Below are 55,624 nucleotides of genomic sequence, written 5' to 3'. Positions count from 1 at the left end.
GGGGTACGGCTTGTTGCGGCAAAGTGACGCAGACCACGATTCCGTACAGCCGCGCCGGGTTTGCCTAGAGCGTGAGCAGCATCGCGACCATGCCGATCCCCATCGACAGCCGGCACGCCCGCGCCAACTCCGGCCGGTCGCCCCAACCGACGCTCCCGCCGCCGACCGCCGCGCCGGTGACGGGCACCAGCCGTATGCCCGACAGCAGCACGTAGCCCACGAAGTAGAGGAGCAACACGCCTGTTATGAGCGGGACTCCGGAGTCGCCGTGCTCGTGGTGGTGGGCGGGCGAGGCGGCCATCGCGAGCGCCATGTAGACCATGGCCGCGGTGCCCAGGAGGTGATGCAGGTGATGCGGGCTTCTGCGCGCGCCCCACAGGGCGCGCAGCGCCGCCGCGCCGAACACCCCCGCGTAGACGGGCCACGTCCACGACGGCGGGGTGAACACCGCGGCCGGTACGGCCATCGCGGCCATGCCGAAGCCCATCAGTGCCTCGCCGCCCGCGGCCCGGCGCTGTTCCTCGACGGGGCTGCGCATCCGCAGCAGGCAGTAGGCGCCGGTCGCGGCGCACAGCGCGACCAGCAGCCAGCCCGGCGAAACCGCTCCACCGTGCACGCGCATCCCCCGTTCCGCCCCGGACATCGCTCCCCGTCGACGTTCGGTCACAGGATGCCCGTGCCGCACGGGGCGCAACCAAGCGCAACGGAGTGCACGGGGAGCACGGGACGGAGCGCGCAGGTCAGGGACGCGCCGGGGCGGACCGGGGGAAAATGTTTCACGAGTAAAACACCTGCTAAACTTGTTTCCCATGAGCAGTGCGACCCCAGCCCCCACCCCGCGCGTCCGACGTCTCCCGCTCACCGGCGTGCTGCGCCTGGGCCGGCCCTCCGACATCTGGTTCAAGCCCGCGCTCAGCTCGGTCGTCTCGGTCGCCCCGCCCAACCTGACCCTGCTGGCCCTCGGCCGCCTCGACCTCGCGATGTACACGATGGCGGGCTCCTTGTGCGCGCTCTACGCCCACAACAAGCCCTACGCCGCCCGGGCCCGCGCCCTGGTCTGGGTGGTGCTCGGGATGATCGCCGGACTCGCCGTCGCGCTGGTCACGGCCTCCCTCACCACCAACGCCGTGGTGCTGGTCACGGTCGGCGCCGCCCTGGCCGCCGTACAGAAGGGACTGTGCGACGCGACCCGGATCGGTCCGCCCGGCAACGTGGTCCTCGCCTTCATCAGCTCCGCCTCGCTCTTCGCGCCGCAGACACTCGGCCAGGTCCCCGGTCACCTCGCGCTGGCCGCCGCCGCGGGCGCTTGGGCCTGGCTCGTCGGCATGGCCCCCGCACTCGTCCGCCCCTACGGCCCCGAGCGCCGCGCCACCGCGCAGGCCCTCAACGCCACCGCCGCGTACGCCGTCGGGCACGGCAGCGGAGATGCCGGAGACGGTGACGCACGCGCGCGTGCCGCCGCGGCAGCCGCCGTCCACGCGGCCTGGCAGGCCCTCCTCGCCACCGGCGCCCGCACCGCGCCCCGCCGCGCTCTCGAACACCTCGTCGTCCGTGCCGAGGTCGCGCTCGCCGCGCCCGCCGACGCCGACCCGGAACTGCTCCGCACCTGGGCCCGCGAACTGCGCGGCAGGGGACCGGTCCCGCAGACCGACGCCCCGGCCGGCGCCGTAGCCGAACTCCTCGGTGTGGACGCCGAACTCGCCGCCCCCGCACGGCCGTTGTGGACCAGGCTCGGTCCGCTGACCCCGCTCATGCTGCGCACGGCGCTCGGCTGTGCGCTGGCCGGATACGCCTCCCTCGCGCTCGGTGTCGGCCGCCCCTACTGGGCGTTGGTCACCGCCGCGTCCCTCTACCAGGCCAACATCACCCTCACCTGGGGCCGGGGTGTGCAACGGGTCGTCGGCAATCTCGCGGGCGTGCTCGTGTTCGCCGCGGTCGTGCCGCTCGCGCATGCCCACCCGGCCGCCCTCGTACTGTGCTGCCTCGCCTTCAACTTCGGTGCCGAGGCGCTGATCGGCCGCAACTACTGGCTCGGCAGCGTCTGTGTGACCCCGATGGCGCTGCTCATCACGGAGTTCACCCGGACGCAGCGGCCCGGTGAGCTGATCACCGAGCGGGTCGTCGACACGCTCGTCGGTGCCCTGGTCGGCCTCGTCGCCGCGGCCGTCGTCACCAACCGGCGCGCGACCGACCGCATCGAGGAGGCGCTGGCCGCCGTGGAACGGGCCCGTGAGCGGGCCGCGCGCCTCCTGGCGGAACCGGCTCCCGCTCCCGGAGCCCTGCGTTCCGCGCACCGCGCGCTCGCCGCCGCGCTGGTCGACCTGCGCGCCACCGTCGACGCGGCCTCCGGCGAGTGGTGGCAGCGCGCCCTGCCGCAGGAGCGGGTCGTGCTCGCCGAGCGGTCCGGACACCGTACGCTCGCCGCGACGGTACGACGCCGGGAGTCGCACTCCCGGCCGACCGAGGTTCGGCGTACGGGCGGAAAGACGGAGGGTGTACGGGGATGACGGCGATGAACGGACGGCCGGTCGACGGGGACGGCGCGGCCCGCCCGACCCCTCCGAGCGCGACCCGGAGCGACACCGTCGCCGCCGTCGTCGGGCAGTGGCAGGCCGTGCATCCCGACCTCGACACCGGCCCGATGGAGATCATCGGCCGCATCAACCGGTGCGCCGCCCTCCTCCAGCAGGCCGAGGACGCGCCACTGCGCCGGGCCGGGCTCAGCCGCCCCGAGTTCGACCTGCTCGGCGCGCTCCGCCGCACCGGGCACGAACTGACGCCGAGCGAGCTGACCCGCGAGACCTTCTCCTCGGGCGCCGCCGTCACCAAACGCCTCAAGCTGCTGACCGAACGCGGGCTGGTGGAGCGGCGCGGCGACACCCGGGACCGGCGCGTCGCCCATGTCCGCCTCACGGACACCGGCCGCGACCTCGTCGACGCGATCCTGCCCGAGCAGCTCGCCTACGAGACCACCGTGCTCTCCGGCCTGGACACCCCGGGACAGGGCGAACTCGCCTCCCTGCTCGGAGAGTTGCTGGTCCAGCTGGAAGGACGGCTGGGCGCGCTGCGCGTCTGAGCGGCCGGTGCGGGCGTCGGCGGACCATTGACGCGAACCGGGTGATCTCTCTACGTTCGACCAGGTCGGTTCGGGAAGCCGACTGACGTACGAGATATCGAACAAGGGATGGATGTCGTGGCAGCCGAAGCCTCCACCGCTCCTGCTTCAGGGAAGCTCACCATCGACCTCGGCACCGACACGGGCCCCTTCCACGGAGGCGCGAGCGGCACGCTCTACGGCGTGTACGGCGACGGCGTCCCCAGCCGCAACGCCGTCGAGGGCATGTACGTCCGCACGGTCTCCACCAAGGCCCAGGACGGCATCCAGCACCCGGGCGCCGACGCCCTGGAGATCCTGCGCCCCTTCGTCGAGGCCGGCGGCCAGGACGTCTACGTCTACATGAGCGACATCTACCGCGGCTTCCCCTACGAATGGCCCGGCGACACCGGCGCCGAACGCCTCGCCGACTTCACCGCCCGCATCCGCCGGCAGGCGGAGCAGGTGCTGACGCTCGGCGCGTACAAGTCCCATGTCGTGTACGTCCCGTTCAACGAGCCCGAGGGCAACATGTTCGGCGACGAGGAGTGGAGCTACGACGGCACCTCCTGGCGCACCGCCCCGGACCGCTACTTCACCGCCTGGCGCGACATCTACCGCCTGATCAAGGAACTCGACCCGGGCGCCCGCATCGCCGGCCCGAACACCTGCCTCCTGTACGACGAGGTCCGGGGCTTCCTGGAGTTCGCCAAGGCCGAGGACGTCCTGCCCGACGTCATCACCTGGCACGAGCTGACCTCGCCGGACGAGATCCGTACGAACGTCGCCAAGTACCGTGCGCTGGAAGGGGAGTTGGGCATCGGCCCGCTGCCCGTCAACATCAACGAGTACGCCCACAACTACCACTTGTCCGTCCCGGGCCAGATGATCCAGTGGATCGCCGCGATCGAGGAGTCCAAGGTCGACGCCGACATGGCGTACTGGAACATCGACGGCAACCTCAACGACTCGGTGGTGGAGGCCAACAAGGGCAACGGCCAGTGGTGGCTCTTCAACGCCTACGGGCAGTTCACGGGCAACACCGTCCAGGTCACCGCGCCCCACCCCAACGTCCAGTACACACTCCAGGGGGTCGCCGCCCTCGACCGCGCGAAGCGCCAAGCACGGGTCCTGCTCGGCGGCGCGGGCGGATCGGCGGACGTCGTCTTCGAACACGTCGACCCCGAAGTCTTCGGTACGACCGTCCACGCGCGGCTCCTGGAGATCCCCTGGACGGGCCAAGTCGGCGCCTCCGCCCAGCCGTTGAGGCTCGCCGATCACGAACTCCCCGTCGTGGACGGCAAAGTGACGCTCCGTCTGACGGACCTGGACGAGATGTCGGCGTACCAGGTGATCCTGTCCCCGGGCGGCACCGGGGCCGTAGCGCTACCGCCCTCGGTCGGCTGGCGGCGCTCGTACCAGGCGGAGGACGCGGCCTACATCGGTGACGGTCACTCCCTGAACGGGCCCGAGGGATCCCCGTCCGACGTCGACAAGTTCGCGGGCTCGACCGGCTACCACGTGGGCGGACTCCGCACCGGTTCCGACGGCGTGCTCGTCTTCTCCGTCGAGGTCCCGGAGGACGGCACGTACGACCTGCGCGTCTTCGCCAACTCCTACAACCTGGCCGACGCGGTGCGCGAACAGGGCCCCACCAACGTCTTCCTCCGCGTCGACGGCGACCAGCCGCGGGAGCTCCGGCTGCCGCTCGGCTACAAGTGGGCGGTGTGGGGCCACACCGACACCCAGGTCCAGCTGACCGCCGGCGCGCACACGATCACCCTCGCCGCCGAAGACCCCGACCTCGGTGTCACACGCGGCGACGCGGTCGTCGACCGGCTCGACCTCGCCCTGCGCGACGACCACGTGACCGCGCCCGCGCTGTACGACGCGGAGTTCGCGGTGCTGGGCGGTGGTGCGGGTGTCGACTACGGGCGAGCCGGAGCTCCGGGTCCCGGTGTCGCCGTACTGCCTCGCGGCGGGACCGCCACCTTCTGGGTGCACGCGGCGGACGACGGGGAGGCGACCGTGAGCGTCGATCGAATCGGGCCCGGGGAGGGCGAGTTGACGATCAACGGCGAGAACGTGGGGACGGTGGGCGGAGAGGGCGTGGGGATTGTTGAACGATCCGGCGTTCCTCTGTTCCTCGCGGCGGGCATCAACAAGGTCACCGTCACAGCCACCTCGGACCATCTGGTCCTGGACCGCCTCCAGGTAGGCCCTTCCCGTAGCCTGCTCCCCACCTCGACGCACCCGGCCGAGGACGGCACGACGACGGGCAGTGCCCGCGTCACCGGCGCCCACACCTTCGCCACGGGCGGCAAGGCGGTCGACGACATCGGCGGCGGCCCCGCGAACGCGCTCACGCTCACCGTGACGGCGGAGCGGGCCGGCCGGCACGCGCTCACGATCCGCTACTCCAACGGCGAGCAGGCACCCGCCACCCACTACAACCCGGACCCGGTCTGCCGCCACGCCGACATCTCGATCAACGGGTCGGTCCCGCAGCGCGTGTTGTTCCCCACCACCTTCCACTTCAACAACTTCCACGACCTCTCCGTCCCCGTGACTCTCGACGAGGGCACCAACACCCTCACCTTCACGGCGGACGAACTCCCGGACCACGACGGCCAGTCCAGGAACCAGTACGGCCAACGCTCCGCGTACGCACCGGTGATCGACCAGGTGACGGTGACCGCGCTGGCGTGAGACGGAGGGTGGGGCGGGGGCGGGGGTGCTGGAGGACGTCGGTCGTCGCAGGACGCCCGCTCAGCTCTCCTCGCTCTCCGCGTACACCCCGAACATCGCCCCCTGCGGATCCCGCAGCACCGCGATCCGCCGCACGTCGCCGATGGACGTGGGCTGCATGAGGACGGTGCCGCCCGCCTCCGTCGCCACGGCGGCAGCGGCCTCGACGTCCGACACCGCGAAGTACGGGAGCCAGTGCGGCGGTACCTCCGGTGGGAACTTCGCGTCCATCGTCATCATGCCGCCGAAGTCGGCGCCGTCGATGCCGAATTGGGGGTAGTGCTCGGAGGGGCGGACGGTCCAGCCGAACACCGTCGTGTAGAAGCTCTCGGCCCGCTCGGGCGCCCGCGTCAGCAACTCCACCCAGCCCAGCGAGCCGGGCGCGTTGAACAACCCGGCGCCCCGGAAGCTCCGCGCCTGCCACATCTGGAACGCCGCGCCACCCGGGTCGAGGGCGACCGCGAAGCGCCCGATGTCGAACACGTCGATCGGTTCCATGATCAGCGTTCCGCCCGCCGCCCGCACCGTCTCCGCCGTCGCGTCGGAGTCCGCGACCGCGAACGACACGTTCCACGCCACCGGCTGCGACTCCTGGAACAGCGGGGTCAGCGCGGCGACCGCGGCGTCCCCGATGTGCGCGACCGTGTAACCGCCTGCCTCGGGCCGGGGATCGGTCTCCGGGCGCCAGCCGAACACGGCCGAGTAGAACTCCTTGGCCGCCTCCAGATCGCTGGTCCCGAGTTCGGTCCAGCAGGGCCCGCCGGTCACCGGCCTGTCGAGCTTCATGGCGTTCCTTCCGCAGAAAGCTCCCCTCCCAGCACGCTAAGCCCGCGCCACGACCCCGGCCATCCGGCAGGGGAGGGGCGCCCTGACCGCCGTAGGCCTACATCCCCGGCCGGTATCTCAGCGGATGATCCGCCGGGACCTCCACCAGGACGATCCGTGTCCCGTCCGGGTCCGCGATCCACATCTCGACCAGGCCCCAAGGCTCCTTCACCGGTGGCCGGACGATTTCGACCCCCTTCGCCCGCAGTTCCTCGTGCGCGGCGCCCGCGTCCTCGACCTGGAGCCACAGCTGTACGGCGGGGGAGGGCGGGGTGTCGGAGCGGCCGGAAACCTCCAGGAAGCCGCCGCCCAGGAAATAGACGGTTCCGCGTTCGACGCCCGTGCCGAACTCGCGATAGACGGGCAGGGCGAGTCGGTCGCCGTAGAAGGCTCGGGAGCGTTCGGGGTCGGTGGGGCGTAGGAGGATACGGCTGCTCAGTACGTGCACCATGCGGTCGGAGCCTAGTCTTCGGGGCCGCGTTACCCTCGTCTCTGCCCTGAGCCGCGCCCTGATCGGAGTTGTGCACCCATGGACACCGCCGCCACCGGACTGACCTTCCGCGACGCCACCGACGCCGATGCGGACGCCTTGGTCGTGTTGATCGAGTCGGCCTACCGGGGGGACGACAGCCGGGCCGGCTGGACCACCGAGGCGGACATCCTCGAAGGGCAGCGGACCGATCCTGAGGGCGTGCTGGCGGTCATCAAGTCGCCCGACAGCCGACTGCTCGTCGTCGAGCGTGATGGGCAGATCGTCGCCTGTTGTCAGCTCGAACACCGGGGTGACTACGCCTACTTCGGGATGTTCGCCGTCAGCCCGCAGCTCCAGGGCGGTGGCCTCGGCAAGGTCATCATCGCGGAGGCGGAGCGCACGGTCCGGGAGACCTGGGGTGTGCGGGAGATGCACATGACCGTGATCTCCGTACGGAACGACCTCATCGCCTGGTACGAGCGCCGCGGCTATCGCCGTACGGGCCGGATGACTCCGTTCCCGTACGGCGACGAGCGGTTCGGCATTCCGCAGCGCGACGACCTGCAGTTCGAGCTGCTGGTCAAGGAACTCGCTTGATTCCTACGGCCGTTCGGTCCGCTACGCCGTGAAGCGGCCCGTGCGTTTGATCTCCGGGTAGTCGGTGGTCGCGCCGTCCAGGCCCAGGGCGCGGACGAGTCGCAGCTGGTCCTGTGTGTTCACCACCCAGCCGATGATCCTCAAGTCCGCCTTGCGGGCCGCCTCGACGACCTCCAGGGTCAGCCTGCGGATGTTGAGGCAGACCGTTTCGGCGCCGGCCTCGGTGGCGCGCTCCACCACGTCGGGGCCGAAGCGGCTGGCGATCAGCGCGGTCCGTACGCCGGGCACCAGGCGGGCGATCTCGGCGATCGCCTCGTCGTGGAACGAGGACACCTCCACCCGCTCGACGAGGTTCCGCCGGTGCATGACCTCGGCCAGCGCCCGTGCCGCCGCCAGGTCCTTGATCTCGGCCTGGACCGGCGACCTGACCGCGTCCAGGACCTCGTCGAAGGTCGGCACGCGCTCGCCGCGGCCCGCGTCCAGGGTGCGCAGCTCGCCGAGGGTCCGCTCGGCGATCGGACCGGTCCCGTCGGTCGTACGGTCCACGTCGGCGTCGTGCATGACGACGAGCGCGCCGTCCTTGCTCAGATGCAGATCGAGTTCGATGACATCGAGGCCGGCCTGCTCGGCGGCGACGAAGGAACGGAGAGTGTTCTCGGGTTCGAGACCCATGACTCCGCGGTGACCGATGGTAAGGAAGTTCAAGGTTCAACTCGCTTCCGTCGACGGCGGCTCGGCACGCGCGCGTGAGCGCGGCCGGACACCGGCGTCCACGCGGCAGAGCCGCAGCCTAACGGCCGGGCCCGGCGTTGTACCCGTGCGTACACGGGGGATTGGGGGCGACGACCGGGGTGTATCCGGAGCGTACTGCGTGCCGCCGTCACTCTGCCGTGGGCGAGTCCGACGGGCGTTGACCGAAACCGGCCCTCGGTGTTCCTCGATGGGCCTTGATCGCAGGCGCCGAACCGCCTACCCCGCCACAGCGGAAGTAATCGCCTTCTCTGTGTCCGGCAGGAAAAAGAGCGGTGACGAACGGGGGGTGCAGGATAATTTGCGGAGCCTTGCCTTGCTAGAGGAAACCGCGAACGCATACGGTGTCCATACGCGAGGTTCTCCCGTGGAGGATGGGACATGACGGAAATTCTTGTGCAGGTGGGTTTTGACGAGCGGGTTCGTCCCGCGGCCAGGGTGGTGGAGCATCCGGCGTGGCCCGTGCTCAAGGATGCCGTGGAGCGGATCCGGCCATGGCAGTCGAAGGACGGCTCGATCGACTTCGCGGCCGAGGCTGCCCCGGACCGCGCGGAGGCCGAGTCCGCCGTGCGCCGGGTGATCGGCGCCGTCGAGGAGCTCTCCCCGCTGCTCCCGCACGATGCCGCCTACCACGCGGCCCTCGTCCGGGATCTGGGGCAGTGGGCCGCCGACGGCTTCCAGGTGCCCGACTTCCTCGACTCGCTGCTGGCCTTCCAGCCCGCCGCGAACCGCCGGGACGGACTCCAGCACCTGGTCGTCTTCCCGATGTACACGCAGAACGGCAACCCGGACCGCAACCTCGAAGCGGTCGTCCTGCGCATGGTCTGGCCCGACTGGCTGGCCGAGCTGGAGGCGACCCGCTACGACAACCCGCTGTTCTGCGGCATCACCTTCGAGGACTTCACCTCCGGCTACGACACCAACTCGGCCGTGCTCTTCCCGGAGACCATCGCCGTACGGCAGGCGCCGGAACGATTCTCCTGGGGTGGCATCTTCTGCGACCGCGAGGCCGCCCGCTTCCGCCGGGTCACCGAGGCCGCCGTCGACATCCTGGGCATGCGACTGCCCGAGGACATCGCCACGATGGTCGACGACCAGAAGCGCTGCGAGGAGGCCTTCGTCCTGTGGGACATGGTCCACGACCGCACCCACAGCCACGGCGACCTCCCCTTCGACCCGTTCATGATCAAGCAGCGCCAGCCGTTCTGGATGTACGGCCTCGAAGAGCTGCGCTGCGACCTCACCGCCTTCAAGGAGGCCGTGAAGCTGGAGGCCGACGGCGTCCCGCAGGCCCGTGACGTGCAGTACGCGGTCCTGTGCGACCGCATGTTCCGCTTCCCGGTCACCGGCGAGCGCGTCCGCAACTACGACGGACTCGGCGGCCAGCTCCTCTTCGCCTACCTGCACAAGCACGACGTCGTCCGCTGGACCGACAACAAGCTGCACATCGACTGGCAGCGCGCCCCCGAGGTCACCAACCAGCTCTGCGCCGAGATCGAGGACCTCTACCGCGCGGGCATCGACCGCCCCAAGCTCGTCCACTGGTTCAAGGCCTACGACCTGGTCGCGACCTACCTCGCCCCGCACCCGGGCTCCCGCTGGGCCAAGGGCCCCGACGCCCTGGACCTGAGCCTGCCGCCGCGGAAACTCGTGGATGACGTGCTTCCGGACGAGTTTCCGCTGAGCATGTTCTATGAGGCACTCTCCAAGAAGCTCAAGAACGTGATCGCCTCGACCAAGGGCATCACCGCGGAGAACGCCGAGCGGATCGCCGCGTGAGCGACCGCAGCACCGAAGTGGCTCAGGAGGCGAGGACCATGGGGAACGGGGCGCTCAACGGCGCGGTGATCGCGGTGGCGGGAGCGGGCGGGCCCGCGGGCCGTGCCGTGCTGCTGCGGCTGGCCGAGGCCGGCGCGACCGTCGTCGGCGCGGACGCGCATCCCGAACGCCTGGCGGAGGCCGTGGACGCGGCCCGCTACGCGCACGGCGGCGCGACCGTCGTGGGGGACACCGTCGACCTGCTCGACCCGCAGGCGACCCGCGACTGGGCCGAGCACATCGAGAAGGACTTCGGCCGCGTCGACGGCCTGGTCCACCTCGTCGGCGGCTGGCGCGGCAGCGCGTCCTTCACCGACACCGACCTCGCCGACTGGGACCTGCTGGAGAAACTCCTCATCCGCACCGTCCAGCACACCTCCCTGGCCTTCTACGACGGCCTGGAGCGCAGCGACCGCGGGCGCTATCTGCTGATCAGCGCGGCGGGCGCGAGCAAGCCCACCGCCGGCAACGCGGCGTACTCCGCCTCCAAGGCCGCCGCCGAGGCCTGGACCCTCGCCATGGCCGACGGCTACCGCAAGGCCGGCGGCGAGGACGGGCCCAGCTCCGCGGCCGCCGTCATGGTGGTCAAGGCGCTGGTGCACGACGCGATGCGCGCCGAGCGACCCAACGCGAAGTTCGCGGGCTTCACCGACGTCAAGGACCTCGCCGAGGCCATCGCCGGCGTCTGGGACAAGCCCGCCACCGAAGTGAACGGAAACCGTCTGTGGCTGACCGAGAAGCCGTGAACCCTCCGAAGACCGACGCCCGTCGCCACCACGACCCGGAGATCCGCGGCTTCGCCAGCGACAACTACGCCGGCGCCCACCCCGAGGTCCTCGCCGCCCTCGCCCTCGCCAACGGCGGCCACCAGGTCGCGTACGGCGAGGACGACTACACCGAGAACCTCCAGGGCATCATCCGCAGCCACTTCGGCGCCACGGCCGAGGCCTTCCCGGTCTTCAACGGCACCGGCGCGAACGTCGTCGCCCTCCAGGCGGTCACCGACCGCTGGGGCGCGGTGATCTGCGCCGAGAGCGCGCACATCAACGTCGACGAGGGCGGCGCCCCCGAACGCATGGGCGGCCTCAAGCTCCTCACGGTCCCCACGCCCGACGGCAAGCTCACGCCCGAACTGATCGACAGGCAGGCCTACGGCTGGGACGACGAGCACCGCGCGATGCCGCAGGTCGTCTCGATCACCCAGAGCACCGAACTCGGCACCCTCTACACACCGGACGAGATCCGCGCGATCTGCGACCACGCCCACGCGCACGGCATGAAGGTCCACCTCGACGGCTCCCGGATAGCCAACGCGGCGGCCTCACTCGACGTCCCGATGCGGACGTTCACCAACGCGGTCGGCGTCGACCTCCTCTCCCTGGGCGGGACGAAGAACGGCGCGATCTTCGGCGAGGCGGTCGTCGTCATCAACCAGGACGCCGTCAGCCACATGAAGCACCTGCGCAAGCTGTCCATGCAGCTCGCCTCCAAGATGCGCTTCGTTTCAGTGCAGTTGGAGGCCCTGTTCGCCAAGGACCTGTGGCTGCGCAACGCCCGCCACGCCAACGAGATGGCCCAGCGCCTCGCCGAGGGCGTCCGCGCGGTGCACGGCGTAGAGATCCTCTACCCGGTGCAGGCCAACGGCGTCTTCGCCCGCCTCCCGCACGACGTGAGCGAACGCCTGCAGAAGCGCTTCCGCTTCTACTTCTGGGACGAGGCCGCCGGCGACGTCCGCTGGATGTGCGGCTTCGACACGACCGAGGACGACGTGGACGCGTTCGTGGCGGCGCTCAAGGAGGAGATGGCCCGCTAGGTCCGACGGCTCGGAGCCGGATTGTACTGTGCATAGGTATGCGGTCGCCTGAAAAGTCATTGACTCTCGGGTGATCGCTTTCCTATGCTCTGCCATCATGGAGCTGATCCAGAACACCCCCGACCTGTCCGCGTACTTGGCTGCTGATGAGTCCATTGACCATGAGCATCCCCTCGTACGGGAGACGGCCGCGCGTCTCGCCAAAAGCGCCGCCGACTCGTATGGCTATGCACGCCTCGCCTTCGAGTTCGTGCGCGACGAGATCCCCCACTCGCAGGACTCCGGCGATCCGCATGTCACCTGGCGGGCCTCCGACGTCCTGGAGCAGGGCACCGGTATCTGCTACGCCAAGGCGCACGCGCTGGCCGCGCTGCTGCGGGCCGAGGACATTCCTACGGCGCTCTGCTACCAGAAGTTCGACGTGGTGCACGGGCTGGTCGCCGTGCGCTTCAACGGGGCCTGGCATCGGCAGGACCCGCGCGGCAACAAGCCGGGCGTGGACGCGCAGTTCTCGCTCGACGGGGAGCGGCTGGCCTTCGTGCCCGATCCAGAGTTCAATGAGCTGGACTATCCAGTCCTGTACGCTGAACCACACCCGGTTGTACTGAGCGCCCTCAAGGCCGCCCCCGACCGGGCGCACCTGTGGCAGACGCTCCCGACCGCACTCTGAGGCAAGTCATGACGCTCACGCTCACCGTGTCCGACGAAGTCCGCGCTCTCGCGCCCGGGTTCACCCATGTCGCGATCGAGGCCGACGGACTCGTCAACGGGCCGAGTACCGAAGCGAGTTCGGCGCTCCTCGACGACGCGGCCCGCCGTCTCGCCGTACGGCTGGACGGGCGCGCTCCGCACGAGGACCCGCACATGGTGGCCTGGCGCGAGGTGTACACGGCGTTCGGGTCGAAGCCGTCGCGGACCCGCAACTCGGCGGAGGCGCTGGCCAAGAGGGCGCTTTCCGACGGGGGGTTGCCCCGGATCAATGTGCTGGTCGACCTCTACAACGCCATCAGCGTCGCCCACTTGATCCCCGTGGGCGGGGAGGACACCGACCGTATTCAGGGTGCGATGACCCTTCAACGGGCCGCCGGGGACGAGGAGTTCGTGACCGTCGCGGGTGGCGAGGAGGTCGTCGAGCATCCCGACGCGGGCGAGGTGGTCTGGACCGACGCGGTTGGCGTCACGTGTCGTCGCTGGAACTGGCGGCAGGGGCCGCGCACCAGGCTCACGGAGCAAACGACCGCCGCCGTCTTCCTGTTGGAGAGTCTGGCGCCGATGCCGGTCGCCGAGGTCGAGCGCGCGGGTGCCGAACTGGCCGAACTGCTGGAGAAGTTCAGCCCCGGGGCGCGGATCACCGTCCACGCCCCGGTGTGACGATTCAGCGAGCCTCGGCCGCCTTGACCTCTTCGGGAGTGGGTGCCGTACCGCCGAGATGGGCCGGCATCCACCAGGTGTCGTCCGGGCCGTTCGGCCTTACCGGATAAGCGCGTTGGGCGGCTTCGAGCAGTTCCTGGATGCGCTCGCGCAGGCGGCGGGTGATCGCGCCCGCGTACTGGTCCTGCGGGGCCTCCACCGGCTCGCCGACCCGGATGGTGATCGGGGTGTGGCTGCGCTTGAAGTTCTTCGGGTGACCCTTGGTCCACAGGCGCTGGGTGCCCCACAGTGCCATCGGGATCAGCGGGACGCCGGCCTCCTGGGCCATGCGCGCGGCACCCGACTTGAAGCTCTTCAGGGTGAAGGACTGGGAGATCGTCGCCTCGGGGAAGACGCCGACGATCTCACCGGACCGCAGCGACTCCAGTGCGTGCTGGTAGGCCGTCTCGCCCTGCTTGCGGTCCACCGGGATGTGCTTCATGCCGCGCATGAGCGGGCCCGAGATCTTGTGCCGGAACACCGACTCCTTCGCCATGAAGCGCACGAGGCGCTTCTGCGGCAGGGCGGCGAGGCCGTCGAAGATGAAGTCCAGGTAGCTGATGTGGTTGCTGACCAGCACAGCGCCGCCCGAGCGCGGAATGTTCTCCGACCCCTTGCAGTCGATCTTGAGGTCCCAGGCCTTGAACAGCGTTTGGGCGAGACCGATGACGGGGCGGTAGACAAGCTCAGCCATGGACGGGGTGGACCCTTCTCTCTGCCTGGAAGGGGTTCTCCGGGCGGGAAAGTTACGCAGCCGTAGGTTTACGGCATTGCGCAGATCGTGCCCCAAGAACGGACGAGTGGCCAGTCCTCGTGCCGCAGAACGGCGAGATCCTCGTCACGTCCATCGCTTGATCCACCTCGGCCTTTTAAGTTTCCTTTACTGTGCGCGAACTGTCACTCGACGCACGAGCAGGTACATCTCGCACCCCAGGCAGTACCCGAAGGCGGCATTGAGGAACGCGGCCGCCAGCGCGGCCCCGGTCGCAGCGAGTCCCAGCCAGTCGGGACCCAGGCCGAAACCGGCCAGTCCCACCCCGGCGAAGACCAGTCCGACCGCCTGTGCGAACCGCGGCGGCTCCGGCGACTCGAACTCGGTCGGCGGCCCGATCCGCGGCCGTACGGCCTTCCGGAACAGCCAGCCGTACGGCGAACGGCCCACGCCGCCCGCCGCGCCCAGCGCGAACGCCAGGGTCTGCCAGGCCAGCAGCCAGGAGCTGCCGGTGATCAGCACGACCGCCAGCACCACGGTCGTCAGGGCCGCCCCGAAGCGCGGTCCTCTTACGTCGATGTCCATGAATCAAGGATTCCGCAAGGGAAAGGATTCGTGGTGCCGGGAATCTTTGCAGTCTCGTGAACGCTGGAAGGCTCGATGACCGGACTTGTGGTGTGCGTGGTGGTGCTCGCAGCGGCGAGCGCCTACGGAGTGCTGCATCGGCGGCGGAGCGGGAGAGTACGCGTGCGTGGGCGCGACGGCGGAAAACGGCTCGGCGTCGCCGAGTTGGGCGGCGACCTCGGCGAGAAGGCCACCCTGGTGCAGTTCTCCAGCGCCTTCTGCGCACCTTGCCGGGCCACGCGCCGGGTGCTGGGCGAGGTGGCCGGCATGGTCCCCGGTGTGAGCCACATCGAGATCGACGCGGAGGACCATCTGGACCTCGTGCGCGAACTCGACATCCTGAAGACCCCTACCGTGCTGGTTCTCGACGCCGACGGGCGGGTCGTTCGGCGGGCCACCGGCCTCCCCCGCAAGGCGGATGTCATCGCGGCTCTGGGGGAGGCGGTCTGACGGTCGTGAGGACGACGGTGAGTCATCTCCCATATGCCGGAACGTACTTGACTGCGCGTGCCACCTATCGTCAGCCTGACCGTATGCCTTCGGAACTCCTTCTCTACGGGCGGGTGCACGTCGACCTGGCCCGCACCGCGAGCGCGCGCTGTCCGGGCTGTTGAGCAGCCACGGACCCCGCTCGTCCCCCCGGCAGAAGGACAGTCCCATGACGGCCACGCCCGACCTCGGCACCCGTACCCCTCAGCACGCCTCTCCCGACCTGCTGCGTTCCGTCTTCCGGCAGCACGCGGCCGGCGTGGCGGTGATCACCGCGCGCGGTGAGAACGGCCCGGTCGGCTTCACCGCCACCTCGCTCAGCTCCGTCTCCGCGCAGCCCCCGATGCTGTCCTTCGGGATCAGCACCGGCGCCTCCAGCTGGCCCGCGATATCGGAGGCCGGCCATGTCGGCGTCCACGTCCTGGGCGAGCACCAGGAGGACTTGGCGGCCACCTTCGCGCGCAGCGGCGCCGACCGGTTCGGGGCGCCCACCGTCTGGCACGAGGGGCCCGAGGGTGTCCCGGTCCTCGACGGCGTGCTCGCCTGGCTGGTGTGCCGCGTCGCCGCGCGCGTGCCCGCTGGGGACCACCGCATAGTCCTGGCCGAGGTCGTCCTCGGCGACCACGCGGGCACCGGCCGCCCGCTCCTCTACCACCAGGGGCGCTTCAACGGGCTGCGTGACTGAGGCCACTCCGGGTGGGTGACGGGCCACCCTGCGGAAGCGTCGAGTTCCGATTACGCTGCGTTGCACAGGTCACAGTTCAAAGCGCTTGCTTAGCGGGCACCCCTTGGGGGAGCGTAGGAGTGCGTACTGGCGAGTAATATTTCGCTCGGAGCACCGGTCGCCCCCACCGGGAACGGCCGTTCAGGGCGCCTATGCTGCCTGGAAGTAGGCAGCCGAAAATGACGATGCAGTAGGAGAGCCGGCGTGAGCTTGAGGATCGTTGTCACTGTGAAGTACGTGCCCGACGCCACTGGCGACCGGCACTTCGCCGATGACCTGACCGTCGACCGGGACGACGTGGACGGTCTGCTCTCCGAGCTCGACGAGTACGCGGTCGAGCAGGCGCTGCAGATCTCCGAGAACTCGGACGACGATGTGGAGATCACCGTCCTGACCGTGGGCCCGGAGGACGCCAAGGACGCCCTGCGCAAGGCGCTCTCCATGGGCGCCGACAAGGCGATCCACGTCGAGGACGACGACCTGCACGGCACCGACGCCATCGGCACCTCCCTGGTGCTCGCCAAGGCGATCGAGAAGGCCGGCTTCGACCTGGTCGTCTCCGGCATGGCCTCCACCGACGGCACCGCCGGTGTGATCCCCGCCCTGCTGGCCGAGCGCCTGGGCGTCCCGCAGGTCACCCTGCTCTCCGAGGTCTCCGTGGCGGACGGCGTCGTCAAGGGCCGCCGTGACGGCGACACCGCCAGCGAGCAGCTGGAGGCCTCCCTGCCGGCCGTCGTGTCGGTCACCGACCAGTCGGGCGAGGCGCGTTACCCGTCCTTCAAGGGCATCATGGCCGCCAAGAAGAAGCCGGTTCAGGCCTGGGACCTCTCCGACCTGGAGATCGACGCGGACGAGGTCGGCCTCGAAGGCGCCTGGACCGCCGTCGACTCCGCGGCCCAGCGCCCCGCGCGCACCGCCGGCACGATCGTCAAGGACGAGGGCGAGGGCGGCAAGCAGCTCGCCGAGTTCCTCGCGGGCCAGAAGTTCATCTGAGGGGAATGGCGGCGCGGGCCGGTTGCAACACGACCCGCGCCTCTCGGAGTGGTTCTGCCTTCGCAGGAGACCATTCCCGTGACTCCTCCCCCGAAGGGGCTTCTCAATCGCCTGTCGAGACGGCCTCATGACGGACAAGCCCTGCCCGGTGCCCCAAGGCACGGGCGCGAGCGTAGCAGTCAACAAGTCTTCCCCCGGACGAAGTTCGGGATTCCCGCGCAGGAGTAGCAATGGCTGAAGTTCTCGTCTACGTCGACCACGTGGACGGCGCCGTCCGCAAGCCCACCCTGGAGCTGCTGACCCTGGCCCGCCGTATCGGCGAGCCCGTCGCGATCGCCCTCGGCGCCGGTGCGGAGAACACCGCCGCCGCGCTCGCCGAGCACGGCGCGGTGAAGGTGCTCACGCACGACGCCGCCGAGTACGCCGACTACCTCGTCGTACCGAAGGTGGACGCCCTCCAGGCCGCCTACGACGCCGTCTCCCCGGCCGCCGTCCTGGTGCCGTCCTCCGCCGAGGGCAAGGAGATCGCCGCCCGTCTGGCCGTGCGCATCGGCTCCGGCATCATCACCGACGCCACCGACCTGGAGGCCGGTGACGAGGGCCCGGTCGCCACGCAGTCGGTGTTCGCCGCCTCCTTCACCACCAAGACCCGTGTCTCCAAGGGCACCCCGGTCATCACCGTGAAGCCCAACTCGGCCGCCGTGGAGGCCGCCCCGGCCGCCGGCACCGTCGAGGCCCTCGCGGTCACCTTCTCGGACAAGGCCACCGGCACCAAGGTCACCGCGCGCACCCCGCGCGAGTCGACCGGCCGCCCGGAGCTGACCGAGGCCGCGATCGTCGTCTCCGGCGGCCGCGGTGTGAACGGCGCGGACAACTTCGCGATCATCGAGGCCCTCGCCGACTCCCTCGGCGCGGCCGTCGGCGCCTCCCGCGCCGCTGTGGACGCCGGCTGGTACCCGCACTCCAACCAGGTCGGCCAGACCGGCAAGAGCGTCTCCCCGCAGCTCTACATCGCCAACGGCATCTCCGGCGCGATCCAGCACCGCGCGGGCATGCAGACCTCGAAGACGATCGTCGCCGTCAACAAGGACGCCGAGGCCCCGATCTTCGACCTCGTCGACTACGGCGTCGTCGGCGACCTCTTCGACGTCGTCCCGCAGCTCACCGAAGAGGTCAACTCCCGCAAGGGCTGATGCCTTTGAGGTTGTACGAGGCTCCCGTGACCCCTGTGGTCGCGGGAGCCTTCGTTCATCCCAGGGTGATCGTGGACTGCACGGGCAGATGGTCGCTCGGGAACTGGCTGTTCTCGGAGAAAGTGTTGAGGGCCGTCCGACGCACGGTGACTCCCGGGGAGACCAGGATCCAGTCGATGCGGGGACCCTCCGGCACGAGCGCGCGGTAGCCGTGGAAGCTGCCGTAGAGCTGCCCGCGCGCGGCCGCCGCGTCCCAGGTGTCCCTGAGGCCGGGGCCCGCGTCCAGCATCGTGGAGTAGACCGAGGTGGTGTACGCGGCGGTGTTGAAGTCGCCGGTCACCACGAGCGGGAGGGAGCGGTCCAGGCGGGCGAGGCGTTCGGCGATGAGCGTGGCGGCACGCTCGCGTGCGTACTGACTCGCGTTGTCCAGATGGGTGTTGAGGACGTAGAACTCCCGCCCGTCGTCCCCGAGATCGCGGAAGCGGATCCATGTGGCGATGCGCGGATGGGCGCCGCCCCAGGTGTTCGACCCGATCACGGCGGGCGTGTCGGAGAGCCAGAACTGGTCGTACTCCAAGGGGGCGAGCCGACGGGTGTCGTAGAAGATCGCCGTCTCCTCGTCGAAGCTGCCGCCCTTGCGGCCGCCGCCGATCCAGTCGTAGTGCGGCGCCAGGTCCTGCTTGATGTCCTGGAGCTGCGCGTAGAGGCCCTCCTGGGTGCCGATGATGTCGGGGGCCGCGCGGAGCAGCAGGTCGCGCATCACCGGGCGGCGGACCTTCCAGCTGTTGGGTTCGACGGTGTCGGCGTAGCGGAGGTTGAACGTCATGACGTCCAGCAGGCGGATCTCCTTGCGGACGGAGGCGGAGCGTGCGGTTCCGATGAGTGGCAGGGCGATGGCGGCCGCCACCAGCGCGCTCAGACCGGCGCGACGGGTGACCGTCCTGGCAGTCGACATGTGCGTCCCCTCCCCTTGGGAGTCAGGATGAAGGGGCGGGGCGCTGGACGGAAGAGGGCCTCGGGACGGCAGTGAACAGCACTGGTTCACGGCGTGGACAGGGTGTTGACCGGCGGGAAGCTCCATGGATAACTTCGTTCTACGGATTGTTGATTCCGTAGAGCGGAAAACTGGAGGGTGTGGGAATGGGCCAGGAGCACGAGCAGGTGGCGACGAGCCTCGCCGGCGCGGTCAGCGAGGAGATCAGCGCCTCCCTGGCACCGGTCGACGCCGAACTGGAGCGCCGCTACCCCGGCGACCCCGGCACCCGCCAGCCCGTCCACACGGTCTACGTCCCTGGTGACGTCTTCGCCGCCGACACCATCCGCTCCTGGGGCGACCGCGCGCTGGCCGCCCTCGACGAACACGCTCCCGACGCGGCCTCCTTCGCCGCCGTCCTCGGCCTCTCCGACGAGCTCGCCGAGCCCGTCCACGCGCGCGTGCGGGCCAAGTTGGAACGCGAGCCCATCGAGGACCTGCGCGTCGACTTCGAGGACGGCTACGGCCCCCGCCCCGACGCCGAGGAGGACGCGGCCGCCGCCCGCGCGGCCCGCCTGATCGCCGAGGCGTACGAACAGGGCACGGCGGCGCCGTACATGGGCATCCGTATGAAGTGCATGGAGGCGCCGGTGCGCGACCGGGGCATCCGCACCCTCGACATCTTCCTGACCGGGCTCATGGAGGCGCGCGGGCTGCCGGACGGGCTGGTCCTGACGCTCCCCAAGGTCACGTACGCGGAGCAGGTCACCGCGATGGTGCGCCTCCTGGAGGCCTTCGAGAAGGCGCGCGGGCTGGAGCAGGGGCGGATCGGTTTCGAGATCCAGATCGAGACCAGCCAGTCCATCCTCGCCACCGACGGCACCGCCACCGTCGCCCGCATGATCCAGGCCGCCGAGGGCCGCGCCACCGGCCTGCACTACGGCACCTTCGACTACAGCGCCTGCCTCGGCGTCTCCGCCGCCTACCAGGCCAGCGACCACCCGGCCGCCGACCACGCCAAGGCGGTCATGCAGGTCGCCGCGGCGGGGACGGGGGTACGCGTCTCGGACGGCTCGACGAACGTGCTGCCGGTGGGCCCGACGGCGAAGGTGCACGATGCCTGGCGGCTGCACTACGGCCTCACCCGCCGGGCCCTGTCCCGCGCGTACTACCAGGGCTGGGACATGCACCCCGGCCACATCCCCACCCGCTACGCGGCCGTCTTCGCGTTCTACCGCGAGGGGTTCGAACAGGCCGCCGCGCGCCTCGCCCGCTACGCCAACCACGCCGGCGGCGACGTCATGGACGAGCCCGCCACCGCCAAGGCCCTCAGCGGGTATCTGCTGCGCGGCCTGGACTGCGGCGCGCTCGACATCGCCGAGGTGGCCAGGGCGACCGGGCTGACCCGGATGGACCTGGAGGGCTTCGCGTCGCCGCGCCGGGGTGACCTCACGGCGTCCGCCAAGTAGCGGACCTGTCACAGGTGTTGGCGCCGGCTTCTGTTGTCACTGCCGCCCCGTAGGCTGTACGGCGTTCATGGTTGTGCCACGGGACGGAGCGGCGGTGCCTTCGGGGGAGAGCGGACGCGTGGACGGGGTCGACCGGTTGCTGGTCGGGCGTTATCGCGTCGTGGGCAGGCTCGGGCGGGGCGGCATGGGTGTCGTCTGGCGGGCCGTCGACGAGGTCCTCGGCCGTGAGGTCGCCGTCAAGGAACTGCGCACCTTCACCGACGCCCACGGCCCCGAACTGGCCGATCTGCGCCTGCGGATGCAGCGCGAGGCACGGGCGGCGGCGCGGGTCCGCCATCCCGGCGTGGTCGCCGTGCACGACATCGCCGAGGTCGACGGACGCCCGTTGATCGTCATGGAGTTGATCGACGGGCCGTCCCTGGACGACGTACTGGGCGAGCGCGGCCCGATCGACCCGCGCGAGGCGGCCGGGATCGGCGCGAAGGTCATGGAGGCGCTGGCCGCGGCCCACTCCGTGGGCGTCCTGCACCGCGATGTGAAGCCCGGCAACATCCTGCTGGACCGTTCGGGCCGGGTCGTCCTCACGGACTTCGGCATCGCGACGATGGACGACCCGGGCGACGGCTCCGCCACGCACCTCACGCGCAGCGGCGAACTCATCGGCTCCCTGGACTACTTGGCCCCCGAGCGGGCGCAGGGGGAGGATCCGGGGCCGGCATCGGATGTCTGGGCCCTGGGTGCGACCTTGTACGCGGCGGTCGAGGGCACGTCCCCGTTCCGCCGCACGTCCACGTACTCCACCCTCACGGCGATCGTCTCCGAGCCCTTGCCGGAACCCCGGCGGGCGGGGCGACTTGGGCCTGTGCTGCGGCAACTGATGGAGAAGCGGCCGGAGTTGCGGCCCGGGGCTGATGCCGCGCAGGAGTTGTTGGAGGGGGTCGCGAAGGCGCCGGGGATGGATCTGCCCACGGCCGCGCTGCGGGGGAACGGGGGCGGGATTCCTGCGGTGCCGCCGAGGTTCGGGGCGGTGGAGCCGTGGGGGAGTGCGGGGACGGGCGCGGGGATTCCGGAACCGAAGGAGTCAACGGCGGCGCGGGCGGCTGGCGTTGGGGCGTCGGGAGCGGGCCTGGGTGATGCGGACCTCGGTGCTGGGGCTGACGTCCGGGGATCGGATGCCGCCGAGCCGACGGAGAGTGGGCAGGGCTTCGGGGCAGTGCAGCCTGCGGCTCCGGCCTGGTCGAGGTCCGGCGTCGACGAGCCGGCCGGAGGCAGTGGGCCGGGGACGGCGACCGGCGGCGCGCCTGAGGAAGCGGGACCAGAGACGGCTGGGGGCGATGCCTCGGGGTGGTCCGGACCGGGAGGGTCAATAGCGGGGTCGGCGGGGCGGCTTGGGGCGTCCGCGTATGAGGCAGGTGCGGCAAGGTTGCCCGGGTCGGGAGGGCCGGCATCGGGGTCGCCAAGGCGGCTTGGGGCATCAGCGGACGGCGTGGGTGTGGCGGGCTTGACCGGGCAGGGAGGGGCAACACCGGGGTCGGCAGGGCGGCTTGGGGCGCCCGCGAATGGCGCGGGTGCGGCGGACCTGACCGGACCGGGAGGGCCAACCTCGGAATCCGCAGGGCAACTTGGAGCACCCGCGCACGAGGCAGATGCGCCAGGCTTGCCCGGACCGGGAGGGGCAACCCCCGGTGCTTCGCGGCCACTTGAGGCATCGGCGTACGGGTCCGCCGCAGCGGGACCGTACGGATCGGCGGCGCAGGACGCAGGCCCCAGTTCCCCGGAGCGGCCCTCGTCGGGCACCCTCCCACCCACCTCCACGCCCACGCCCCCTCCCACATCCGTACCCCAAGGCTTCGGCCCGCCCCTGGCCTTCGCATCCTCGGCACCTCAGCCACCATCCCCGCCCACCGGGTCCATAGCCCACCCAGCCGCGCCTCGCCGCAAGGCAACGGCACGCGTGCTGATAGCCGCCGCGGCCGTGGCGGCTGTCCTCGCCGGTGGTGGAGTGGTCGTCGCGAACATGCTCAACTCCGGTGACAGCACGGTCACTTCCAAGCCCGGCACCTCGGCCCCGGCCGGTACCGATGCCGGCGCCGGAGTGGGCCCCGCCTCGCCCACCGGACACACGGACGCCCACCGCTCGCCCGACCCCAAGCCCACCGGGCAGGGCGACGACGGAACGCAGGCACCGACGCAACAGCACACGGGCAAGGGAGAGGGCGGATCGGCGGGACAGGCTCCCAGCGCCGCCCCGAGCAAGTCCACGTCCTCCGGCGGCGGGAGCACGGGAGGCGGCGGCAGCGCGCCCACGACAGGTGGAGCCGGCCCGAGCTCCAGCCCGGACGCCGCCTGCCAGCCCATCGGCGGCGGCAAGTACAACTGCCAGGTGTGGCGCAGCGCCAAGTCCTACACCGCGTCCGGCACCGAAGTCGGTGTCCTCGGCGCGGGCACCAACTACTTCTTCTGCCAACAGAACCTGGGCCGCCGCGAGACGTACGGCAAGTGGACCAACGTCTGGTGGGCGAAGACGGACGACGACAGCGGCAACACCGACGTCTATGTCAGCGACGTCTACATCAAGGGCGGGGACAACGACGAGCCGATTCCGGGGCTGCCGGTCTGCTGAGGCCGTACATAGCGCTCCAGGCCGGACGTCGTCACCAGGCCCTCCTCCCGGAACAGCCGCGTACCCCGCTCGCACAACTCCCGGTCCGCGCGCGCCCGTTCGCAGAACTCCTCCGGTGTCTGCCCGAACAGCGTCCTCAACTCCGCCGAGTCACGCAGCAGTTCGGTGAGCAGCGTCCGCTCGCCCGGATGCCGGCGCGGCACGCCCGTACCGTCGTGCAGGACGCCGTACCGGTTCACGTAGACGTACGCGCCTCGCAGCGCCTGACCTGCACCCGGCTCGACACGGAAAGCTGACCCCGGCAGCCACGCCCGGTCGTACGCCCCTTCACTCGCGTCCACCACGGCGAGCTGCCGCGCGTCGAACCACGTCACGAACAACTCCCGCACCACACCAGGCGCGTTGACCGGCGAAGCCGACACATACCCCACGCGGCTCACATGCGCCGAGACGCCGACGTCGATACCGGTGACCCGTACCTTCACCATCGGGACGGGGGAGTCGATCCCGAACTCGGCCATCTTGTGCCGCAGTTGACCGGGGCAGGCGTTGGAGCCGATGGCGAGGACCGGCGAGCGGTCCGTGAACGTGGCGTGGTCGTCGAGGGGCAACAGCCGGTCTCCCACGAGGAGTCCGGACTCGGCGGGCCACGTGCCCGGGTAGGTCAGGGGCGCCTCGCGCGGCGCCCGAGCCAGCCCCAGCGCCTCCAACGTACGGTCCGTACGATCCACGTCGTCGCTCATACCGCCGCCCGTACCGCCACGCGTACGGCCGCCCACGCCGTCGTCCACGCGCCGCTCAGTCCGACGGCGGCAGCTCGCCCGAGCCCCGGGTGATCAGCCGGGTCGGCAGCTCGATGCGCTCCGGCGCGATGAGCGTGCCGTCCAGCTGGCGGAAGAGACGGTCGGCCGCCGTACGGCCGAGGGTCGCCGCGTCCTGCGCGACCACCGTCACGCCCGGCTGGAGCAGATCGGCGAGTTCGAAGTCGTCGAAGCCGACGAGGGCGATCCGGCGCGACTGTTCGGCGAGGATCCGGACGACCGTGACCGTCACGCGGTTGTTGCCGGCGAAGATCGCGGTGACGGGGGAGGAACCGGTCAGCATCTCCTCGGCCGCCCGGCGCACCCGGACCGGGTCGGTCACGCCGAGGGACATCCAGGCGTCCTCGACCGGTATGCCGGCGTCCTCCATGGCGGCCCGGTAGCCGCGCAGTCGCTCGGCGGCCGTGTGGATGCGGGGCATGTCGCCGATGAAGCCGATGCGCCGGTGGCCGTGGGAGATGAGGTGGGTGACGCCGTCGCGGGCGCCGCCGTAGCTGTCGGACAGGACGACATCCGCGTCGATCTGCCCGGCCGGACGGTCCACGAACACCGTCGCGACGCCCGCCTTGATCTCCGGCTCCAAATAGCGGTGGTCGTCACCGGCCGGGATCACCACCAGACCGTCCACGCGCCGGGCGCACAGCGCGAGCACCAACTCCTGCTCGCGGTCCGGGTCTTCGGCACTGGAACCGTTGATGAGCAGGGCACCATGGGCGCGGGCGACCTCTTCGACGGCGCGGCTTAGGGGGCCGTAGAACGGGTCGGCGAGGTCCTCCAGGACGAGGCCGATGCTGGCCGTGCGGCCCTTGCGCAGGACGCGGGCGCTGTCGTTGCGGCGGAAGCCGAGCGCGTCGATGGCCTCCTGGACCCGGCGCTCTGTGTCCGGGGTGACGCCCGGTTCGCCGTTGACCACGCGCGACACCGTTTTCAGGCCGACACCGGCGCGTGCGGCCACGTCCTTCATGGTCGGACGGTTGCCGTAGCGGTTCTCGGGGCGGCGGGCGGTCTCTGGCACGATGCGCTGTCCTGTCCTGTCGTCCACGGGGGATGCATAGGTCCATGGGTTTGTATGAGGATGTGGCGTCGAGCATAGAGCCTGGACAACGTTGTCATGTGCGAGAGAGACTGTCCACCGATATCTCCGGCCTGCGCCCCCACCGCGAGACCGGCCCATCTCACCTTCTGGTGGTTCTCATGTTTGACGGGGAGATCTGACACTGATGCACACCGACCTCGTGGCCGCGCTCGACATCGGCGGCACCAAGATCGCCGGGGCGCTGGTGGACGGCCACGGCAAGATCCTGGTGCGAGCACAGCGCCCGACGCCCTCGCAGGACGACGGCGACACCGTGATGCGAGCCGTGGAGGAGGTGCTCGCCGAGCTCACCGCTTCGCCCTCGTGGTCCCGCGCGAGCGCCCTCGGCATCGGCAGCGCGGGTCCCGTGGACGCCTCCGCGGGCACCGTGAGCCCGGTCAACGTGCCCGGCTGGCGCGACTATCCGCTCGTCGAGCGGGTGCGGGCGGCGGCCGGCGACCTGCCCGTCGCGCTGATCGGCGACGGCGTGGCGATCACGGCGGCCGAGCACTGGCAGGGCGCCGCACGCGGACACGCCAACGCGCTGTGCATGGTCGTCTCCACGGGAGTCGGGGGCGGTCTCGTCCTCAACGGGCAGCTGCATCCCGGGCCGACCGGCAACGCGGGCCACATCGGCCACATCAGCGTGGACCTGGACGGCGACCCCTGCCCGTGCGGTTCGCGCGGCTGTGTCGAGCGGATCGCGAGCGGTCCCAACATCGCCCGGCGGGCGGTCGAGGGCGGCTGGCGACCGGGGCCCGACGGCGATGCCTCGGCCGCGGCCGTCGCCGCCGCCGCGCGTGCCGGTGACCCGATCGCCGTGGCCTCCTTCGAGCGGGCCGCGCAGGCCCTCGCCGCAGGTATCGCGGCCACCGCGACCCTCGTCGAGATCGACATCGCCGTGATCGGCGGGGGAGTCGGCAAGGCGGGCGACGTGCTCTTCACGCCGCTGCGCAAGGCGCTGAGCGACTACGCGACGCTGTCCTTCGTGCGGCGGCTGACGGTGACGCCGGCCCAAATGGGCACGGACGCCGGGCTGGTGGGAGCGGCCGCGGCCGCGCTCGCCGGGCGGGCGAGCACGACCGCGGCCGGGGTGTGAGGAACAGACCGGCCGAAACGTTCGTCCAGTGGCCTGTGCCCTTGTTCCGTACGCGAGTCGCGCGTCATTCGGCATGTGACGCGCGATGTGCCGTGTTCAGCAGGTGAGTTGAGCGTCCGCCCAGTCCGCGTGGTCCGAGTCGATCCCGTCGCCGCCGTCGGTGACGACGAGTCGGACCACCTGGGCGCCGGTCACGTCCGCCGTGACCGGCTGGGCGGGCATCGCGTTGGTGAGGACGCCGGTCGAGGCGACCTTCGTACCGTCCGCCCAGATCTCGAAGGCGACGGTTCCGTTGGCCCCCTTCTCGTCGTCCACACCGACGTCCGCGGTGACCTTCTCGCACGTCTTCCCGGTGTAGTACTCGACGTCGCTCTCGGCGTGCACACCAAGTCCCTTCGCGTACACCACTCCGCCGAGGGTGATCGGATGACCGTCTCCCGCCGCGGCCTCGCCGTTGCTGGTGTTCCGCTCAACGGGCCCGTATCCATTGGCTGTTGACATCCACGGAAGATCGCCGAGATACGACGTCCCCGAGGGCGGTGCCACCACCACGGACGCGGTGAACGGCAGCGCGCTGTCGACGCGCGCACCGCTCGGCGAGCGGTAACTCGCCCTGAGCGTCAGGTCGTACGACCCCGTCGCCGTCCCGGCGGGAGCGGTGACCGTCCACTTCGTGCGCAGCGCCTTGCCGGTCCGTACGGCCTTCGCGGTCGTCGACGACTTGGCCCGCACCTTCCAGCCCGAGGGCCCCGTCAGGCTCACCGAGACGTGCTCGGCGGTCGTACGGCCGAGGTCGGTCACTGTCGTCGTGAGCGGGGTCGGGGTGGCCGCCTGGACCAACGGGGCGCTGTCCAGGCCGAGTTCGACGGCGGGCGGGTTCTTGAGCGCGTGCCGGTCGGCGGAGACCCGGACGAGGACCGTGCCGTGGGCCGGTACGGTCGCGGAGATCGCGCCCGCGGTGTTGTAGCTCTTGTGCTGCCACAGGTCGCGCAGGGTGTACGCGTGGGCGTTGGGGAGGCCTACGGCCGCCGCCGTCGTGGCGATGCGCTGGGCGCTGCCGGTCTCGTTGAAGAGCGCGACGCTGCGGCTGCCGTCCTTCATCTCCTTGGCGACGACCCAGCGTCCGCCCTCGGACGTGACAACGTTGCCCTGCTTGCCCAGCGGGTCCTGGTCGACCGCGATGACCTCCTTGTTGTCGAGGATGTCGAAGGTCGCGGGGGTCGCCGTGCGCAGGTCCGAGCCGATGAGAAGGGGCGCGGCCATGATCGACCACATGGAGAAGTGCGAGCGGTACTCGGTGTCCGTCATGCCGCCGTTGCCGACCTCCAGCATGTCGGGGTCGTTCCAGTGCCCGGGGCCCGCGTAGGGGGCAAGGGGCAGGTTCTGCTTGAGGATCGAGAGCATCGAGCCCCAGTTGTCGCTGATGTCACCGGTCGTGCGCCACAGATGTCCGACGTCCGCGGCCCACTCCCAGGGCTTGTTCTCGCCCCACTCGCAGATGCTGAAGACGATCGGCCGGCCGGTCGCCTTCAGGGCGTCGCGCATCGTGGTGTAGCGCAACTTGGCGTCCACGCCTTGGTTGTTGCAGTTGTCGTACTTGAGATAGTCCACGCCCCAGTCGGCGAACTGCCGCGCGTCGCTGTACTCGTGGCCGAGGCCGCCCGGGAATCCGGCGTCGTTGCACGTCTTCGTGCCGGCGCTGGTGTAGATGCCGAGCTTGAGCCCCCTGGAGTGCACATAGTCCGCGACGGCCTTGATGCCGCGCGGGAAGCGGACCGGGTCGGGGACGAGCTTGCCGTCGGCGTCGCGGTTCGGCAGGGCCCAGCAGTCGTCGAGGTTGACGTACTGGTAACCGGCTGCCTTCAGGCCCTTGTTGACGAAGATGTCCGCGATGCCCTCGACCATGGACTCGTTGAACTCGGCCCGGCAGTTGGTGGAGTTCCAGTTGTTGAAACCCATCGGAGGGGTGAGCGCCTGACCGTCGGCCAGGGCGGGGGAGACGGGGTCCTGCGAGGGAGCTGCTACGGCCGGCGCGGCGAGGCCCGCCGTGCACAACAGGCCTGCGGCGAGGGCTCCGACCACTCTTCGGCGGGTCGTGCGGGTGTGAGGGTGACGCATCGTTACGTTCCTCCGGACTCGCGAAAGATGGGATCACTTCCTGTGCATGTCATGTGCGCGATTACGGTAGGACGTGTCGAACTCTGTTGGAAGAGTTGCGTATTTATTGTTCGACTTTCCATCGTGCGAGTTTTGAACACGTTCAACTTTCTGCGCTAGGCTCGCTCCCGAGCAGTCCGATCGGAAGGGGGAGCCCGGTGAAGATCGTCATTCCCGGTGGCACGGGACAGGTGGGCGGGATCCTCGATCGCGCCCTGACCGAGGCGGGCCACGAGGTCGTCGTGCTGACCCGGCGGCCGTCGGGCGACCGCGAGGTGTGGTGGGACGGTGAGCAGCTGGGCTCCTGGGCCCGGGAGATCGACGGCAGCGACGTCGTGATCAACTTGGCGGGCCGCAGCGTGAGTTGCCGCTCCACCCCCGCCCATCGCAAGGCCATGATGGACTCGCGCGTGTACTCCACCCGGGTCGTCGGCGAGGCGATCACCGCCGCCGCGAGCCCGCCGCGCGTCTGGCTGCAGATGAGCACCATCGCCGTCTACTCCCATCGCTACGACGCCCCCAACGACGAGGCCACCGGCCGGATCGGCGGTGACGAACCCGACGTACCCGACCGCTGGTCGTACAGCGTCGAGATCACCAAGGCCTGGGAGCGGGCGCTGGAGCTCGCCGACACCCCGCACACCCGCAAGGTCGCCCTGCGCACCGCGATGGTGATGAGCCCCGACCGGGGCGGTGTCTTCGACGTCCTGCTGGGACTGGCCCGGCTCGGGCTCGGCGGGCCGGTCGCGGGCGGCGCCCAGTACGTCTCCTGGATCCACGACCGGGACTTCGTGCGCGCGGTCGAGTTCCTTCTCGACCGGGACGACATCGACGGACCGGTGAACCTCGCCGCCCCCGGACCGCTCCCGCAGCGCGCCTTCATGCGCGTCCTGCGCGCCGCCCGGGGCATCCCCGTCGGTCTGCCCGCCACGAAGTGGATGGCGGAACTGGGCGCCTTCGCCCTGCGCTCCGACACCGAACTCCTCCTGAAGAGCCGCCGGGTCGTCCCGGGACGGCTGCTGGCGGAAGGGTTCACCTTCGATCATCCGCAGTGGCCCGAGGCGGCCGTGGACCTCGTGCGGCGGGCACGGCACGGGACGGGTTCCATGCGGCGGCCGGTCCGGGCGTGACCCCGGCGCGCTTTGCCAGTTGAACGGGGCATGAAGAAGCGCAGCATGCTGGCCATCGCCTCCCTCGCCACCGGTTTCGTCGTCGCCGCGATCTCCCCGTCGCACTCCCACGACCACGACGTACTCGGCGATCTGAACGTCAAGGACACCGTGGGTTCCGTGGATCACCTCGTCAGCGACGGCAGCTTCGCCGCCGACGAAGGTGTCCTGGGGCAGAACACCTGATACCAGTCGAAAGAGTTCGGCGCCGGTGCCTCGTCGGAGGGGGCACCGGCGCCGTCGTATGGGCGCTCTCAACTGCGGCTGGTTTCCGTGGCAGGGTGGAACGGGCAAGCCTCAGGGGGCCAATAGAAGAGGGGGAACTGTCCGTGATCGTCTGGATCAACGGCGCGTTCGGTGCAGGCAAGACCACCACCGCACGGGAACTGATCGAACTGATCCCGAACAGCACGCTCTTCGACCCCGAGGTCATCGGTGGAGCACTCTCGTATCTGCTCCCGCCCAAGCACCTCGCAGAGGTCGGCGACTTCCAGGACCTGCCGATGTGGCGGCGGCTCGTGATCGACACGGCGGCGGCCATGCTCGCCGAGTTGGGCGGGACCCTGGTCGTCCCGATGACCCTGCTGCGCCAGGAGTACCGCGACGAGATCTTCGGCGGTCTGGCGGCCCGCCGGGTCACGGTCCGGCATGTCCTCCTCGCCCCGGCGGAAACGATCCTGCGCGAGCGAATAGCCGGCCGGGAGATCCCCCCGGACCTCCCCGACGGCGAGATCCGGACACGGCAGTGGGCCTACGACCACATCGAGTCGTACCGCGCGGCCCTCGGCTCCTGGCTCACCGCCGACGCCCATCTCGTCGACACCAGCGCGCTCACCCCGTACGAGACGGCCGCCCGGATCGCCGGGGCCGTCGGCAGCGGTGCCGTGCCCGTGTGCGACATCGTGCAGACCCCGGAGCCCACCTCCGAGACCCTCGCGGCCGGCGTGCTCCTCTTCGACGAACAGGACCGCGTGCTGCTCGTCGACCCCACCTACAAGGCCGGCTGGGAGTTCCCCGGCGGCGTCGTCGAGTCCGGCGAGGCACCCGCCCGGGCCGGCATGCGCGAGGTCACCGAGGAGACGGGCATCGTGCTCGACGAGGTCCCCCGCCTGCTCGTCGTCGACTGGGAACCGCCCGTACCGCCGGGCTACGGCGGACTGCGCCTCCTCTTCGACGGCGGCCGGCTGGACACCGCCGTGGCTGATCGACTTCTGCTGCCGGGACCGGAGTTGCGCGGCTGGTGCTTCGCCAGCGAGGAGGAGGCCGCCGATCTGTTGCCGCCGGTCCGCTACGAGCGGCTGCGGTGGGCGCTCCGGGCCCGTGAGCGCGGAGCCGCGCTCTACCTGGAGGCGGGCGTACCGCTCGGCTGACGACTCGTCAATTTACGGACTGATCAATGATGTTGGACGCGACTTTGCCTTTTCGGGGACACCACCTGGCGATTTTGCGGGGTGCCGGTCATTCCGATAACAAAGCGAGGGTGAATTGTCGCCTTCCCGGTATGAACAACAACGTGAAGAAGGTACATCGGAGCCCTAACGTCTTTGCGCAGCTCAGTTCTCTCGCGGCCGCCGGCCGCCTTGACGGGACCGGACAAATCGCCGGTCGAAGGAGAGGAACATGCGCGCGCCATCCTCGGCCCTCACCCGGGCCCTCACACTCGCCGCCGGGCTCGCCCTGGTGCTCACCGCCTGCAGCAGCGGCGGCGGGGGCGGCGGCTCCGACAAGGGCAGTTCGGCCGGGCTCACGTCCTGCAACACCGTGGGCAAGGCCAATACCTGCAACTCAGCCACCACCAAGTCCGGCGGAACGTTCACCTACGTGCTGGAGAAGAACATCCAGCAGTGGAACGTCCAGGACGTCAACGGCAACACCTTCGAGAACGGGGAGGCCCTGGAGGTCGTCCTGCCGCAGGTGTTCATACCCCAGCCCGACTTCACCGTCGCCCTCAACACCGACCTGGTGACCTCGGCGACCCAGACCAGCACCAGCCCGCAGACGATCGTCTACAAGATCAACCCCAAGGCGGCGTGGAACGACGGCACGCCCATCACCGCCGACGACTTCATCTACTACTGGCGCACCAACAACGGTAAGGACTGCCCGCCGCCGCCCGCCAGCGACTCCACGCAGACCAAGGGCTGTCTGCCGCAGAGCACCGCCGGCTACGACCGCATCAAGTCCCTCACCCCGTCCGACAACGGCAAGACCTTCACCATGGTGATGTCGCAGCCGTACTCGGACTGGAAGTCCCTGTTCGGCGCGGGCTATCCGCTCTACCCGGCGCACACCGCCGAGAAGATCTCCGGCGCCAAGGCCGGTGACGCCACCGCCATGACCGCCGCGCAGATGGCGCAGGCCTGGCAGTACTTCCTGAAGACACCGCCCACCAAGTACCCCACGGCGGGCCCCTACAAGATGCAGCAGTGGGTCGACAACGACCACGCCACCTATGTGCCCGACCCCAAGTGGACCGGCGCGAAGAAGGCGACCCTGCAGCGGCTGATCTTCAAGGTGATCTCGGACGCGACTCAGGAGCCGACCGCCCTGAAGAACAACGAGGTTCAGGCGATCTACCCGCAGCCCGAGGTGGACCTGGTCAACCAGGTCAAGGACATCCCCGGCATCACGTACACCATCGGCAACGGGCTGACCTGGGAGCACTTCGACCTCAACCTGCACAACCCGGTGCTCGGCAAGTATCTGGCGCTGCGGCAGGCGATGTTCACGGCGATCAACACCAAGGACATCATCGCCAAGACGGTCGGCCAGTTCGACCCGGCCGTGAAGCCGCTCGGCAACCACAACTTCGTTCCCGGGCAGGCCGGTTACAAGGACGTGGTGAGCAGCACGGGTCAGGGATCGGGTGACCTGACCAAGGCGAAGGGGTACCTCACGGCCGCCAAGTTCACCGGTGTGGGAACGGCGTTGAAGACACCGGACGGCAAGGCCGTCGGACCCTTCAACTGCCGCTACACGACCGGCAACCAGATCCGGCAGAGCGAGTGCCAGATCCTGCAGAGCAACCTGGCGAGCCTCGGCATCAAGGTCACCATCAAGCCGATCGGCGCCGCCGACCTCGGCACGGTCCTCGCCGGGCACCAGTACGACATCATCGTCTTCGCCTGGGTCGCGGCACCCTTCCCGAGCAGCGGCGCCCAGCAGAACTGGTTCACCGGCGGTGGCGGCAACTACGGCGGCTACAGCAACAAGAAGGCCGACGCCCTGATCTCCCAGGCCGTGGGCGAGACGGACGCCACGAAGTCCGCGGCGCTCCTCAACCAGGCCGACCAGCTCATGGTGAACGACGCCTACGTCCTGCCGCTCTACCAGAAGCCGACGTTCTTCGCGACGCAGACGCGGTTCGTCAACATGCGGAACAACTCCACCAACGTCGGCCCGGCCTACAACACCGGCGCGTGGGGCCTGAAGAAGTAGTCCTACGGCTGACAGCTCCACCGGCACGCCCGTCGAGCCCGGCCCCCGCAGACACCGGGGGCCGGGCCCGGCCCGGACGGCTTCCACGACCCGCCGGCCTCCGAGAGAAGACCGCATGCTCGCCTACACCGTGCGTCGCATCCTCGTCTCCATCCCCGTCCTCATCGTCTCGACGTTCGTCGTGTTCCTGGTCGTCATCAACTCCGGCGACCCGGTGGCGAACTTCGCCACCTCACGCCAACCCGCCCCCAGCAAAGCCGCGGTGGCCGCCTTCGCCCGGCACATCCACGCCAACGAGCCGGTGATGGAACGCTATTGGAACTGGATCACCGGCGTCCTGCACGGCGACTTCGGCCCGTCCGTGCAGGCCAACCTGAACATCGGGCACGACCTGTTCACCCGCTTCAAGGTGACCATCACCCTGGTCGCCGCCGCGATGATCCTGGCGCTGATCCTGGCCGTGGTGTTCGGGGTGTTCAGCGCGATCCGCCAGTACTCCGCCGCCGACTACACGATCACCTTCTTCGGCTTCCTGTTCCTCGCCATGCCGGTGTTCTGGTTCGCGGTCCTGCTCAAGCAGGCCGGGATCTGGTTCAACCAGAAGACCGGCAGCCAGTTCCTCGGCACCATCGGCGAGAAGTCGCCGTACCTCGAAGTCGACACCACCTGGAACGAGTTCACCGATCACGTGGGCCACCTGATCCTGCCCACCATCACCCTCGCGCTGGTCTCCTTCGCGTCCTGGACCCGCTACACCCGCGCCTCCATGCTGGAGGTCCTCAACAGCGACTACGTACGGCTCGCCCGCGCCAAGGGGCTACGGCGCGGCAAGGTGATGACCCGGCACGCGCTGCGCACCGCGCTCATCCCGCTGGCCACCGTGACCGCGCTCGACATCGCGATCATCCTGGGCGGCGCGGTGATCACGGAGACGATCTTCCAGTGGCACGGCATGGGCGAGATGCTGGTCCAGGCGGCGACCACGCTCGACGTCTACCGCACCATGGCCTGGCTGTTGCTCTCCGCCGTCGTCGTCATCGGGTTCAACCTCATCGCCGATCTGCTCTACGCCGTACTCGACCCGAGGATCCGCTATGACTGACATCGAGGCACCTGGGTCCGCGGGCACTCAACTACCGCGCGGGGACCACGAGTTCACCGTACGGCAGCGCACCCAGACCCAGCTGGTGCTGCGCCGCTTCGTGCGCCACCGGGCGGCGATGGTCAGCCTGGTCGTGTTCGTGCTGATCATCCTGTGGGCGTTCATCGGCCCGCACCTGTGGCACTACTCGTACCAGAAGTACACCGAGGACAACTCCAAACCCCCTTCCCTCAAGCACCCGTTCGGCACCGACTCCTCGGGCTACGACGGCTACGCACAGGTCATGCGCGGCACCCAGACCTCGCTGAAGATCGCCATCATGATCGCGCTCGGCTCCACGCTGCTCGGCGCGATCTGGGGAGCCGTCGCCGGCTTCTACAAGGGCATCGTCGACGCGGTCATGATGCGCATCGCCGACCTGGTGCTGACGCTGCCGCTGTTCGCGATCGCGCTGGTCATCTCCTCGCGCACCGGCGGTTCCTGGTACTGGATCGCCATCGTGATCGCGGGACTGACCTGGGCGTATGTGGCCCGGGTGGTGCGCTCCTCGGTGCTGTCGCTGCGCGAGAAGGAGTTCATCGAGGCGGCACGGGCACTGGGTGCCTCGGACACGCGGATCATCTTCCGGCATCTGCTGCCGAACGCGCTGGGCCCGATCATCGTCAACGCGACGATCCTGGTGGCGACCGGCATCCTCACCGAGACCGCGCTCTCCTTCCTCGGCTTCGGCGTCCAACCCCCGGACACCTCCCTGGGGTTGCTGGTCTCCCAGGCCCAGACCGCGGTCGACACCCGGCCCTGGCTCTTCTACATCCCCGGCGCGTTCATCATCGCCATCGCGCTGACCATCAACTTCATCGGCGACGGACTGCGCGACGCCTTCGACCCCCGGCAGCAAAGGGTGCGACAGTGACGACCACGAGTCATGGAGTGCGGGAGGTCCCCGTGACGTCCGCCGTGCTCGAAGTCGAGGACCTCAGCGTGGAGTTCGCCACCGAGGACGGGCCGGTACGGGCCGTACGCGGCGTCGGCTACCGGCTCGACCGGGGCGAATCGCTGGGCATCGTCGGCGAGTCGGGGTCCGGGAAATCGGTCACCGCCCTCGCTGTGATGGGGCTGCTGCCGACCGGCGCCAAGGTGCGCGGCTCGGTCCGCTTCGAGGGCACGGAGCTGCTCGGCCTGTCCGACGCGCGCCTGTCCGACCTGCGCGGCAGCGGCATCGCGATGGTCTTCCAGGACCCGATGACCTCCCTCAACCCCGTCTACAACGTGGGCTATCAGATCAGCGAGACCCTGCTCCGCCACAACCCGGGGATGAAACACGGCGACGCCCGCAAACGCGCCGTCGACCTGCTGGGCACGGTCGGCATCCCGAGCCCCGAACGGCGCATCGAGAACTACCCGCACGAGATGTCGGGCGGTATGCGCCAGCGCGTCGTGATCGCCATCGCGATGGCCAACGACCCGGACGTCATCATCGCCGACGAGCCGACCACCGCCCTCGACGTCACCGTGCAGGCCCAGATCCTCGAAGCCCTGGAGACCGCCCGCGCCGAGACCGGCGCGGCCCTCGTCCTCATCACCCACGACCTCGGGGTGGTGGCCGGCCACACCGACCGGGTCGCGGTCATGTACGCAGGCCGGATCGTGGAGACCGGCTCCGTCGAGGACATCTTCTACACCCCGCGCATGCCCTACACCCTGGGCCTGCTCGGCTCCCTGCCCCGCATGGACCGCGAGGAGGCACGGCTCACCCCCATCACCGGCTCACCGCCGAGCCTGCTCAACCTGCCACCGGGCTGCCCCTTCTCACCCCGCTGCCCCATGCGCCGCGACGTCTGCGACACCGACGAACCCGCCCTGCGCCGGGCGGGCGGCGACCTCCACCTCAGCGCCTGCCACTTCGCCGACGAACTCGTCGACACCGGCGCGGGCCAGGTCTTCGACGCCGTCGGCGCGGACACCGAGGCCCTGGCCCGCTTCGCCGACGCGGCCCCTGCCACGAACCCCGAGGAGGACGCCGTATGACCGCGCCCGCGCAGGCCGCCACCCCCCTGCCGCCGCTGCCCGGCCACGGCGGCACCGGCGAACCGGTCCTCCAGGTAAGGGACTTGGTGAAACACTTCCCGGTGATGTCCAAGGGCGTCATCCGCCGCCGCGTCGGCGACGTGCACGCCGTGTGCGGGGTCTCCTTCGACCTCTACGAGAACGAAACCCTGGGCCTGGTGGGCGAGTCGGGCTCCGGCAAGACGACGATCTCCCGCACCGTCCTCGGCCTGGAACGCGCCACCTCGGGCCGGGTCCGCTACGGCGAGCACGAACTCACCGAGCTGAGCAGACGTCAGATGCGGCCGCTGCGGCGGGAGTTGCAGATCGTCTTCCAGGATCCGTACGCCTCTCTCGACCCGCGGATGACCGTCCACGAGATCGTCGCCGAGCCGCTGCGCATCCACGGCCGGTACGGGTCCGGGGCGGGCGGCGAGGTGAGCGAACTCCTGCGCCTGGTCGGCCTCAACCCGGAACACGGGAACCGGTTCGCCCACGAGTTCTCCGGCGGTCAGCGCCAACGCATCGGTATCGCACGGGCGTTGGCCCTGCACCCGAAGGTCATCATCCTCGACGAACCGGTCTCCGCGCTCGACGTGTCGATCCAGGCGGGCGTCCTCAACCTGCTGATGGACCTGCAGAGCGAACTGAGCCTGTCCTTCCTCTTCGTCGCCCACGATCTGTCGGTGATGCGGCACGTGGCAGGACGGGTGGCCGTCATGTATCTGGGCCGCCTGGTCGAAATCGCCCCCGCCCGGCAGCTGTTCGCCCGCCCGGCGCACCCGTACACCCAGGCCCTGGTCTCCGCCATTCCGCTGCCCGACCCGCGCAAGGAACGCGCCCGCAAGCGCATCACCATCCAGGGCGACGTCCCGAGCCCGGTCCGCCCGCCCAGCGGCTGCCGCTTCCGCACCCGCTGCCCCAAGTTCGCCAACCAACTCACCGACAGCGAACGGACGTCGTGCGTCGAGGAGATACCGGCGTTGGTGGACCGGGGTGGCGGCAACCCGGTCGCCTGTCACTACGCGGAGAGTGTGGAGTTGCTTTAGGTGAGCCCGAGTTCCTCGGCGGACGGGTACGGGGTCAGCCTGCTCTCGTCGCACAGACGGCGGTTGAACTCGCCCACCGTCGCGCCGAGTTGGGCGTACCGGGAGATGAGCCCGGCGGCGGCGTCGGGGATGCCCTCGGGTTGCTTGCCGTCGGTGCAGGCGCGGATGAAGTCCTGGCGCTCGTCCCTGTCGTAGCCGTACTGGTCCACGACGAGCCAGTGCACCAGGTAGGAGAAGGCGTAGGCGCGGTCGTAGTGCCGGTGACGGTCGTAGAAGTCCCGCTCGTCCGCCGCGAGTTGAAAGCGTGGCGAGAGGGCGAGGCCGTAGTCGGCGAGGTAGAGCTCGTGTCCGTCGGTGAGGACGTTGCCGAAGTGGACGTCAAAATGGGTGAGTTGGTGCTCGCGGAGGAAGCCGGTGACTGCTTCGAGGCCCTGCTCCACGAGGGCGCAGGCGGTGTCGGGGTCGCCGGTGCGCAGCTGCTCGGAGAGCCAGTCGTGCAGGGTGTGCGGCAGATGTTCCATGAACAGGGTCAGGCTCGCGGACGTCGTTCGCAGGGCCTCGATGTGCTCACGGCCGCCGCCCCAGTAGGCCACGTTCCGCTCCACGTCGGCGAGTTCGTCGGGCAGCGACTGCCCCGCGTCGGGCAGCACGCGCCAGTGGTGCAGCAGCGGGAAGCCCGGGAAGCGGCCGGACATGACCCAGTTGGTCGTCATCTCGTGGACGGCCAGGTCACGCCAGACGCCGAAGCCGGCGCTGGGGACGGCACCGATGCCGTAGTGGCAGTAGGCGGGTGCGTCGAAGATGTTGGCCGTGGACCGGACGTTCTCCGGCCGTCGCTCGACATCCGTGAGCGGCATCCGCTTCACGAACACCTTTCTGCCGTCGACCTCGATCAGCGCCGAGCGACCGCCGACGCTGGTGCCCAACGAAGTGCCGGCCTCGACCAGTTCGGCGAGCTCGTGGTCGGAGAGCAGGGCGAGGGAGGTGGCGATGTCGCTGTGGGCGGCGAGACGCGAGGGAGGAGCCATGCTCTCCATCTTCGGTCAGTCGACGCCCGGTTGGAGGCGGACGGACATCTCCACCCGCACCTCGTCGTCCGCCGCGAGACCCCGCGGCTTGCGCACGGCGTTCTTGAGCGGCAGCAGGTAGCCGCCGTCCCTGGGGAAGAGCGACGTGGTGAACACCACCTCGCCGACCGTGGCCTCGACCGGGATGACACCCCACCCGTAGGAGGCCAGGGCGGCCACCTCACGGATGTCCGCCGACTCCTCGTCCGGCACGGGGACGAAGTAGTACGGCGAAGGGCCGCGCCACTCGATCACCCGGCCGGTGAAGACGAACCGCATGGCTTCGGCGCCCTTCCCCAAGTCCCCAAGCTTCCCCAAGTCCCCAAGAACCTTCAGGACGCGGTCAGTTGCCCGCGTAGTTCTGCAGGAACAGCGCCTCCGCCACCGACAGCCGCTCCAACTCCTCGGGAGACACGCTCTCGTTGAGCGCGTGGATCTGGGCCTCCGGTTCGCTGAGGCCGATGAGGAGGATCTCCGCCTGGGGGTAGAGGGCCGCGAGGGTGTTGCACAGCGGGATGGAGCCGCCCTGGCCGGCGTACTGCATCTCCTGGCCGGGGTAGGCGACCGCCATCGCGTCGGCCATCGCCGTGTACGCCGGGCTGGTCGTGTCGGCGCTGAACGGCTGGCCCTGGCCGATCTGTTCGGTGCGGACGCGGGCGCCCCACGGGGTGTGGGCCTCCAGGTGGGCCTGGAGCAGCTTGGTCGCCTCGGCCGCGTCGACGCCCGGCGGCACCCGCAGGCTGACCAGCGCGCGGGCGCCGGCCTGCACGGACGGGGTGGCGCCGACGACCGGCGGGCAGTCGATGCCGAGAACCGTGACGGCCGGGCGGGCCCAGATGCGGTCGGCGACCGAACCGGAACCGATCAACTCGACGCCGTCCAGCACCTTGGCGTCCTGGCGGAACTGCTCCTCCTCGTATGCCAGCCCGTCCCAGGAGGCCTGGGCGGCGAGCCCGTCGACCGTCGTCGAGCCGTCCTTGGCGCGCAGCGAGTCCAGTACGCGGATCAGCGCGGACAGCGCGTCGGGGGCGGCGCCGCCGAACTGGCCGGAGTGCAGGTTGCCTTCGAGGGTGTCGATCTGCACCCGCACCAGGGTCATACCGCGCAGGGTCGAGGTGACCGTCGGCAGACCGACCCGGAAGTTGCCCGTGTCGCCGATCACGATCGTGTCGGCCTTCAGCAGCTCGGGGTGCTCCTCGGCGTACCGCTCAAGCCCGCCGGTGCCCTGCTCCTCCGAGCCCTCGGCGATCACCTTGACGTGCACCGGGACACCGCCGTTGGCCTTGAGGGCGCGCAGCGCGAGCAGGTGCATGATGAAGCCGCCCTTGCAGTCGGCGGCACCGCGCCCGTACCAACGGCCGTCGCGCTCGGTCAGTTCGAACGGCGGGCTCGTCCAGCCGGCCTCGTCCAGCGGCGGCTGCACGTCGTAGTGGGCGTACAGGAGAACGGTCTTGGCGCCCTCCGGGCCGGGCAGGAAGCCGTAGACCGACTGTGTGCCGTCCGGGGTGTCGAGCAGGGCCACGTCCTGGAAACCCTCGGTGCGCAGCGCGTCGGCGACCCAGTTCGCGGCGCCCTCGCTCTCGCTCTTCGGGAACTGGTCGAAGTCAGCCACCGATCGAAAAGCCACGAGCTCGGCGAGCTCGGTCCGCGCCGTGGGCATCAGCGAGGCGACGGTCTCGGCGACCGGATTCGACGACATGGGCACGCTCCTTGTGGGTGCGACGTTGTACGAATGATGCCGTCGATCCTCCCACAGCGGTCTGTGGCGATGTCCGCCGTAGGATGCGGGGGACAGGTGCGGCAGCGGCTTGATCGGGAGCAGTAGACCATCGTGAGCAGCGAGAACTCTTCGGCAGACGACGAACAGCGGGTGTGGGACGTCGTCGTGGTGGGCGCGGGACCCGCGGGGGCCTCGGCCGCCTATGCGGCGGCGGTCGCGGGACGGCGCGTGCTGTTGCTGGAGAAAGCCGAGCTGCCCCGCTACAAGACATGCGGCGGCGGCATCATCGGACCCTCCCGCGACTCCCTCCCGCCCGGCTTCGAACTGCCGTTGAAGGACCGGGTGCACGCCATAACCTTCTCGAACAACGGCCGGTTCACGCGCACGCGCCGGTCCCGGCAGATGCTGTTCGGGCTGATCAACCGGCCCGAGTTCGACCAGCAGCTCGTCGAGCACGCCCAGAAGGCGGGCGCCGAACTGCGCACGGGCGTCACAGTGACACGAGTCGAGCAGCACGGCTCGGCGGTCCCGGACCGGCGGACGGTCGCGGTCGTCCTCCAGGGCGGCGAGACGGTGCTCGCGCGGGCCGTAGTCGGCGCCGACGGCAGCGCCAGCCGCATAGGGGCGCACGTCGGGGTCAAGACCGACCAGGTGGACCTGGGCCTGGAGGCGGAGATCCCGGTGCCGGAGACGGTCGCCGAGGACTGGAAGGGCCGGGTGCTCATCGACTGGGGCCCCATGCCCGGGAGTTACGGCTGGGTCTTCCCCAAGGGCGACACGCTCACGGTCGGCGTGATCTCCGCGCGCGGTGAAGGCGCCGCCACCAAGCGGTACTTGGAGGACTTCATCGCCCGGCTCGGCCTCGCCGGCTTCGAACCGAGCATCTCCTCCGGGCACTTGACCCGCTGCCGGGCGGACGACTCGCCCCTGTCACGCGGGCGCGTGCTCGTGTGCGGCGACGCGGCGGGACTCCTGGAGCCGTGGACCCGGGAGGGCATCTCGTTCGCGTTGCGGTCGGGGCGGCTCGCGGGGGAGTGGGCGGTGCGGATCGCCGAGGCGCACGACGCCGTGGACACCCGGCGCCAGGCGCTGAACTACGCGTTCGCGATCAAGGCGGGGCTCGGCGTCGAGATGAGCGTCGGCAAGAGCATGCTGGCGATCTTCGAGAAGCGCCCCGGTCTGTTCCACGCCGCCCTCACCGGCTTCCGGCCGGCCTGGAAGGCCTTCATGGACATCACCCGGGGCTCGACGACGCTCGGCGAACTCGTGCGCAGCCATCCGATGGCACAGCGCGCGCTGACCGCGATGGACCGCAGGAACGCGGAGCCGGTGGAGCGCGTGGAGCCCACGGAGCCCGTGGAGGGCGAGGTCAGCTCCTGACCGTGACGTGGAACACCGGGTGGTCGGGGGCGATCCGGCGCAGCTCGTCGTCGGAGGAGTCCGGACCGACTCCTCCGAAGAACACCCCGACCTCGGCCTTCCACCGCTTCAGGTAGGCGCGCAGCAGCGGCACTTTGTCGTCACCGGTGACCTCGGTCGCGGTGAACGCGTCCACCTTCTTGCCGAGCCGCAGCTCGCCGCCACCCGCCGCGCGCATGTTGTGCGTCCACTGGACGTGCCCGCGCGGGGCGACGAGGTACTGCTGTCCGTCCACCGTCAGCAGATTCACCGGGGTGGTCCGCCACTCGCCGCTCTTCCGACCGCGGACCGCCAGCACGCGGGAACCCCAGACGCTGAGACCGCGGCGGGTGAACCAGGCGACGGCACGGTTGAAGACGTTCACGGTGAACCAGCCGGGCTTTTGGACGTGGGTGCTCATGTCGACTCCTGGGTTTCGGAGAGCGTGGCTCGCTTTTGTGAGCACTGCTCTCGGTCTTGGGAACAGTCTGCATCGGGTTGGCTTTCCAAAGCAAGAGCGGTGTTCTCTTTTTTGTTCGGTGCTCTTGTTTGTGTGCGCTGCTCTGGATCCGTGCCACACTGGCTCGTATGAGCACCACACAAGGCGCCCGCGCCCGAGCCAGGATCGAGGTCACCGCGGCCATCAAGGACGAGGCGCGCAGACAGCTTGCCGCGGAGGGGGCGTCGAAGCTGTCGCTGCGGGCCGTGGCGCGTGAGCTGGGCATGGTGTCCTCCGCGCTGTACCGGTACTTTCCCAGCCGCGATGACTTGCTGACCGCTCTCATCATCGACGCGTACGACTCCGTCGGGGAGGCCGCGGAGACTGCACACGCCGGGGTTGTGGATGCGGGGTCGTTGCAGCGATGGGTTGCTGTGTGTGAGGCGGTGCGGGAGTGGGCGCTTGCGCATCCGCATGAGTACGCGTTGATCTACGGGTCGCCGGTTCCTGGTTACGTCGCTCCCGAGACCACCGTTGCGTCTGCTGCGCGGGTTGCCCTCCTCCTCATTGGCATCACGCGTGACGCGCACCAGGCCGGCACCCTGACTGAGCCTCCGCTCCCTGCCGAACTTCGCCCCGAGGGGGAGCGGATGGTTGCGGACTTTGCCGGTGATCTTCCGCCCGCGGTGGCCGTGGCTCTCGTGAGCGCCTGGGCTGAGCTGTACGGGATGGTCAGCTTTGAGCTCTTCGGTCAGTTTCGGCGTGTGGTGGAGGAGCGGGAGGTGTTTTTCCGGCATGCGGTACGACGGCTCGCGCTCGGGGTGGGTCTCGTCGGCGAGTGAGGGTTCCGCTCGATAGGTAGTTCGTTTGCTGCGAGCCGGTGGGGGCCTGTCGCGCAGTTCCCCGCGCCCCTACGGGGCGCTGTACTTCCCGGGGAGTATGGGTGGTCGCTCCCTTCGGCTGACGTCGTTGGCGGGGCTTGGCGTCTAGCGTGACTTGTATGGATGAGCAGCGGGTTGGCGGTTGGGGACCGCCCTGGTGGCGGCACGGGCCGCCGTGGGGGGACTCGGCTCGGTGGCCGTGGCGTTCTACGTTGCTGGTTGCCGTGTTTGTGCTGGGTGGGAGCAACTTCGCCTCGCACAGTCAGCCCGACCGTGTTCACCTCGACTTCCTCGGGCGCGTGCTGCTCATCGCCGGGTCGGGGGTGCTCCTGTGGCGGCACCGGTACCCCGTGTGGGTGGCCTTCGGCACCGTGCTCGCCACCGTGCTCTACCTCGGGGCCGGATATCCGTACGGCCCGGTCTTCGTGACCGTTGCCCTCGGGTGTTTCAGTGCGGTTGTCGCCGGGCGGCGCTGGGCCGCGTGGGCCGCGCTCGGGGTGCTGTGGGCGGCGCATGTCCTGATCTCGCACTGGCTCTACCGTTGGCTGCCCCCGGCGCACGACCACGCGATGCCCTGGGGCGGTGAACTGGTCGGCGCCACCTGGTTGGTGGCCTTCGCCACGATCTCCGAACTGGCCCGCACCCGCCGCGACCAGTGGGCCCGGGAGCGGGCCGAGCGGGCCCAGGCGGCCCGGCGCCGCGCCGACGAGGAGCGGCTGAAGATGGCCCGCGAACTGCACGACGTCCTCGCGCACAGCATCTCCGTCATCAACGTCCAGGCGGGCGTCGGCCTCGCGCTCCTCGACTCCGACCCCGAGCAGGCCCGTACGGCGCTGACCACCATCAAGGCCGCCAGCAAGGAGGCGCTGGGCGAGGTCCGTCAGGTGCTCGACACCCTGCGGGCCCCGGGCGACGCCCCGCGCGCCCCGGCTCCCGGCCTCGACCGGCTGCCCGAACTGGTCGAGCAGGCGGCGAGCGCGGGCCTCACCGTCGCGGTCGACGGAACACCGCCCCGCCTCCCGCCCAACACCGACCTCGCCGCCTTCCGCATCGTCCAGGAGGCACTCACCAATGTCGTACGACATTCGGGCTCGCGGCACGCGCGCGTGCACATCGGGCACGAAGGCGGTGCGCTACGGCTGCGCGTCGACGACGACGGGCCCGCGACCGGCGCGGACGCCGGGGGCAGCGGCAACGGGCTCGCCGGAATGCGGGAGCGGGCCGCCGCACTCGGTGGCACGATCGAGGCCGGCGCCCGCCCGGACGGCGGTTTCCGGGTGCTCGCCGTACTGCCGTTGAAGGTCACGCCGAAGGAGGACGACCGGTGATCCGCGTACTGCTCGCCGACGACCAGGCCCTGGTCCGGGCCGGATTCAAGGCGCTGCTGGACGCGCAGCCGGACATCGAGGTGGCCGGCGAGGCGTCCGACGGCGAGGAGGCCGTGCGCGCGGTGGGCCAACTGCGCCCCGATGTCGTCCTGATGGACATCCGCATGCCGCTGCTCGACGGCCTGGCCGCGACCCGCCGGATCACCGGGGACGGTGACCTGAAGGACGTGAAGGTGGTCATGCTGACGACCTTCGAACTCGACGAGTACGTCTTCGAGGCGATCCGTTCCGGCGCCTCCGGCTTTCTGGTCAAGGACACCGAACCGGACGAACTCCTGCGCGCGGTAAGGGCGGTGGTCGAGGGCGACGCGTTGCTGTCGCCGGGCGTGACCCGCCGCCTGATCGCCGAGTTCGCGGCCCGCTCCAAGGAACCCGCGACCGCCGACGCCCTCACCCAACTCACCGAGCGGGAAAGGGAGGTGATGGCCCTGGTCGGCATCGGCCTCTCCAACGAGGAGATCGCCCGCCGCCTGGTCGTGAGCCCGCTGACCGCGAAGACCCACGTCAGCCGCACGATGGTGAAACTGGGCGCCCGGGACAGGGCCCAACTGGTCGTGCTGGCCTACGAGTCGGGGTTGGTACGCCCCGGCTGGCTGGGCTGACCGGTGCCCTGCCGATACCGGTACAGCACGGTCGCCACACGGAGGAAGAACACGAGGGGCACGAGCACGATCGCCACCCGCTCCAGCAACGTCCCCACGGAGTCCGGCAGTTCGAAGAGCAGCACCGGCCCGGCGAGCACACCGAAGACAACCGCCGCCACGAACGCCGCGCTGACCAGCGCGTACCCGATCTCCACGGTCACCGCATCCCGCTCGGCCTGAGTGCGCCGTCCCCCATACATCATCATCCCGAAAGTCTCACACGTGTGTGCCCGGCGGAGCAATCGCTCCGCCGGGCACACACGTGTGAGGCGTTTCTCCGGGGCGAGGCATCGCATTCCGGCCCAGTCAGTTGCGCCCCTCAGGGGCGCGGGGAACTGCGCGACCAGCCACGACGCACCCGCAGACGACACACTGGCCGCCCCGCCGTTCTCTTAGTCGCGAACCGCCACCCGCTCCGCCTCCGTCACCGTGGACTTGGCAACGACGATGGACTGTTGGCTACGCCGGCTGCGCAACCCCGGCAACGTGATCAGCAACCCGGCGAGCGCGATGAACGTCACCACGACCAACCCGGGCCGGTAACTGTCCAGCACTGCCTGCGGAGTGGCCCGCGCGGGCGCGTGCGCGGTGACCACCGCCGTGACGACCGCCAGGAAGATCGCGCCGCCCACCTGCACCGAGGTGTTCAACAGCCCGGAGACCATGCCCTGTTCGTGGTCGTCGACCCCGTTGGTCGCCTGGATGTTCAGCGAGGGGAAGACCAGCGCGAAGGCCGCTCCGATCAGCAGCATCGACGGCAGGATCATCGACGCGTACCCGGGATCGACACTGACCCGCAGGAACAGGGCGTACCCCACGACCATCAGCGCGAAGCCCACCACGATCAGCCGCTGCGTACCGAACCGGTCGACGATCGCCCCCATCTTCGTCGAGGACGCCGCCACCAGCGCACCGGCCGGCAGGAACGCGAGCGCCGTGTGCAACGCCGACCAGCCGAGCAGTTGCTGCATGTACAGCGTGACCAGGAACTGGAAGCCGACGTACGACCCGAAGAGGGCCATCGCGCCGAGCTGGGCGCGGATCTGGTTGCCGGAGCGCAGCACGCCGAGCCGGATCAACGGCCCGGGGGAGCGCCGCTCGACGAACACGAAGACGGTCAGCAGGACGGCAACTGCCAGGAAGGAGAGGAGAGTTCGGGCCGATGCCCAGCCGGCCTCCGGGGCCTGGACGACGGTGAACACCAGCAGCAGCATCGACGCGGTGCCGAGGACCGCGCCCGGGACGTCGTAGCCGTTGTGGTCCTTCTCGCGTTCGCTGCGCGGCAGCAGCTTCAGGCCGGCGAGCAGGGCGAGCACGGCGATCGGCGCGGGCAGCAGCATGGTGAGGCGCCAACTGGCCTCCGTGAGCAGGCCGGAGAGGACCAGGCCCATGGAGAAACCGGTGGCCGCGCAGGTGGTGTAGATGGACAGGGCGCGGTTGCGCAGCGGGCCCTCGGCGAAGGTCGTCGTGATGATCGACAGGCCGGCCGGTGCGGTGAAGGCCGCGCTGAGGCCCTTGATGAAGCGGCTGGCGATCAGCAGCGGGCCCGAGTCGACGAGCCCGCCGAGCAGCGAGGCCACCGCGAAGACACCCAGGGCGATCAGGAAGACCTGACGCCGGCCGAGCAGGTCGGCGGTCCGGCCGCCGAGGAGGAGCAGCCCGCCGTATCCCAGGATGTAGCCGCTGACGATCCATTGGAGCGTGGAGGTGGAGAGGTCGAGTTCGGAGCCGATGGAGGGCAGGGCGACACCGACCATCGAGACGTCGAGCGCGTCCAGGAACATCGCGGCGCAGAGCACCAGCAGGGTGCCCCACAGCCGGGGAGTCCAACGTCCCTCGGACAGGGGAGGGGAGAGCGGAGAGGTCATGCCGCAGACAATACATGCGCATGCATCGAATGCAAGGGCATTTAATTCCGATGCAACAAACCCGCTTCTCTGCTACGGTGCGCTGTCATGGCGGCGAAGAAGGCCGAGCAGGCGCTCGTGGACCAATGGCGGGAGATGCTGGCGCTGCACGCCCGCACACAGTGCGAACTCGACCGTGCTCTGCATCAACACGGCCTGTGCGGAAGCGACTTCGAGGTGCTGGACGTGCTGTCCGCCGAGTCCTGCGCGTTCCGCGTGCAGGAGATCTCCGAGCGGGTGCACCTGAGTCAGAGCGCCCTGTCCCGGCTGATCGCCCGGCTGGAGAAGGATGGTCTCGTCGAGCGCGGTATGTGCGCCGAGGACCGGCGGGGTGTGCGCGTGACCCTCACCGAGAAAGGGCGCACGCTGCACGGTGAGGTACTCCCGTTGCAGCGTGCGGTGTTGACGAAGATGCTGACCGGCTGACGTTCCGTCAGGGTCGGTCCGCCGTACGTCAGTTGGCGGCGAGCGCCTTGCGCAGCGTGTCGACCGCCAAGGTGATGGCGGCTTCGGCGGCGTGGGTCTCGCGCAGGGCGTTGAGCATCACGAAGTCGTGGATGATCCCCTGGAAGCGGACCGCGGTGACCGGAACCCCGGCCTGGCGCAGCTTGTTGGCGTAGGCCTCGCCCTCGTCGCGGAGGACGTCCGCCTCGCCGGTGATGACCAACGCCGGGGGCAGGCCGGTGAGTTGCTCGGTCGTGGCACGCAGCGGGGACGCGGTGATCTGCGCGCGCTCGGCCTCGTCGGTCGTGTACTGGTCCCAGAACCACTGCATGCCGTCGCGGCGCAGGAAGTAGCCCGTGGCGAACTGGTCGTAGGAACCGGTGTCGAAGTTCGCGTCCGTGACCGGGTAGAACAACACCTGCTGGACCAGCGGGACATCTCCCCGCTCCTTGGCCATCAGGGTCAGCGCGGCGGTCATGTTGCCGCCGACCGAGTCGCCGACCACTGCGATGCGGGCCGGGTCCAGGTCCTTCGACGCGCCTTGTTCCACGACCCACTTGGCGACGGTGTAGTTCTGCTCGATGGCGACCGGGTAGCGGGCCTCGGGGGAGAGGTCGTACTCCGGGAAGACCACGGCGGCGCCCGCGCCGACGGCGAGTTCACGGACGAGGCGGTCGTGGGTGTGGGCGTTGCCGAAGACCCAGCCCGCGCCGTGGATGTAGATGATCACGGGGAGCGTGCCGGTGACCCCGGCCGGGCGGACTATGCGGGTCCTGACCTGGCCGGTCGGGCCGCCGGGGACGGTGATCCACTCCTCGTCGACGGCGGGCTTGTCGATCTCGCCGGACTGGACCTCGTCGACCGCCTTGCGGCCCTCGGTCGGGGCGAGGTCGAAGAGGTAGGGCGGGTTCGCGGTCGCCTCGGCGAAGGCCTGGGCGGCGGGTTCGAGGACCGGGCGGGGTGCGGTGCTGTCGGTCATGACGATCTCCTCGGATCGGGTGCCGCGGGCGGGTTCCGGCGGGGGCCGGGCCGGTGGTGCGGCACAGGGATGAGAGTAGCGTGCGATTAAGTCGTGCACAACTAAAGCGTGCTCGATAGAATCGGCTGGACCTGAACGCTAAAGTGGGGCCGATGGCCTGAAACGCGCCATGGATGCCATGGACGTCGTAGATGCCGGAGCGAGGAGTCGCACCATGAGCCCAGCCGCCGCTGAACCGGCCGAGGGATCGCTGCTCCTCGACGACCAGTTGTGCTTCGCGCTGTACGCGGCCTCCCGTGCGGTGACCGCCCGTTATCGGCCGCTGCTGGACGAACTCGGCCTGACCTACCCGCAGTACCTCGTCATGCTCGTGCTCTGGGAGCAGGACTCGATCTCGGTACGGGATCTGGGCATCGCGCTCCAGCTGGAGTCCAGCACGCTCTCCCCGCTGCTGAAGCGGCTGGAGGTGAACGGTCTGCTGCGGCGGGAACGCCGGCGCGACGACGAACGCTCGGTCGCCATCCGCCTCACCGACACCGGCGAGCGGATGCGGGAGCGGGCCGCCGCCGTGCCCCTCGCCATCGGCGACGCCATGGGCCTGACCCCGGCTCAGGACGCCCTGGCGAAGCAACTCCTCCGGCTGATCACCGCCAACGTTGCCGCCGGCTGAACCGCCCGTCACCTGCGCGTTTCCGCTCCTCGGGGCGGTGTGTGGTCGCCGCTGTTCAGCTTAGTTTGCAGGCCCAACGGCATCTCCAGGACCGGGTCCCCGGTATACGGTCCGAAGCGATTTCCCGAAAAGAAATGGCTTACGTCAATGGAGATTCGAGCCGAACGACCACGTCAGATTCCGGGACCCGGGATGCGATGGACGGAGTCGGCACCGTCACCCCCGCCGTAGCCGCGCACGGAACGCCACGCGCAGTTCACACCCGGTCAATCCGCCCCCGTACGACGTGTTGAGAGGTGCCATGCCGACCCTGGCCTCCGAAGTCTCGCCTCCGTCCCCGCAGCCGAACGCCCCGTCCCGGAACGTCACCGCCACCATCGCGCTGGCCTGCGTGGGAGTCTTCGTCTCCTACCTGCCGGTCGTCGGTGTGTCCGTGGCGCTGCCGGTCATCCAGCAGGCGCTGGACGCGTCCACCACCGGGCTCCAGTGGATCACCGACGCCTTCATCCTGCCGACCGCCGCACTGCTCCTGACCTGCGGTGTCATCGGTGATCTCTTCGGCCGCAAAAGGATGTATCTGATCGGCCTGACGCTGTCCTGTCTCGGCTGTCTCGTCGCCCTCACCGCCCACGGCGTCGTCCAGGTCTGCGTCGGCCAGGCGCTCACCGGCGTGGGCACGGCTGCGCTGCTGCCCGCGACCCTCGGTCTGATCAGCCACGTCTGCCCCGACCACCGCAAGCGCGGCGCGGCGATAGCCCTGTGGACGGCCGCCCTCGGCCTGGGTCTCACCCTCGGTCCGCTCTTCAACGGCGTGATCGTGGAGCACGCGAGCTGGCGCTGGATCTTCCTGCCCACCCTGGCCATCGGCGCCGTCACGGTCCTGGTCGGCACCTTCGCCCTGACCGACTCCCGCTCGGACCGCGAACGCCACCTGGACATCCCCGGCCAACTCCTCGCCATCGTCACCATCACCGCGATCGTCTACGGCGTCATCGAGGGCGGCGGCGCCCCGGGCTGGGGTTCGGCCGAGGTCGTCACCGCGTTCGTCGTGGCGGCGCTCGCCCTGCCGGCCTTCGTCCTGGTCGAACTGCGGTCGCGCTGCCCGATGTTGGACATGCGGCTGTTCAAGTCCTCGGCGTTCTCCGGGGCCGCGTTCGTCATGGCGCTCACCCTGTTCGCGCAGGTCGGTCTGGTCTTCTCGCTCAGTGAGTACTTCGGGCTCGTGCACCACGCCTCGACGTGGGACATCGGGGTGCGGCTGATCGCGCTCAACGGCTTCACCGTCGTCCTTGGCCCAGTGGTCGGCCGGCTGATGCACCGGTTCTCGCCCGGCCTCGTGCTGGTGACCGGCCTGCTCGTCGGCGGGATCGGGGCCCTCATGGTCAACCTCTTCGACGCGACAACCGGTACCGGCGAAGCGGCCCTGGTCATCGCGGTGTTGGGCATCGGCATCGCGCTGGCCATGGCCCCGATCACCACCATCGCCATGAACAGCCTGCCGCGCCGCCTGGGCAGCACCGCCGGTGCCGCCAACAGCGCCCTCCGGCAGATCGGCAGCGCCCTGGGCCCCGCCATCTTCGGCGTCGTCCTCACCCACCGCACCCTGGGCACCCTGCCCGGACACGTCGCCGCGTCGGGGCTGAACCCGGCCGACCAGGGCCAGGTCATCGGCATGGTCAACGGCGCCGGCATCCAGGCGGGCGCCTTCCTCCACCTCAACACCGGCGAGGCGACGGGCCAGGCCCTGGCCGCCTACGGAGCGAGCTTCACAGACGCGCTGCACACCTGCGCCCTCGTCGGCGGCATCGGCATGCTGGTGGCCGCGGCCGTCGCCCTCCTCACCATCGGCATCCGCGCCCGCGCACCCCACGCCGAGCCGGAGGCCGCGGCGGCGACGCATCCGGCCGCCGGGGCGGCGGGTGTTGGCGGGGGCGGCTGAGCAACGGCTGCTGACGCAGGGGTAGTTGGCCCTCGGGTGCGTAGCTCCGAGGACCAACTACCCCTGTTCTACGTCCCCTTGGCCGACGCCGACGGCTCGCGATCAGGCGAGGTCGCCGACCGCTGTCCGAGGGAGTTGGCCTTCGGCCGTGGGGTCCGATGGGCAACTGCCCTTGTCGTACGTCCCGTTGGCCGGCACCTGCCGCCAGCGATCAGACGAGGCCGCCGTCGTTCTCCACCGCGGGCGCGAGCAGATGGCACAGGGAGTCGGCCAGCAGCCGTAGGGGATCGGCGGTCTCCAGCGGCCACTCGACGGCGATCCACGCCGCGAAGAACGACTCGGTCTGCAGGACGGCCATCAGGGCGCGTTGGCGGGCCTCCGCGGGGTCGACGCCCCGCCAGCGCTCCGGGGGAGCGACCAGCATCGCGACATACCGCTCGTGCGCCTCGACGTACTGCACCCGGCCCTCGCCCAGGCTCCGGAGCGCCGCCGGGGCCGCCGAGTTGGCGACGCGGCGGACGGGCGCCATCTCGCGCCAGCGGGCCGCGGCCTCGTCGAGCCAGGCGCGGATGCCGGCCGGGGTCCAGCGCGGCAGCGCGGCCAGATCGGCGTATGCCTCGCCCATCACGCCGTAGACCCGCTCCACCAGGGCGTCGACGATCTCGGCCTTGCCGGGGAAGTGGGCGTAGACCGTGGCCCGGGTGACCCCTGCCGCCTGGGCGATGTCCTCCATGCGGGCGTCGAGGAACGGCTTCTCGGTGAAGACCGTGACGGCCGCGTCGAGCAGTCGGCGATGCGTGAGGATCTTCTGTTCTTCGCGCAGGTTCTTGCGGGGCGTCGGCTGCATCCGCCCAGTGTCCGGCATGGGCCGACTCTATGCCGCACGCGGTGCGACCTGCGGCTCGGCGGTGCCGGCCGGACAGCACGTCCAGGGGAAAGGGCTGTGCGCCGACGCGAAAGACGGCGCCGCCCGGCCTTGGCAGAGTCTGGACCGCACCGGCCTTTGCGACGGAGACGCAGTGTCTCGCCCGGTGCTCGTGAACGGCGAGAGGACCGAACGGACATGGCGGGGACGGACACGACCACGTACGCGATGGGCAACACTTCCGGGGAGGCGGTCCGGCTGGACGTTCAGGACGCGCTGTACGCGGGGTGCACCGAATACCTCTTGCGGGCCGCCGGCCTGCGGGAGGGAATGCGCGTCCTGGACGTCGGCTGCGGCACGGGCGGAGTCTCGCTCGCGGCCGCGCGCATCGTCGGCCCGGGCGGTCAGGTCGTCGGCGTGGACATGAATCCCGAGGTGTTGAAGGTCGCGCGCCGGAACGCCGCCGCGGCCGACATCCGGAACGTGAGCTTCGAGCACCATGTGCTGCCCGATGTCGAACTCCCGGAGCCTGTCGACGCGTTGGTGGGCCGACTGATCCTGATGCATCTCGCCGACCCGGCGGCCGTGGTGAAGGAGCTGACCGGGCTGGTACGTCCCGGCGGGCTCGTGACGTTCCAGGAAATCAACATCTCGCGGGCGCGGGCCGTCCCCGACGTGCCGCTGGTGACGCGGTGCCGGGAGTGGATCTGCGCGGGGCAGCGGGAGGCGGGCAGCGACCCGGACATGGGTGAACGACTGCCGCACGTGCTGCGATCCGCGGGCCTGGCCGCCCCCGCCGTCGCCGTCGCCGTGCCGACCGGAGGCGCGGTCTCGACGGCGATGACGCTCGTCGCCGAGACCGTGCGCAGTCTCCTGCCGCTGATCGAGCGCAGCGGTGTCGCCGACGGTCAGGACGTGGACGTCGAGACTCTGCGCGGCCGACTGTCGGACGCGTGCGCGGAGGTGCGGGCGACGCTCTACCTGTCGGAGCTGGTCGCCGCGTGGGGACGACTGGACTGAGGGGCAGCCAGGCTGCTCAGCTCGACTCGGACCAGTCGGTGTACCGGATGCGGCGCAGGTCGAGAACCTCGCCGATGGTGCTCCACTCGTCCTTGCCGAGGCGGGCCAGGGGGCGCAGCCGGGTGATCTCCGGGTGGCCGTCGTCCAGGACGGTCTCGTCGACCGCGAGGTGCACCACCCGGCCGAAGACCACGGTGGCGTTGCCCAGTCCGAGCGTGCTGTGCAGTTCGCACTCCAGGGCCACGGGGGAACGGGCGACGCGCGGTGCCTTCACCCGCGCGCCGGCCTCGCGCTCCACGCCCACGGCGTCGAACTCGCTGACTCCTTCCGGGAAGTCCGTGGCGGTCTTGTTCACCTCGTCGACGAGCGACTCCGGGGCGAGGTTGACCACGAACTCCCCGGTGGCCTCGACATTGCGCAGCGAGTCCTTACGACCGATCGAGGTGAACTGGACGATGGGCGGCGCGACCGACGAGACCGTGAAGAAGGAGTGCGGGGCGAGATTGTCGGTCCCGTCGGCCGAGACCGTCGAAACCCAGGCGATGGGACGGGGTACGACGGTCGCGGTGAGCAGGCGGTAGACCACCATCGGGTCGAGCTGGGCGGGGTTGTATTCAGTGCGCATACCAGCGATATATCAGATGCCCTTGAGGCGTCGCGCCGCCGTTCCGGCGGTTCCGGCCGACAGCACGTCCACGGGCAAGGACCGTGCGCCGACGCGAAAACCGACGGGAGGAGATGTCAGCCCGCGGCTTCCGAGTCGGCGATCGCCAGGGCTTCGTCCCGTGCCCTGAGCGGAGTGAACCGGCCGATCAGGTTTCCCGCGCGCAGGATCCGCAGGATCATCGGATGCGGGCAGACGAGCAGCAGCCGGCCGTGCCGCTCCGTGACCCGTCGGTCGGCGTGGCACAGCAGTCGTAGCCCATAGGCATCGAAGAACTCGACCGGAGTCAGGTCGATGACGACGGTGCGCCCCGGAGCTGCTGTCGCGGCGTCCAGGTTCGGCAGGATCTGCTGGGCGGCGGCGATGTCGATCTCGCCGTGGAACTCGATGACGGTGAATCCACTGACCTGTTGGCTGCGGATGTGCCCCATGGGCCATGCGCTGTCGCTCCGTTGCACGGCGATTCCCCCGGTGAGCCCGGCAGCCCGATGTCTCGGGAGCGGGGACGCTTTCGCCACCGGGGGCTGGGGCGGCAACAGGCTTCCAGGCTATGGCCCGTTGCCGCATCCAGCACGACAAAATGACTCTCGGTAGGGGGAGTTCACTCGGTGGGACGATTTTCGGCGTATGTGCTTGACACGCCTTGTGTCGGCCCACCGAGGTTCGCGTACGCCGGGCACGAGCACGGCGCACGACGGTCACACGGGCTCCGGCACGCCGTTCGACGTGGGGCCGGGGATCTTCTTGGTGAGTTCGGCAGGCAGTGCCGGGGAGGTGGCCGCCGCCGTTTCCCGGGCGAGGAAGGAGCCGAGTTCGCCGATGGTGCTCATGAGGGGGGCGGGGAAGACGACGGTGGTGTTCTTGTCGACGCCGATCTCCACCAGGCTCTGCAGGTTGCGGAGTTGGAGGGCCAGGGGGTGGGCCATCATCGTGTCGGATGCGTCGCCGAGCGCGGCGGCGGCCAGGGATTCGCCCTCCGCGTTGATGATCTTCGCCCGCTTCTCCCGCTCGGCCTCGGCCTGGCGGGCCATGGCGCGCTTCATGGTGTCGGGCAGCTGGATGTCCTTCAGCTCGACCAGCGTGACCTGAACACCCCAGTCCGCGGTGGTGACATCGAGGATCTCGCGGATGTCGAGGTTGATGCGGTCGGTCTCGGAGAGGGTCTCGTCGAGGGTGTGCTGTCCGACGACTTTCCGCAGGGTGGTCTGGGCGATCTGGTTGATCGCCGTGTGGACGTTCTCGACGGCGATGACCGACTTCACCGCGTCGACCACCCGGAAGTAGGCGACCGCGGACACATCCACGCTCACGTTGTCCCGGGTGATGATGCCCTGGGACTGGATCGGCATGGTGACGATCCGCAGGGACACCCGGTGCAGGACGTCGACGAACGGGATGATGATCCGCAGTCCCGGGGACCGGGTTCCGACCAGGCGACCGAAGCGGAACAGCACTCCCTGCTCGTACTGCTTGACGATTTTCACGGCCGTCGCGAGTGCCAGGACGGCAAGCACCGCGACGACGATCAGAAGGAAGACCAGAACTTCCATGGTGCTGCTCCTCGGATGAGGGCCACGTCGTTGGCGCGCGAGGTCCCGGGGATGGGGCGGCGGGGCGTGGGACGCGATGCGGCCCGCGGGCCCGCTGTGTTTCCAGCATCCCTCGCGGTGCACGCCGGCCGCTTGGGCCGAACGGTCCCCGTCGCAGCGGGGGAGACGCGACGGGGACCGGACGGCTCTTCCTGTGACCGAGTGGCCCCTTCCCGGCATGCCGGGTCCCGGCTGTCAATGAGACGGAGAGCGCGGCCCGTACGGCAGTTGCCACGAGCCGCGGCACATCAGCAGCGTGCGCCGCCCGGGCCGGGGAGGAACGTCTTCACCGGCCGGAGTGTGGCGTGCTGCCCGTTTCCGGAGGCGGTGGGTCCAGTGGTCCATGAGCATGTCGTACGTGATCCCGTGGCGGAACGCGACGGGGCCGGGTCACGGCTTGCCGATCCGTTGGAGCCGCTGAACCTGCTGCTGCAGCACCTGCGCAGTTCGGCCGGGGGACTGTCGGAGCGGGAGGCGGCGCGGAGGTCGCAGGTCTACGGGCCGAACGAACTGGTCCGACGAGGCGGGACCAGGTGGCCCGCCGAACTCGCACGGCAGTTCACCCACCCGCTGGCCATGGTCCTCGCGGTGGCCGCGGTACTGGCGTGGGTCAGTGGGAGCCCGACCCTGGCGGTGGCGATCACGGCGGTGATCGTGCTCAACGCGGGCTTCGCGTTCTTCCAGGAGGTACAGGCGGAGCGGGCCGTGGAGGCACTTGCGGCCTTCC

General features: G+C 70.0%; 53 protein-coding genes and 1 pseudogene. 33 read left to right on the top strand and 21 right to left on the bottom strand.

The window, feature by feature from the left end; translation table 11 throughout:
- Positions 1 to 64: 64 nt before the first annotated feature.
- Positions 65 to 616, bottom strand: coding sequence for a DUF5134 domain-containing protein (locus tag ACIBK4_RS24255; RefSeq protein ID WP_398998253.1), 552 nt, complete (start codon positions 614 to 616; stop codon positions 65 to 67).
- A gap of 193 nt (positions 617 to 809) precedes the next feature.
- Between ACIBK4_RS24255 and ACIBK4_RS24250 the strand changes: the two genes are divergently transcribed.
- From ACIBK4_RS24250 to ACIBK4_RS24240, 3 genes are all read left to right on the top strand, one after another.
- Positions 810 to 2,507, top strand: coding sequence for an FUSC family protein (locus ACIBK4_RS24250; protein ID WP_398997403.1), 1,698 nt, complete (start codon positions 810 to 812; stop codon positions 2,505 to 2,507).
- Positions 2,504 to 3,076, top strand: coding sequence for a MarR family transcriptional regulator (locus tag ACIBK4_RS24245; RefSeq protein WP_366428983.1), 573 nt, complete (start codon positions 2,504 to 2,506; stop codon positions 3,074 to 3,076). The genes ACIBK4_RS24250 and ACIBK4_RS24245 overlap by 4 nt, the downstream gene beginning before the upstream one ends.
- A gap of 108 nt (positions 3,077 to 3,184) precedes the next feature.
- Positions 3,185 to 5,803, top strand: a complete 2,619-nt coding sequence (locus tag ACIBK4_RS24240) for a cellulosome protein (RefSeq protein WP_398997401.1) — start codon at positions 3,185 to 3,187, stop codon at positions 5,801 to 5,803.
- A gap of 60 nt (positions 5,804 to 5,863) precedes the next feature.
- Here ACIBK4_RS24240 and ACIBK4_RS24235 read toward each other — a convergent pair whose 3' ends face one another.
- On the bottom strand, positions 5,864 to 6,628 hold the full coding sequence (locus tag ACIBK4_RS24235; protein WP_398997399.1) for a VOC family protein: 765 nt from the start codon (positions 6,626 to 6,628) through the stop codon (positions 5,864 to 5,866).
- Positions 6,629 to 6,725: 97 nt separating this feature from the next.
- The gene (locus ACIBK4_RS24230) at positions 6,726 to 7,118 is read right to left on the bottom strand and encodes a VOC family protein (protein ID WP_398997397.1); all 393 of its coding nucleotides are present in this window, start codon (positions 7,116 to 7,118) and stop codon (positions 6,726 to 6,728) included.
- 78 nt (positions 7,119 to 7,196) lie between these two features.
- On the opposite strand from ACIBK4_RS24230, the gene ACIBK4_RS24225 reads away from it, so the two are divergent.
- Positions 7,197 to 7,736 (top strand): GNAT family N-acetyltransferase, encoded by a 540-nt coding sequence (locus ACIBK4_RS24225; RefSeq protein ID WP_398997395.1) that lies wholly within the window; start codon positions 7,197 to 7,199, stop codon positions 7,734 to 7,736.
- 21 nt (positions 7,737 to 7,757) lie between these two features.
- Here the strand turns inward: ACIBK4_RS24225 and ACIBK4_RS24220 are convergent, their stop codons facing one another.
- A complete protein-coding gene (locus ACIBK4_RS24220) occupies positions 7,758 to 8,441 on the bottom strand; it encodes a glycerophosphodiester phosphodiesterase (protein WP_398997393.1) in 684 nt (227 codons plus the stop codon).
- Positions 8,442 to 8,867: 426 nt separating this feature from the next.
- On the opposite strand from ACIBK4_RS24220, the gene ACIBK4_RS24215 reads away from it, so the two are divergent.
- The 5 genes from ACIBK4_RS24215 to ACIBK4_RS24195 all read left to right on the top strand — a co-directional run bounded on the left by ACIBK4_RS24215 (position 8,868) and on the right by ACIBK4_RS24195 (position 13,488).
- On the top strand, positions 8,868 to 10,265 hold the full coding sequence (locus ACIBK4_RS24215) for a DUF6421 family protein (protein WP_398997391.1): 1,398 nt from the start codon (positions 8,868 to 8,870) through the stop codon (positions 10,263 to 10,265).
- A 38-nt stretch (positions 10,266 to 10,303) separates the two neighbouring features.
- The gene (locus ACIBK4_RS24210) at positions 10,304 to 11,050 is read left to right on the top strand and encodes an SDR family oxidoreductase (RefSeq protein WP_329353693.1); all 747 of its coding nucleotides are present in this window, start codon (positions 10,304 to 10,306) and stop codon (positions 11,048 to 11,050) included.
- The gene (locus ACIBK4_RS24205; RefSeq protein ID WP_398997389.1) at positions 11,047 to 12,117 is read left to right on the top strand and encodes a threonine aldolase family protein; all 1,071 of its coding nucleotides are present in this window, start codon (positions 11,047 to 11,049) and stop codon (positions 12,115 to 12,117) included. Before ACIBK4_RS24210 ends, ACIBK4_RS24205 begins: the two co-directional genes overlap by 4 nt.
- A 97-nt stretch (positions 12,118 to 12,214) precedes the next feature.
- The gene (locus ACIBK4_RS24200; protein ID WP_398997387.1) at positions 12,215 to 12,787 is read left to right on the top strand and encodes a transglutaminase domain-containing protein; all 573 of its coding nucleotides are present in this window, start codon (positions 12,215 to 12,217) and stop codon (positions 12,785 to 12,787) included.
- Between the two features lie 8 nt (positions 12,788 to 12,795).
- Positions 12,796 to 13,488 carry a B3/4 domain-containing protein gene (locus ACIBK4_RS24195; RefSeq protein WP_398997385.1) on the top strand — a complete coding sequence of 231 codons (693 nt, stop codon included), beginning with the start codon at positions 12,796 to 12,798 and terminating at the stop codon, positions 13,486 to 13,488.
- Positions 13,489 to 13,492: 4 nt separating this feature from the next.
- On the opposite strand, the gene ACIBK4_RS24190 is transcribed toward ACIBK4_RS24195, so the two are convergent.
- Both ACIBK4_RS24190 and ACIBK4_RS24185 read right to left on the bottom strand, forming a co-directional pair.
- Positions 13,493 to 14,221: a 1-acyl-sn-glycerol-3-phosphate acyltransferase gene (locus ACIBK4_RS24190; RefSeq protein WP_033278392.1), complete on the bottom strand. Its 729-nt coding sequence runs from the start codon at positions 14,219 to 14,221 to the stop codon at positions 13,493 to 13,495.
- Positions 14,222 to 14,407: 186 nt separating this feature from the next.
- Positions 14,408 to 14,824: a DUF4395 domain-containing protein gene (locus tag ACIBK4_RS24185; protein WP_398997383.1), complete on the bottom strand. Its 417-nt coding sequence runs from the start codon at positions 14,822 to 14,824 to the stop codon at positions 14,408 to 14,410.
- 75 nt (positions 14,825 to 14,899) lie between these two features.
- Here ACIBK4_RS24185 and ACIBK4_RS24180 point away from each other — a divergent pair, with 75 nt between their 5' ends.
- The 4 genes from ACIBK4_RS24180 (at position 14,900) to ACIBK4_RS24165 (ending at position 18,262) form a co-directional block, all read left to right on the top strand.
- Positions 14,900 to 15,313: a TlpA family protein disulfide reductase gene (locus tag ACIBK4_RS24180; protein WP_398997381.1), complete on the top strand. Its 414-nt coding sequence runs from the start codon at positions 14,900 to 14,902 to the stop codon at positions 15,311 to 15,313.
- 208 nt (positions 15,314 to 15,521) lie between these two features.
- Positions 15,522 to 16,037, top strand: a complete 516-nt coding sequence (locus ACIBK4_RS24175; protein WP_398997379.1) for a flavin reductase family protein — start codon at positions 15,522 to 15,524, stop codon at positions 16,035 to 16,037.
- 243 nt (positions 16,038 to 16,280) lie between these two features.
- Entirely contained in the window at positions 16,281 to 17,069 is a 789-nt protein-coding gene (locus ACIBK4_RS24170) for an electron transfer flavoprotein subunit beta/FixA family protein (protein ID WP_363093355.1), read from the top strand.
- A gap of 230 nt (positions 17,070 to 17,299) precedes the next feature.
- A complete protein-coding gene (locus ACIBK4_RS24165) occupies positions 17,300 to 18,262 on the top strand; it encodes an electron transfer flavoprotein subunit alpha/FixB family protein (protein ID WP_398997376.1) in 963 nt (320 codons plus the stop codon).
- A 55-nt stretch (positions 18,263 to 18,317) separates the two neighbouring features.
- Here ACIBK4_RS24165 and ACIBK4_RS24160 read toward each other — a convergent pair whose 3' ends face one another.
- Positions 18,318 to 19,217: an endonuclease/exonuclease/phosphatase family protein gene (locus tag ACIBK4_RS24160; protein ID WP_398997374.1), complete on the bottom strand. Its 900-nt coding sequence runs from the start codon at positions 19,215 to 19,217 to the stop codon at positions 18,318 to 18,320.
- 179 nt (positions 19,218 to 19,396) lie between these two features.
- On the opposite strand from ACIBK4_RS24160, the gene ACIBK4_RS24155 reads away from it, so the two are divergent.
- Both ACIBK4_RS24155 and ACIBK4_RS24150 read left to right on the top strand, forming a co-directional pair.
- Entirely contained in the window at positions 19,397 to 20,704 is a 1,308-nt protein-coding gene (locus ACIBK4_RS24155) for a DUF6986 family protein (RefSeq protein WP_398997372.1), read from the top strand.
- 67 nt (positions 20,705 to 20,771) lie between these two features.
- Positions 20,772 to 22,019 (top strand): annotated as a pseudogene (locus ACIBK4_RS24150) (serine/threonine-protein kinase); the annotation flags it as partial.
- Positions 22,020 to 23,272: 1,253 nt separating this feature from the next.
- Here the strand turns inward: ACIBK4_RS24150 and ACIBK4_RS24145 are convergent.
- Both ACIBK4_RS24145 and ACIBK4_RS24140 read right to left on the bottom strand, forming a co-directional pair.
- Complete coding sequence (locus ACIBK4_RS24145; protein WP_398998251.1) at positions 23,273 to 24,070, bottom strand: hypothetical protein; 798 nt, start codon at positions 24,068 to 24,070, stop codon at positions 23,273 to 23,275.
- Positions 24,071 to 24,125: 55 nt separating this feature from the next.
- A complete protein-coding gene (locus ACIBK4_RS24140) occupies positions 24,126 to 25,163 on the bottom strand; it encodes a LacI family DNA-binding transcriptional regulator (RefSeq protein ID WP_398997370.1) in 1,038 nt (345 codons plus the stop codon).
- 205 nt (positions 25,164 to 25,368) lie between these two features.
- Between ACIBK4_RS24140 and ACIBK4_RS24135 the strand changes: the two genes are divergently transcribed.
- Positions 25,369 to 26,322 (top strand): ROK family protein, encoded by a 954-nt coding sequence (locus tag ACIBK4_RS24135; RefSeq protein ID WP_398997368.1) that lies wholly within the window; start codon positions 25,369 to 25,371, stop codon positions 26,320 to 26,322.
- A 96-nt stretch (positions 26,323 to 26,418) separates the two neighbouring features.
- Here ACIBK4_RS24135 and ACIBK4_RS24130 read toward each other — a convergent pair whose 3' ends face one another.
- Positions 26,419 to 28,440: an NPCBM/NEW2 domain-containing protein gene (locus ACIBK4_RS24130; RefSeq protein WP_398997366.1), complete on the bottom strand. Its 2,022-nt coding sequence runs from the start codon at positions 28,438 to 28,440 to the stop codon at positions 26,419 to 26,421.
- 197 nt (positions 28,441 to 28,637) lie between these two features.
- Here ACIBK4_RS24130 and ACIBK4_RS24125 point away from each other — a divergent pair, with 197 nt between their 5' ends.
- The 8 genes from ACIBK4_RS24125 to ACIBK4_RS24090 all read left to right on the top strand — a co-directional run bounded on the left by ACIBK4_RS24125 (position 28,638) and on the right by ACIBK4_RS24090 (position 37,283).
- The gene (locus tag ACIBK4_RS24125) at positions 28,638 to 29,609 is read left to right on the top strand and encodes a TIGR01777 family oxidoreductase (protein ID WP_398997364.1); all 972 of its coding nucleotides are present in this window, start codon (positions 28,638 to 28,640) and stop codon (positions 29,607 to 29,609) included.
- Between the two features lie 30 nt (positions 29,610 to 29,639).
- Positions 29,640 to 29,834: a hypothetical protein gene (locus ACIBK4_RS24120; protein WP_366429004.1), complete on the top strand. Its 195-nt coding sequence runs from the start codon at positions 29,640 to 29,642 to the stop codon at positions 29,832 to 29,834.
- Between the two features lie 143 nt (positions 29,835 to 29,977).
- Positions 29,978 to 31,018, top strand: a complete 1,041-nt coding sequence (locus ACIBK4_RS24115; protein ID WP_398997362.1) for an NUDIX domain-containing protein — start codon at positions 29,978 to 29,980, stop codon at positions 31,016 to 31,018.
- 250 nt (positions 31,019 to 31,268) lie between these two features.
- Positions 31,269 to 33,086 carry an ABC transporter family substrate-binding protein gene (locus ACIBK4_RS24110; RefSeq protein WP_398997360.1) on the top strand — a complete coding sequence of 606 codons (1,818 nt, stop codon included), beginning with the start codon at positions 31,269 to 31,271 and terminating at the stop codon, positions 33,084 to 33,086.
- A 115-nt stretch (positions 33,087 to 33,201) separates the two neighbouring features.
- Positions 33,202 to 34,188: an ABC transporter permease gene (locus tag ACIBK4_RS24105; RefSeq protein ID WP_398997358.1), complete on the top strand. Its 987-nt coding sequence runs from the start codon at positions 33,202 to 33,204 to the stop codon at positions 34,186 to 34,188.
- Positions 34,181 to 35,101 (top strand): ABC transporter permease, encoded by a 921-nt coding sequence (locus ACIBK4_RS24100; protein ID WP_328684993.1) that lies wholly within the window; start codon positions 34,181 to 34,183, stop codon positions 35,099 to 35,101. Before ACIBK4_RS24105 ends, ACIBK4_RS24100 begins: the two co-directional genes overlap by 8 nt.
- Positions 35,102 to 35,118: 17 nt before the next feature.
- The gene (locus tag ACIBK4_RS24095) at positions 35,119 to 36,216 is read left to right on the top strand and encodes an ABC transporter ATP-binding protein (protein ID WP_398998249.1); all 1,098 of its coding nucleotides are present in this window, start codon (positions 35,119 to 35,121) and stop codon (positions 36,214 to 36,216) included.
- A complete protein-coding gene (locus ACIBK4_RS24090) occupies positions 36,213 to 37,283 on the top strand; it encodes an ABC transporter ATP-binding protein (RefSeq protein ID WP_398997355.1) in 1,071 nt (356 codons plus the stop codon). Before ACIBK4_RS24095 ends, ACIBK4_RS24090 begins: the two co-directional genes overlap by 4 nt.
- Here the strand turns inward: ACIBK4_RS24090 and ACIBK4_RS24085 are convergent.
- The 3 genes from ACIBK4_RS24085 to ACIBK4_RS24075 all read right to left on the bottom strand — a co-directional run bounded on the left by ACIBK4_RS24085 (position 37,280) and on the right by ACIBK4_RS24075 (position 40,049).
- Positions 37,280 to 38,311, bottom strand: a complete 1,032-nt coding sequence (locus ACIBK4_RS24085) for a protein kinase family protein (RefSeq protein WP_398997353.1) — start codon at positions 38,309 to 38,311, stop codon at positions 37,280 to 37,282. The two genes, ACIBK4_RS24090 and ACIBK4_RS24085, sit on opposite strands and share 4 nt — an antisense overlap.
- A gap of 15 nt (positions 38,312 to 38,326) precedes the next feature.
- The gene (locus ACIBK4_RS24080) at positions 38,327 to 38,629 is read right to left on the bottom strand and encodes a DUF1905 domain-containing protein (RefSeq protein ID WP_398998247.1); all 303 of its coding nucleotides are present in this window, start codon (positions 38,627 to 38,629) and stop codon (positions 38,327 to 38,329) included.
- A 64-nt stretch (positions 38,630 to 38,693) separates the two neighbouring features.
- The gene (locus tag ACIBK4_RS24075) at positions 38,694 to 40,049 is read right to left on the bottom strand and encodes a dipeptidase (RefSeq protein ID WP_398997351.1); all 1,356 of its coding nucleotides are present in this window, start codon (positions 40,047 to 40,049) and stop codon (positions 38,694 to 38,696) included.
- 132 nt (positions 40,050 to 40,181) lie between these two features.
- On the opposite strand from ACIBK4_RS24075, the gene ACIBK4_RS24070 reads away from it, so the two are divergent.
- Positions 40,182 to 41,450, top strand: a complete 1,269-nt coding sequence (locus tag ACIBK4_RS24070) for a geranylgeranyl reductase family protein (RefSeq protein ID WP_398997349.1) — start codon at positions 40,182 to 40,184, stop codon at positions 41,448 to 41,450.
- Here ACIBK4_RS24070 and ACIBK4_RS24065 read toward each other — a convergent pair.
- Positions 41,440 to 41,889 (bottom strand): nitroreductase family deazaflavin-dependent oxidoreductase, encoded by a 450-nt coding sequence (locus ACIBK4_RS24065; protein WP_019065153.1) that lies wholly within the window; start codon positions 41,887 to 41,889, stop codon positions 41,440 to 41,442. The two genes, ACIBK4_RS24070 and ACIBK4_RS24065, sit on opposite strands and share 11 nt — an antisense overlap.
- A gap of 167 nt (positions 41,890 to 42,056) precedes the next feature.
- On the opposite strand from ACIBK4_RS24065, the gene ACIBK4_RS24060 reads away from it, so the two are divergent.
- The 3 genes from ACIBK4_RS24060 to ACIBK4_RS24050 all read left to right on the top strand — a co-directional run bounded on the left by ACIBK4_RS24060 (position 42,057) and on the right by ACIBK4_RS24050 (position 44,778).
- Positions 42,057 to 42,749 carry a TetR/AcrR family transcriptional regulator gene (locus tag ACIBK4_RS24060; protein WP_398997346.1) on the top strand — a complete coding sequence of 231 codons (693 nt, stop codon included), beginning with the start codon at positions 42,057 to 42,059 and terminating at the stop codon, positions 42,747 to 42,749.
- Between the two features lie 158 nt (positions 42,750 to 42,907).
- Positions 42,908 to 44,116, top strand: coding sequence for a sensor histidine kinase (locus tag ACIBK4_RS24055; protein WP_398997344.1), 1,209 nt, complete (start codon positions 42,908 to 42,910; stop codon positions 44,114 to 44,116).
- Complete coding sequence (locus ACIBK4_RS24050) at positions 44,113 to 44,778, top strand: response regulator (protein ID WP_398997342.1); 666 nt, start codon at positions 44,113 to 44,115, stop codon at positions 44,776 to 44,778. Before ACIBK4_RS24055 ends, ACIBK4_RS24050 begins: the two co-directional genes overlap by 4 nt.
- On the opposite strand, the gene ACIBK4_RS24045 is transcribed toward ACIBK4_RS24050, so the two are convergent.
- Positions 44,739 to 45,026: a DUF6332 family protein gene (locus tag ACIBK4_RS24045; RefSeq protein WP_398997340.1), complete on the bottom strand. Its 288-nt coding sequence runs from the start codon at positions 45,024 to 45,026 to the stop codon at positions 44,739 to 44,741. The two genes, ACIBK4_RS24050 and ACIBK4_RS24045, sit on opposite strands and share 40 nt — an antisense overlap.
- A 186-nt stretch (positions 45,027 to 45,212) precedes the next feature.
- Complete coding sequence (locus tag ACIBK4_RS24040; RefSeq protein WP_398997339.1) at positions 45,213 to 46,688, bottom strand: MFS transporter; 1,476 nt, start codon at positions 46,686 to 46,688, stop codon at positions 45,213 to 45,215.
- An 87-nt stretch (positions 46,689 to 46,775) separates the two neighbouring features.
- Between ACIBK4_RS24040 and ACIBK4_RS24035 the strand changes: the two genes are divergently transcribed.
- The gene (locus tag ACIBK4_RS24035) at positions 46,776 to 47,153 is read left to right on the top strand and encodes a MarR family winged helix-turn-helix transcriptional regulator (RefSeq protein ID WP_398997337.1); all 378 of its coding nucleotides are present in this window, start codon (positions 46,776 to 46,778) and stop codon (positions 47,151 to 47,153) included.
- 28 nt (positions 47,154 to 47,181) lie between these two features.
- Here the strand turns inward: ACIBK4_RS24035 and ACIBK4_RS24030 are convergent, their stop codons facing one another.
- Positions 47,182 to 48,150, bottom strand: coding sequence for an alpha/beta hydrolase (locus tag ACIBK4_RS24030; protein ID WP_398997335.1), 969 nt, complete (start codon positions 48,148 to 48,150; stop codon positions 47,182 to 47,184).
- Between the two features lie 214 nt (positions 48,151 to 48,364).
- Here ACIBK4_RS24030 and ACIBK4_RS24025 point away from each other — a divergent pair, with 214 nt between their 5' ends.
- Positions 48,365 to 48,820, top strand: a complete 456-nt coding sequence (locus ACIBK4_RS24025) for a MarR family winged helix-turn-helix transcriptional regulator (protein ID WP_398997333.1) — start codon at positions 48,365 to 48,367, stop codon at positions 48,818 to 48,820.
- 301 nt (positions 48,821 to 49,121) lie between these two features.
- Complete coding sequence (locus ACIBK4_RS24020) at positions 49,122 to 50,759, top strand: MFS transporter (RefSeq protein WP_398997331.1); 1,638 nt, start codon at positions 49,122 to 49,124, stop codon at positions 50,757 to 50,759.
- Between the two features lie 211 nt (positions 50,760 to 50,970).
- Here the strand turns inward: ACIBK4_RS24020 and ACIBK4_RS24015 are convergent, their stop codons facing one another.
- Positions 50,971 to 51,624 carry a TetR/AcrR family transcriptional regulator gene (locus ACIBK4_RS24015; RefSeq protein WP_398997329.1) on the bottom strand — a complete coding sequence of 218 codons (654 nt, stop codon included), beginning with the start codon at positions 51,622 to 51,624 and terminating at the stop codon, positions 50,971 to 50,973.
- On the opposite strand from ACIBK4_RS24015, the gene ACIBK4_RS24010 reads away from it, so the two are divergent.
- Entirely contained in the window at positions 51,553 to 52,644 is a 1,092-nt protein-coding gene (locus ACIBK4_RS24010) for a class I SAM-dependent methyltransferase (protein ID WP_398997327.1), read from the top strand. The genes ACIBK4_RS24015 and ACIBK4_RS24010 overlap by 72 nt on opposite strands.
- A 16-nt stretch (positions 52,645 to 52,660) precedes the next feature.
- On the opposite strand, the gene ACIBK4_RS24005 is transcribed toward ACIBK4_RS24010, so the two are convergent.
- The 3 genes from ACIBK4_RS24005 to ACIBK4_RS23995 form a co-directional block, all read right to left on the bottom strand.
- Positions 52,661 to 53,269: a flavin reductase family protein gene (locus ACIBK4_RS24005; protein ID WP_398997325.1), complete on the bottom strand. Its 609-nt coding sequence runs from the start codon at positions 53,267 to 53,269 to the stop codon at positions 52,661 to 52,663.
- Positions 53,270 to 53,385: 116 nt separating this feature from the next.
- Positions 53,386 to 53,766 (bottom strand): STAS domain-containing protein, encoded by a 381-nt coding sequence (locus ACIBK4_RS24000; protein WP_398997323.1) that lies wholly within the window; start codon positions 53,764 to 53,766, stop codon positions 53,386 to 53,388.
- A gap of 240 nt (positions 53,767 to 54,006) precedes the next feature.
- On the bottom strand, positions 54,007 to 54,858 hold the full coding sequence (locus ACIBK4_RS23995) for a slipin family protein (protein ID WP_398997321.1): 852 nt from the start codon (positions 54,856 to 54,858) through the stop codon (positions 54,007 to 54,009).
- A gap of 405 nt (positions 54,859 to 55,263) precedes the next feature.
- Here ACIBK4_RS23995 and ACIBK4_RS23990 point away from each other — a divergent pair.
- Positions 55,264 to 55,624, top strand: a 361-nt coding sequence (locus tag ACIBK4_RS23990; protein WP_398997319.1) for a cation-transporting P-type ATPase, incomplete at its 3' end; no start/stop codon positions are given.

The organism is Streptomyces sp. NPDC050528, assembly GCF_044457795.1.
GTDB lineage: Bacteria > Actinomycetota > Actinomycetes > Streptomycetales > Streptomycetaceae > Streptomyces.
This window is presented reverse-complemented; position numbering and strand designations above follow the sequence as displayed.

Coding starts and splice junctions, on each gene's coding strand:
- ACIBK4_RS24250 (WP_398997403.1), top strand. CDS start 810: ATGAGCAGTGCGACCCCAGCCCCCACCCCGCGCGTCCGACGTCTCCCG.
- ACIBK4_RS24245 (WP_366428983.1), top strand. CDS start 2,504: ATGACGGCGATGAACGGACGGCCGGTCGACGGGGACGGCGCGGCCCGC.
- ACIBK4_RS24240 (WP_398997401.1), top strand. CDS start 3,185: ATGGATGTCGTGGCAGCCGAAGCCTCCACCGCTCCTGCTTCAGGGAAG.
- ACIBK4_RS24235 (WP_398997399.1), bottom strand. CDS start 6,628: ATGAAGCTCGACAGGCCGGTGACCGGCGGGCCCTGCTGGACCGAACTC.
- ACIBK4_RS24230 (WP_398997397.1), bottom strand. CDS start 7,118: ATGGTGCACGTACTGAGCAGCCGTATCCTCCTACGCCCCACCGACCCC.
- ACIBK4_RS24225 (WP_398997395.1), top strand. CDS start 7,197: ATGGACACCGCCGCCACCGGACTGACCTTCCGCGACGCCACCGACGCC.
- ACIBK4_RS24215 (WP_398997391.1), top strand. CDS start 8,868: ATGACGGAAATTCTTGTGCAGGTGGGTTTTGACGAGCGGGTTCGTCCC.
- ACIBK4_RS24210 (WP_329353693.1), top strand. CDS start 10,304: ATGGGGAACGGGGCGCTCAACGGCGCGGTGATCGCGGTGGCGGGAGCG.
- ACIBK4_RS24200 (WP_398997387.1), top strand. CDS start 12,215: ATGGAGCTGATCCAGAACACCCCCGACCTGTCCGCGTACTTGGCTGCT.
- ACIBK4_RS24195 (WP_398997385.1), top strand. CDS start 12,796: ATGACGCTCACGCTCACCGTGTCCGACGAAGTCCGCGCTCTCGCGCCC.
- ACIBK4_RS24190 (WP_033278392.1), bottom strand. CDS start 14,221: ATGGCTGAGCTTGTCTACCGCCCCGTCATCGGTCTCGCCCAAACGCTG.
- ACIBK4_RS24185 (WP_398997383.1), bottom strand. CDS start 14,824: ATGGACATCGACGTAAGAGGACCGCGCTTCGGGGCGGCCCTGACGACC.
- ACIBK4_RS24180 (WP_398997381.1), top strand. CDS start 14,900: ATGACCGGACTTGTGGTGTGCGTGGTGGTGCTCGCAGCGGCGAGCGCC.
- ACIBK4_RS24175 (WP_398997379.1), top strand. CDS start 15,522: ATGACGGCCACGCCCGACCTCGGCACCCGTACCCCTCAGCACGCCTCT.
- ACIBK4_RS24165 (WP_398997376.1), top strand. CDS start 17,300: ATGGCTGAAGTTCTCGTCTACGTCGACCACGTGGACGGCGCCGTCCGC.
- ACIBK4_RS24160 (WP_398997374.1), bottom strand. CDS start 19,217: ATGTCGACTGCCAGGACGGTCACCCGTCGCGCCGGTCTGAGCGCGCTG.
- ACIBK4_RS24145 (WP_398998251.1), bottom strand. CDS start 24,070: ATGAGCGACGACGTGGATCGTACGGACCGTACGTTGGAGGCGCTGGGG.
- ACIBK4_RS24135 (WP_398997368.1), top strand. CDS start 25,369: ATGCACACCGACCTCGTGGCCGCGCTCGACATCGGCGGCACCAAGATC.
- ACIBK4_RS24130 (WP_398997366.1), bottom strand. CDS start 28,440: ATGCGTCACCCTCACACCCGCACGACCCGCCGAAGAGTGGTCGGAGCC.
- ACIBK4_RS24120 (WP_366429004.1), top strand. CDS start 29,640: ATGAAGAAGCGCAGCATGCTGGCCATCGCCTCCCTCGCCACCGGTTTC.
- ACIBK4_RS24110 (WP_398997360.1), top strand. CDS start 31,269: ATGCGCGCGCCATCCTCGGCCCTCACCCGGGCCCTCACACTCGCCGCC.
- ACIBK4_RS24105 (WP_398997358.1), top strand. CDS start 33,202: ATGCTCGCCTACACCGTGCGTCGCATCCTCGTCTCCATCCCCGTCCTC.
- ACIBK4_RS24100 (WP_328684993.1), top strand. CDS start 34,181: ATGACTGACATCGAGGCACCTGGGTCCGCGGGCACTCAACTACCGCGC.
- ACIBK4_RS24090 (WP_398997355.1), top strand. CDS start 36,213: ATGACCGCGCCCGCGCAGGCCGCCACCCCCCTGCCGCCGCTGCCCGGC.
- ACIBK4_RS24085 (WP_398997353.1), bottom strand. CDS start 38,311: ATGGCTCCTCCCTCGCGTCTCGCCGCCCACAGCGACATCGCCACCTCC.
- ACIBK4_RS24080 (WP_398998247.1), bottom strand. CDS start 38,629: ATGCGGTTCGTCTTCACCGGCCGGGTGATCGAGTGGCGCGGCCCTTCG.
- ACIBK4_RS24075 (WP_398997351.1), bottom strand. CDS start 40,049: ATGTCGTCGAATCCGGTCGCCGAGACCGTCGCCTCGCTGATGCCCACG.
- ACIBK4_RS24065 (WP_019065153.1), bottom strand. CDS start 41,889: ATGAGCACCCACGTCCAAAAGCCCGGCTGGTTCACCGTGAACGTCTTC.
- ACIBK4_RS24060 (WP_398997346.1), top strand. CDS start 42,057: ATGAGCACCACACAAGGCGCCCGCGCCCGAGCCAGGATCGAGGTCACC.
- ACIBK4_RS24055 (WP_398997344.1), top strand. CDS start 42,908: ATGGATGAGCAGCGGGTTGGCGGTTGGGGACCGCCCTGGTGGCGGCAC.
- ACIBK4_RS24045 (WP_398997340.1), bottom strand. CDS start 45,026: ATGATGATGTATGGGGGACGGCGCACTCAGGCCGAGCGGGATGCGGTG.
- ACIBK4_RS24040 (WP_398997339.1), bottom strand. CDS start 46,688: ATGACCTCTCCGCTCTCCCCTCCCCTGTCCGAGGGACGTTGGACTCCC.
- ACIBK4_RS24035 (WP_398997337.1), top strand. CDS start 46,776: ATGGCGGCGAAGAAGGCCGAGCAGGCGCTCGTGGACCAATGGCGGGAG.
- ACIBK4_RS24030 (WP_398997335.1), bottom strand. CDS start 48,150: ATGACCGACAGCACCGCACCCCGCCCGGTCCTCGAACCCGCCGCCCAG.
- ACIBK4_RS24025 (WP_398997333.1), top strand. CDS start 48,365: ATGAGCCCAGCCGCCGCTGAACCGGCCGAGGGATCGCTGCTCCTCGAC.
- ACIBK4_RS24020 (WP_398997331.1), top strand. CDS start 49,122: ATGCCGACCCTGGCCTCCGAAGTCTCGCCTCCGTCCCCGCAGCCGAAC.
- ACIBK4_RS24010 (WP_398997327.1), top strand. CDS start 51,553: ATGCGTGAGGATCTTCTGTTCTTCGCGCAGGTTCTTGCGGGGCGTCGG.
- ACIBK4_RS24015 (WP_398997329.1), bottom strand. CDS start 51,624: ATGCCGGACACTGGGCGGATGCAGCCGACGCCCCGCAAGAACCTGCGC.
- ACIBK4_RS24005 (WP_398997325.1), bottom strand. CDS start 53,269: ATGCGCACTGAATACAACCCCGCCCAGCTCGACCCGATGGTGGTCTAC.
- ACIBK4_RS23995 (WP_398997321.1), bottom strand. CDS start 54,858: ATGGAAGTTCTGGTCTTCCTTCTGATCGTCGTCGCGGTGCTTGCCGTC.